The 55,827-nt window shown below is 61.9% G+C and carries 52 protein-coding genes and 1 pseudogene (1 of these 53 only partly in view); 19 read left to right on the top strand and 34 right to left on the bottom strand.

Features of this window, described 5'->3' with window-relative positions; translation table 11 throughout:
* The 11 genes from KI241_RS21150 to KI241_RS21100 form a co-directional block, all read right to left on the bottom strand.
* Window positions 1–59, bottom strand: partial view of a GlpM family protein gene (locus KI241_RS21150; RefSeq protein ID WP_170862026.1) — the 5' portion only. It extends 271 nt beyond the left edge of the window; only the first 59 of its 330 coding nucleotides appear in the window; the start codon lies at window positions 57–59; its stop codon lies beyond the left edge, outside the window.
* A 26-nt stretch (window positions 60–85) separates the two neighbouring features.
* Window positions 86–1,414: a sigma-54 dependent transcriptional regulator gene (locus KI241_RS21145; protein ID WP_212802960.1), complete on the bottom strand. Its 1,329-nt coding sequence runs from the start codon at window positions 1,412–1,414 to the stop codon at window positions 86–88.
* On the bottom strand, window positions 1,411–3,312 hold the full coding sequence (locus tag KI241_RS21140; protein ID WP_053145850.1) for an ATP-binding protein: 1,902 nt from the start codon (window positions 3,310–3,312) through the stop codon (window positions 1,411–1,413). The genes KI241_RS21145 and KI241_RS21140 overlap by 4 nt, the downstream gene beginning before the upstream one ends.
* Window positions 3,313–3,525: 213 nt before the next feature.
* Complete coding sequence (locus tag KI241_RS21135) at window positions 3,526–4,260, bottom strand: amino acid ABC transporter ATP-binding protein (RefSeq protein WP_003204983.1); 735 nt, start codon at window positions 4,258–4,260, stop codon at window positions 3,526–3,528.
* Window positions 4,257–4,928: an ABC transporter permease subunit gene (locus KI241_RS21130; protein ID WP_042730390.1), complete on the bottom strand. Its 672-nt coding sequence runs from the start codon at window positions 4,926–4,928 to the stop codon at window positions 4,257–4,259. The genes KI241_RS21135 and KI241_RS21130 overlap by 4 nt, the downstream gene beginning before the upstream one ends.
* Complete coding sequence (locus tag KI241_RS21125; protein WP_042730391.1) at window positions 4,928–5,674, bottom strand: amino acid ABC transporter permease; 747 nt, start codon at window positions 5,672–5,674, stop codon at window positions 4,928–4,930. The genes KI241_RS21130 and KI241_RS21125 overlap by 1 nt, the downstream gene beginning before the upstream one ends.
* Before the next feature lie 195 nt (window positions 5,675–5,869).
* Window positions 5,870–6,784 (bottom strand): glutamate/aspartate ABC transporter substrate-binding protein, encoded by a 915-nt coding sequence (locus tag KI241_RS21120; protein WP_042730392.1) that lies wholly within the window; start codon window positions 6,782–6,784, stop codon window positions 5,870–5,872.
* 447 nt (window positions 6,785–7,231) lie between these two features.
* Window positions 7,232–8,770, bottom strand: coding sequence for a glycerol-3-phosphate dehydrogenase (gene glpD / locus KI241_RS21115; RefSeq protein ID WP_123578451.1), 1,539 nt, complete (start codon window positions 8,768–8,770; stop codon window positions 7,232–7,234).
* A gap of 324 nt (window positions 8,771–9,094) precedes the next feature.
* Window positions 9,095–9,850, bottom strand: a complete 756-nt coding sequence (locus KI241_RS21110) for a DeoR/GlpR family transcriptional regulator (protein WP_042730394.1) — start codon at window positions 9,848–9,850, stop codon at window positions 9,095–9,097.
* Window positions 9,851–9,939: 89 nt separating this feature from the next.
* On the bottom strand, window positions 9,940–11,445 hold the full coding sequence (gene glpK / locus KI241_RS21105) for a glycerol kinase GlpK (protein ID WP_042730395.1): 1,506 nt from the start codon (window positions 11,443–11,445) through the stop codon (window positions 9,940–9,942).
* Window positions 11,446–11,523: 78 nt separating this feature from the next.
* Window positions 11,524–12,375 (bottom strand): MIP/aquaporin family protein, encoded by an 852-nt coding sequence (locus KI241_RS21100; RefSeq protein WP_042730396.1) that lies wholly within the window; start codon window positions 12,373–12,375, stop codon window positions 11,524–11,526.
* A gap of 321 nt (window positions 12,376–12,696) precedes the next feature.
* On the opposite strand from KI241_RS21100, the gene ybaK reads away from it, so the two are divergent.
* Entirely contained in the window at window positions 12,697–13,167 is a 471-nt protein-coding gene (ybaK, locus tag KI241_RS21095; RefSeq protein WP_047736617.1) for a Cys-tRNA(Pro) deacylase, read from the top strand.
* 145 nt (window positions 13,168–13,312) lie between these two features.
* Window positions 13,313–14,095, top strand: coding sequence for a PhzF family phenazine biosynthesis protein (locus KI241_RS21090; RefSeq protein ID WP_047736614.1), 783 nt, complete (start codon window positions 13,313–13,315; stop codon window positions 14,093–14,095).
* 135 nt (window positions 14,096–14,230) lie between these two features.
* Here KI241_RS21090 and KI241_RS21085 read toward each other — a convergent pair whose 3' ends face one another.
* Both KI241_RS21085 and argF read right to left on the bottom strand, forming a co-directional pair.
* Window positions 14,231–15,340: an ABC transporter ATP-binding protein gene (locus KI241_RS21085; RefSeq protein ID WP_042730399.1), complete on the bottom strand. Its 1,110-nt coding sequence runs from the start codon at window positions 15,338–15,340 to the stop codon at window positions 14,231–14,233.
* Complete coding sequence (gene argF / locus KI241_RS21080; protein WP_042730400.1) at window positions 15,337–16,257, bottom strand: ornithine carbamoyltransferase; 921 nt, start codon at window positions 16,255–16,257, stop codon at window positions 15,337–15,339. The genes KI241_RS21085 and argF overlap by 4 nt, the downstream gene beginning before the upstream one ends.
* Window positions 16,258–16,660: 403 nt before the next feature.
* Between argF and KI241_RS21075 the strand changes: the two genes are divergently transcribed.
* From KI241_RS21075 to grxD, 3 genes are all read left to right on the top strand, one after another.
* On the top strand, window positions 16,661–16,948 hold the full coding sequence (locus KI241_RS21075) for a hypothetical protein (RefSeq protein ID WP_042730401.1): 288 nt from the start codon (window positions 16,661–16,663) through the stop codon (window positions 16,946–16,948).
* Between the two features lie 131 nt (window positions 16,949–17,079).
* A complete protein-coding gene (locus KI241_RS21070) occupies window positions 17,080–19,188 on the top strand; it encodes a molybdopterin oxidoreductase family protein (protein ID WP_212802959.1) in 2,109 nt (702 codons plus the stop codon).
* Between the two features lie 91 nt (window positions 19,189–19,279).
* Window positions 19,280–19,621 carry a Grx4 family monothiol glutaredoxin gene (grxD, locus tag KI241_RS21065; protein WP_042730403.1) on the top strand — a complete coding sequence of 114 codons (342 nt, stop codon included), beginning with the start codon at window positions 19,280–19,282 and terminating at the stop codon, window positions 19,619–19,621.
* A 226-nt stretch (window positions 19,622–19,847) separates the two neighbouring features.
* On the opposite strand, the gene bfr is transcribed toward grxD, so the two are convergent.
* Complete coding sequence (bfr, locus tag KI241_RS21060) at window positions 19,848–20,321, bottom strand: bacterioferritin (protein WP_042729347.1); 474 nt, start codon at window positions 20,319–20,321, stop codon at window positions 19,848–19,850.
* Window positions 20,322–20,520: 199 nt separating this feature from the next.
* On the bottom strand, window positions 20,521–20,739 hold the full coding sequence (locus KI241_RS21055) for a bacterioferritin-associated ferredoxin (RefSeq protein ID WP_042729348.1): 219 nt from the start codon (window positions 20,737–20,739) through the stop codon (window positions 20,521–20,523).
* Window positions 20,740–21,055: 316 nt separating this feature from the next.
* Between KI241_RS21055 and KI241_RS21050 the strand changes: the two genes are divergently transcribed.
* Window positions 21,056–21,658, top strand: coding sequence for a peroxiredoxin (locus KI241_RS21050; protein WP_042729349.1), 603 nt, complete (start codon window positions 21,056–21,058; stop codon window positions 21,656–21,658).
* 220 nt (window positions 21,659–21,878) lie between these two features.
* Here the strand turns inward: KI241_RS21050 and rnt are convergent, their stop codons facing one another.
* Window positions 21,879–22,556 (bottom strand): ribonuclease T, encoded by a 678-nt coding sequence (gene rnt / locus KI241_RS21045; RefSeq protein ID WP_003204947.1) that lies wholly within the window; start codon window positions 22,554–22,556, stop codon window positions 21,879–21,881.
* Window positions 22,553–23,599: a dihydroorotase gene (pyrC, locus tag KI241_RS21040; RefSeq protein ID WP_212802958.1), complete on the bottom strand. Its 1,047-nt coding sequence runs from the start codon at window positions 23,597–23,599 to the stop codon at window positions 22,553–22,555. Before pyrC ends, rnt begins: the two co-directional genes overlap by 4 nt.
* Window positions 23,600–23,790: 191 nt before the next feature.
* On the opposite strand from pyrC, the gene KI241_RS21035 reads away from it, so the two are divergent.
* Window positions 23,791–24,786, top strand: coding sequence for an OmpA family protein (locus KI241_RS21035; protein ID WP_047736610.1), 996 nt, complete (start codon window positions 23,791–23,793; stop codon window positions 24,784–24,786).
* Window positions 24,787–24,913: 127 nt separating this feature from the next.
* Entirely contained in the window at window positions 24,914–26,131 is a 1,218-nt protein-coding gene (locus tag KI241_RS21030; protein ID WP_024779511.1) for an argininosuccinate synthase, read from the top strand.
* Between the two features lie 288 nt (window positions 26,132–26,419).
* Here the strand turns inward: KI241_RS21030 and KI241_RS21025 are convergent.
* Window positions 26,420–26,677 (bottom strand): annotated as a pseudogene (locus tag KI241_RS21025) (hypothetical protein); the annotation flags it as partial.
* Window positions 26,678–27,128: 451 nt separating this feature from the next.
* On the opposite strand from KI241_RS21025, the gene KI241_RS21020 reads away from it, so the two are divergent.
* Window positions 27,129–27,755: a response regulator transcription factor gene (locus KI241_RS21020; RefSeq protein WP_042729353.1), complete on the top strand. Its 627-nt coding sequence runs from the start codon at window positions 27,129–27,131 to the stop codon at window positions 27,753–27,755.
* A gap of 71 nt (window positions 27,756–27,826) precedes the next feature.
* Here KI241_RS21020 and KI241_RS21015 read toward each other — a convergent pair whose 3' ends face one another.
* From KI241_RS21015 to metG, 8 genes are all read right to left on the bottom strand, one after another.
* On the bottom strand, window positions 27,827–28,009 hold the full coding sequence (locus KI241_RS21015) for a hypothetical protein (protein ID WP_042729354.1): 183 nt from the start codon (window positions 28,007–28,009) through the stop codon (window positions 27,827–27,829).
* Between the two features lie 107 nt (window positions 28,010–28,116).
* The gene (nth, locus tag KI241_RS21010) at window positions 28,117–28,755 is read right to left on the bottom strand and encodes an endonuclease III (protein WP_047736606.1); all 639 of its coding nucleotides are present in this window, start codon (window positions 28,753–28,755) and stop codon (window positions 28,117–28,119) included.
* Window positions 28,752–29,285, bottom strand: a complete 534-nt coding sequence (locus tag KI241_RS21005) for an Rnf-Nqr domain containing protein (protein ID WP_042729356.1) — start codon at window positions 29,283–29,285, stop codon at window positions 28,752–28,754. The genes nth and KI241_RS21005 overlap by 4 nt, the downstream gene beginning before the upstream one ends.
* A complete protein-coding gene (locus tag KI241_RS21000; protein ID WP_042729357.1) occupies window positions 29,278–29,889 on the bottom strand; it encodes an RnfABCDGE type electron transport complex subunit G in 612 nt (203 codons plus the stop codon). Before KI241_RS21000 ends, KI241_RS21005 begins: the two co-directional genes overlap by 8 nt.
* Entirely contained in the window at window positions 29,886–30,872 is a 987-nt protein-coding gene (locus KI241_RS20995; protein ID WP_212802957.1) for an RnfABCDGE type electron transport complex subunit D, read from the bottom strand. The genes KI241_RS21000 and KI241_RS20995 overlap by 4 nt, the downstream gene beginning before the upstream one ends.
* The gene (gene rsxB / locus KI241_RS20990) at window positions 30,859–31,878 is read right to left on the bottom strand and encodes an electron transport complex subunit RsxB (protein WP_042729359.1); all 1,020 of its coding nucleotides are present in this window, start codon (window positions 31,876–31,878) and stop codon (window positions 30,859–30,861) included. Before rsxB ends, KI241_RS20995 begins: the two co-directional genes overlap by 14 nt.
* Window positions 31,875–32,447: an Rnf-Nqr domain containing protein gene (locus KI241_RS20985; RefSeq protein WP_212802956.1), complete on the bottom strand. Its 573-nt coding sequence runs from the start codon at window positions 32,445–32,447 to the stop codon at window positions 31,875–31,877. Before KI241_RS20985 ends, rsxB begins: the two co-directional genes overlap by 4 nt.
* Window positions 32,448–32,575: 128 nt before the next feature.
* Entirely contained in the window at window positions 32,576–34,621 is a 2,046-nt protein-coding gene (gene metG / locus KI241_RS20980) for a methionine--tRNA ligase (RefSeq protein WP_123578443.1), read from the bottom strand.
* A gap of 314 nt (window positions 34,622–34,935) precedes the next feature.
* On the opposite strand from metG, the gene apbC reads away from it, so the two are divergent.
* A complete protein-coding gene (gene apbC, locus KI241_RS20975) occupies window positions 34,936–36,030 on the top strand; it encodes an iron-sulfur cluster carrier protein ApbC (protein ID WP_212802955.1) in 1,095 nt (364 codons plus the stop codon).
* A 126-nt stretch (window positions 36,031–36,156) separates the two neighbouring features.
* Here apbC and KI241_RS20970 read toward each other — a convergent pair whose 3' ends face one another.
* Window positions 36,157–36,915 (bottom strand): SDR family oxidoreductase, encoded by a 759-nt coding sequence (locus KI241_RS20970; protein WP_042729363.1) that lies wholly within the window; start codon window positions 36,913–36,915, stop codon window positions 36,157–36,159.
* A gap of 158 nt (window positions 36,916–37,073) precedes the next feature.
* On the opposite strand from KI241_RS20970, the gene KI241_RS20965 reads away from it, so the two are divergent.
* From KI241_RS20965 to groL, 4 genes are all read left to right on the top strand, one after another.
* On the top strand, window positions 37,074–37,805 hold the full coding sequence (locus tag KI241_RS20965; RefSeq protein WP_042729364.1) for a HugZ family protein: 732 nt from the start codon (window positions 37,074–37,076) through the stop codon (window positions 37,803–37,805).
* 66 nt (window positions 37,806–37,871) lie between these two features.
* Window positions 37,872–38,348: an FxsA family protein gene (locus KI241_RS20960; protein ID WP_042729365.1), complete on the top strand. Its 477-nt coding sequence runs from the start codon at window positions 37,872–37,874 to the stop codon at window positions 38,346–38,348.
* Between the two features lie 241 nt (window positions 38,349–38,589).
* A complete protein-coding gene (locus tag KI241_RS20955; protein WP_042729366.1) occupies window positions 38,590–38,883 on the top strand; it encodes a co-chaperone GroES in 294 nt (97 codons plus the stop codon).
* A gap of 50 nt (window positions 38,884–38,933) precedes the next feature.
* Window positions 38,934–40,580 (top strand): chaperonin GroEL, encoded by a 1,647-nt coding sequence (gene groL, locus KI241_RS20950; RefSeq protein WP_042729367.1) that lies wholly within the window; start codon window positions 38,934–38,936, stop codon window positions 40,578–40,580.
* A 235-nt stretch (window positions 40,581–40,815) separates the two neighbouring features.
* Here the strand turns inward: groL and KI241_RS20945 are convergent, their stop codons facing one another.
* Together KI241_RS20945 and KI241_RS20940 are read right to left on the bottom strand one after the other, a co-directional pair.
* Window positions 40,816–41,559 (bottom strand): phosphatase PAP2 family protein, encoded by a 744-nt coding sequence (locus tag KI241_RS20945; RefSeq protein WP_123578441.1) that lies wholly within the window; start codon window positions 41,557–41,559, stop codon window positions 40,816–40,818.
* A gap of 54 nt (window positions 41,560–41,613) precedes the next feature.
* Window positions 41,614–43,563 carry an LTA synthase family protein gene (locus KI241_RS20940; RefSeq protein WP_123578440.1) on the bottom strand — a complete coding sequence of 650 codons (1,950 nt, stop codon included), beginning with the start codon at window positions 43,561–43,563 and terminating at the stop codon, window positions 41,614–41,616.
* A gap of 209 nt (window positions 43,564–43,772) precedes the next feature.
* On the opposite strand from KI241_RS20940, the gene colR reads away from it, so the two are divergent.
* The 5 genes from colR (at window position 43,773) to KI241_RS20915 (ending at window position 47,452) form a co-directional block, all read left to right on the top strand.
* Window positions 43,773–44,456: a two-component system response regulator ColR gene (gene colR, locus KI241_RS20935; protein WP_024779529.1), complete on the top strand. Its 684-nt coding sequence runs from the start codon at window positions 43,773–43,775 to the stop codon at window positions 44,454–44,456.
* The gene (locus KI241_RS20930; protein WP_042729369.1) at window positions 44,446–45,723 is read left to right on the top strand and encodes a HAMP domain-containing sensor histidine kinase; all 1,278 of its coding nucleotides are present in this window, start codon (window positions 44,446–44,448) and stop codon (window positions 45,721–45,723) included. The genes colR and KI241_RS20930 overlap by 11 nt, the downstream gene beginning before the upstream one ends.
* A 115-nt stretch (window positions 45,724–45,838) precedes the next feature.
* A complete protein-coding gene (locus KI241_RS20925; protein WP_123578439.1) occupies window positions 45,839–46,507 on the top strand; it encodes a class I SAM-dependent methyltransferase in 669 nt (222 codons plus the stop codon).
* Between the two features lie 4 nt (window positions 46,508–46,511).
* On the top strand, window positions 46,512–47,222 hold the full coding sequence (locus KI241_RS20920) for a lipopolysaccharide kinase InaA family protein (RefSeq protein ID WP_042729371.1): 711 nt from the start codon (window positions 46,512–46,514) through the stop codon (window positions 47,220–47,222).
* 2 nt (window positions 47,223–47,224) lie between these two features.
* Window positions 47,225–47,452: a hypothetical protein gene (locus tag KI241_RS20915; protein WP_042729372.1), complete on the top strand. Its 228-nt coding sequence runs from the start codon at window positions 47,225–47,227 to the stop codon at window positions 47,450–47,452.
* 261 nt (window positions 47,453–47,713) lie between these two features.
* On the opposite strand, the gene KI241_RS20910 is transcribed toward KI241_RS20915, so the two are convergent.
* The 5 genes from KI241_RS20910 to KI241_RS20890 all read right to left on the bottom strand — a co-directional run bounded on the left by KI241_RS20910 (window position 47,714) and on the right by KI241_RS20890 (window position 55,695).
* Entirely contained in the window at window positions 47,714–50,758 is a 3,045-nt protein-coding gene (locus tag KI241_RS20910; RefSeq protein ID WP_047736588.1) for a multidrug efflux RND transporter permease subunit, read from the bottom strand.
* Between the two features lie 13 nt (window positions 50,759–50,771).
* Window positions 50,772–51,920 carry an efflux RND transporter periplasmic adaptor subunit gene (locus KI241_RS20905; RefSeq protein WP_042731592.1) on the bottom strand — a complete coding sequence of 383 codons (1,149 nt, stop codon included), beginning with the start codon at window positions 51,918–51,920 and terminating at the stop codon, window positions 50,772–50,774.
* Window positions 51,921–52,074: 154 nt separating this feature from the next.
* Complete coding sequence (locus tag KI241_RS20900) at window positions 52,075–53,172, bottom strand: DUF1513 domain-containing protein (RefSeq protein WP_212802954.1); 1,098 nt, start codon at window positions 53,170–53,172, stop codon at window positions 52,075–52,077.
* A 2-nt stretch (window positions 53,173–53,174) separates the two neighbouring features.
* The gene (locus KI241_RS20895) at window positions 53,175–54,239 is read right to left on the bottom strand and encodes an imelysin family protein (RefSeq protein WP_042731590.1); all 1,065 of its coding nucleotides are present in this window, start codon (window positions 54,237–54,239) and stop codon (window positions 53,175–53,177) included.
* A 28-nt stretch (window positions 54,240–54,267) separates the two neighbouring features.
* Window positions 54,268–55,695, bottom strand: coding sequence for a di-heme oxidoredictase family protein (locus KI241_RS20890; protein ID WP_212802953.1), 1,428 nt, complete (start codon window positions 55,693–55,695; stop codon window positions 54,268–54,270).
* Window positions 55,696–55,827 lie beyond the last annotated feature (132 nt).

The following is a 55,827-nucleotide window of genomic DNA, read 5'->3' as shown; positions in this document are numbered from 1 at the left end:
GTCTTGGCGAGCATCGCCAGGATCACCACCACGGCAGCCCCCAGCGCCGCCTTGAAAATCAGGTCCACAGGTCATTGCCCCGTTGTTAATGGCTCAGGCCATATTTTTTGACTTTGTCGAACAGGGTGGTCTTGGCCATCCCCAGTTCCTGGCTGGCCTGGGTCAGGTTGCCGCCGCTGCGTTGCAGGGCGTCCACCAACAGGTTGCGTTCGAACGCTTCCACCGCTTCGGCGAAGGCCAGGCTCTGGCCGCCGCTACTGGCACCGGTTTTCTTGAAGGCAGGCAGGCCGAGGGCATAGCGCTCGGCGACGTTGCGCAATTCGCGCACGTTGCCCGGCCAATCATGGCTCATCAGGTTCGACAGGGTCTGGTTATCCAGCTGCGGCACCGTGCGGTCGAAACGCAGGGACGATTGCTGGAGGAAATGTTCGAACAGTTGCAGGATGTCTTCGCGCCGCTCGCGCAGGGGCGGCAGTTCCAGCGTCACCACGTTGAGGCGGTAATACAGGTCGCTGCGAAACTGGCCGGCACGGCCCATTTCGTCCAGGTCGGACTTGGTCGCGGCAATCACCCGGCAGTCCACCGCCACGCTCTGGTTCGAGCCCAGCCGTTCGAGGGTGCGTTCCTGCAACACCCGCAGCAACTTGATTTGCAGGGGCAGGGGCATGCTTTCCACTTCATCGAGAAACAGCGTACCGCCATCGGCATGCTCGATCTTGCCGATCCGGCGCTTGCCGGCGCCAGTGAAGGCATTGGCTTCATGGCCGAAAATCTCGCTTTCGAACAGGTTCTCCGGCAGGCCCCCGCAGTTGAGCGCGACGAACTGTTTGCCGTGGCGCCGGCTGAAATCATGCAGGCAGCGGGCGACCAGTTCCTTGCCGGTGCCGGTCTCGCCTTCGATCAGCACGTTGGCCGAGGTGTCGGCGACATTGGCGATCAGTTCGCGCAGGTGCTGCATGGCCGGCGAGCGGCCGATGATACGGCCTTCCAGGGAGTCGCGCTCGGCCAACTGGCGGCGCAGCGATGACACTTCGCGGGCCAGGCTGCGCTGTTCCAGGGCGCGCCGGGCGACGTCCACCAGGCGTTCGGGGGAGAAGGGTTTCTCCATGAAGTCATAGGCGCCTTTCTGCATGGCGCCGACGGCCATGGAAATGTCGCCGTGGCCGGTGATCAACACCACCGGCAAGCGACTGTCCCGAGCCTTGAGACGGGTCAGCAGTTCCAGGCCGTCGATGCCCGGCAGGCGAATGTCGCTGATGACGATGCCGGCAAAATCATCGCCCACCTGTTCCAAGGCTTCTTCGGCGCTGCCCACGCCGATGCACGGGATGTCTTCCAGGCTCAGGGCCTGCTGGCAACCCAGCAGGACGTGGGGGTCGTCTTCGACGATCAGTACGCTCAGGTCGTTGTTCATGGTTGCTCGGCTGGGGGAAGGCTTACCAACGGTAAACTGAGGACGAAGGTGGTGCCACGTTCGACCGGGAATTCGACGCCCAGGTGCCCGCCCGCGGCGGCGGCCAGGCTCGCCGAGAGCGTCAGTCCCAGGCCCAGGCCCTGTTCGCCGGGCTTGGTGGTGAAGAAGGGTTCGAACAAATGCTTGCGGGCTTCGGGGTCGATGCCATGGCCGTTGTCCCGCACCCGCAGGCGGTACTTGCCGTGGCTGCTTTCACCGTCGAGCCATAGTTGTGGCTCGGGCTGCGTCTGCATGGCATCCAGGGCGTTGCCGATCAGGTTCACCAGGATCTGCTCCAGGCGCGTCTGGTCGATTTGCAACTGGACGTCGGCGTAGCCGTTGTGGATCTGGATGTTGCGGTTTTCCAGGCGCCCGCCCAGCAATTGCAGCGCGGCCTCGACGGCCTTGCCCAGGCTCGCCCGGCCCTGATCGTCGCCCCGTCGGGCAAAGGCGCGCAGGCTGGCGGTGATGCGCCCCATGCGGTCGATCAATTCGTTGATGGTCTTGAGGTTGGTGCTGGCGATGTCCAGTTGCCCGCGTTCGAGAAAGCGCACGGTATTGCCAGACAACGTGCGCAAGGCCGCCAGCGGCTGGTTGAGTTCATGGGCGATGCTGGTGGACATCTGGCCGATGGCCGCCAGCTTACCGGCCTGGACCAGTTCGTCCTGGGCCCGGCGCAGGGTCTCTTCGGCCTGTCGACGCTCACGGATCTGGCTCTTGAGCCGTTCGTTGCTGGCGCGCAGGTCGGTGGTGCGTTCGGTAATCCGACGTTCGAGCTGGCTGTTGGCTTCCTGCAAGGCTTCCCGGGCCGCGAGGCGGGTGGCGATGACCTTGCGCCGTTCGTTCCAGGCGATCAGCAGGAACGCCACCAGGGCGAAGGCCACGGCCACCAGGATGCCCTGGTTGATCGCCTGGCGGCGCAGGTCTTCCAGCGGCGTCAACAGGGTGAAGTTCCACGGCGTGTCGCTCAGCGGCCGGGTCTGCGACAAATAGCTGATGGCGCGTTCGTCGGACACCAGTTCGGTGTTGGCCGGGAAGGTCAGTTTCTCCATGCCTTCGGCCAGGCGCTCCCGGGCCAGAGGCACCAGTTCGTTCAGTGGGAACCAGTAGTATTGCAGGCTGCGGGCCAGGCGTTCCTTGGTCTCGTCGCTCAAGGGACGCACGGACTTGAGCCGCCGCGCCGGGTCGCTGGACAAGATGATGATGCCGTTCTCATCGCTGACGAACGCTTCCAGGCGTGCCCGCTGCCAGCGTTCCTCCATGGCTTCGAGGCGCACCTTGACCACGGCGACGCCGATGATCTTGCCCTGTTCTTCCAGGCCGTGGGCCAGGTAGTAGCCAGGTTCGCCGTTGGTGCTGCCAATGCCATAGAAGCGACCCGGCTGGCCGCGCACGGCGTTCTGGAAATAGGCGCGAAAGGACAGGTCTTCACCCAGGTAACTGTCGACGTCGCGCCAGTTGCTGGTGGCCATGACGCGGCCGGTCGTGTCCATCACGTAGATGGCCCGGCTGCGGCTGCGCCGGTTCAGGCCTTCGAGGTATTCGTTGACGGTCTTGCGGTGCTCGGGTGTCGGGTCGTCGAGCAGCGTCGAGACACTCGATTCAAGCTCCAGCAGGCTCGGCAAGTAGGTGTACTTGCTGATTTCACTCTCCACCGCCCGGGCATGCAGCTCCAGCTGGCGCTCGCCGTTCTCGGCAAGGCCACGCACGCCATAGTGTTCGCTGATCCAGAAGCCGAGATAGCCTAGGCCGATCATCAACGCGATGATCAGCGGCGGTAGGAACAGGTGGCGGATCAGGCGAGGTTTCACGGCAAGTGATGGCGGCGCGGCGCGATAGAGGGTGGGGTCGCATTTCATCACAGAAGCCTTGGGTCAACCAGTGTGCTGCGGTCGTCCTTCGACGCGGCTCTGTGGCGAGGGAGCTTGCTCCCGCTCGGCTGCGAAGCAGTCGCAAAACGGTTCGTGCGGTGTGCCAGATGCAATGCATTTACCGGTTTGGGGTCGCTGCGCGACCCAGCGGGAGCAAGCTCCCTCGCCACAAGAGCAAGCGCGTCTAAAAGAAGGCGACGCTTAGTGCTGCAGGATTTTCTCAAGGAAGTGCTGCGCACGTTCGGAGCGGGCGCTGATGTCGCCGAAGAACTCTTCTTTCTTGCAGTCTTCGATGATCTGGCCCTGGTCCATGAAGATCACCCGGTTCGCCACTTTGCGGGCGAAGCCCATTTCGTGGGTCACGCACATCATGGTCATGCCTTCGTGGGCCAGTTGCACCATCACGTCGAGCACTTCGTTGACCATTTCCGGGTCGAGGGCCGAGGTGGGTTCGTCAAACAGCATCACCACCGGGTCCATCGCCAGGGCCCGGGCAATCGCCACGCGCTGCTGTTGGCCGCCGGAGAGCTGGCCCGGGTGCTTATGGGCATGGGCCGACAGGCCGACGCGCTCGAGCAGTTGCAGGCCTTTCTTGGTGGCTTCTTCCTTGCTGCGGCCCAACACTTTGATCTGCGCGATGGTCAGGTTTTCGGTGATGGTCAGGTGCGGGAACAGCTCGAAGTGCTGGAACACCATGCCCACCCGCGAACGCAATTTCGGCAGGTTGGTCTTCGGGTCGGCGATGGAGGTGCCGTCGACCACGATGTCGCCTTTCTGGAATGGCTCCAAGGCGTTCACGCACTTGATCAGCGTGGACTTGCCCGAACCCGAAGGGCCGCACACCACCACGACCTCACCCTTGCTGACCTCGGTGCTGCAATTGGTCAGTACCTGGAAGTCCCCATACCACTTGTTGATGTTCTTGATAGAGATCATACGGCGAACCTTTTTTGCAGACGCTTGACCAGCAGCGAGGCGGCAAAGCTGATTGTGAAGTACACGAGACCTGCGACGATCAGGAACTCATTGGAGCGGCCGATGATGTCGCCATTGGCCCGCGAAGCATTGAGGAAGTCCACCAGGCCGACCGTGTAGACCAGCGAGGTGTCCTGAAACAGGATGATGCTCTGCTGCAGCAGCAGCGGGGTCATCTTGCGGAACGCCTGGGGCAGGATGATCAGGCGCATGGTCTGGCCATAGTTCATGCCCAGGGCCTGGGCCGCACCCATCTGGCCCTTGGGGATCGACTGCACGCCGGCGCGCACGATTTCGCAGAAGTACGCCGCCTCGAACATCATGAAGGCCACGACGCAGGAGCCGAAGGCCCCGATCGGCGTGTCTTCGCCGGTGATCCAGCGCAGCACGAACGGCACCGCCAGGTAGAACCAGGTGATGACCAGCAGCAGCGGGATCGAGCGGAAGTAGTTGACGTACGCGCCGGCGATGTTGGAGATCAGTTTGTTGTGGGACAGGCGCATCAACGCCAGGATCGTCCCCAGGATGATCCCGCCGACGACACCCAGGGCCATCAGTTTCAAGGTCATCACCATGCCATTCCACAGGCCGGGAATGGCCGGGACGACACCGCTGAAATCGAATTCCATCATTTACCCCCCACGGAGATCAGGCCGGGCACCGCGACTTTCTTCTCGACCATGCGCATGAGCAGCATCAGGCTCATGTTCAAGGTGAAGTAGATCAGCGTCGCCAGGGTAAAGGCTTCGAACAGGTTGGCGGAGAACTCGGCGGTCTGCTTGGTCTGCGCGAGCAGTTCCATCAGGCCGATCAGCGAGGCCACGGAGGAGTTCTTGAAGACGTTGAGAAATTCCGAGGTCAGCGGCGGAATGATGATCCGATACGCCTGAGGCAGCAGCACGTTCCAGTAGATCTGCGGCAGCTTGAAGCCCATGGCGCGGGCAGCGGATTCCTGGCCGCGCGGCAGCGCCTGGATACCGGTGCGCACCTGTTCGCAGACCCGGGCGGCGGTAAACAGCCCCAGGCACACGACGACGCTCAGGTAGGCCGAGGTGGTCGGGTTCAGGTCCTGCTTGTACCACTCCTGCAGGTTTTCGGGCAGCAGGTCGGGCACCAGGAAGTACCAGATGAACAGCTGAACCAGCAGCGGCACGTTGCGGAAAAGCTCCACGTAGCAGGTGGCGATGCCCGACACCAGCCGGTTCGGCACGGTGCGCATCACGCCCAGGATAGAGCCCAGCATCAGGGCGATGATCCAGGCGACGACGGCGATGGCGATGGTCCAGCCCAGGCCGGCGATGTACCAGTCGAGATAAGTCTCGCTGCCCACGCCGGTGGACTTGAAGAACACGCCCCAGTCCCAGTTGTAATTCATTAGGGTCTCCCCTCAGATCGTTCGATGTGCAAATGCCCGCCTGGGGAAGCTCCGTTCCCGTCCTGGCCTGTAAAGGCCAGGCACACGCGATCGGCTCGACAACCACCGCCTCGAGTGTTTCCAGATATGCCAGCAGGGAGTGACCATCCCCTGAAAGGGCGGGGCCCCTTCAGGAGATAAGGTTAGTCAGAAAAATCAGGACTTCTTGTCGTCAGCCGCTTTGTCGGTCGGATTGGCGATCAATGCCTTGAGCTCGTCGCTCATCGGGAAGTTCAGGTTCAGGTTTTTCGGTGGGATGGGCTGGGTGAACCACTTGTCGTAGATCTTGTTGATCTCGCCCGAGGCATAGGTCGCCTTGATGGCGTCGTCGACCGCTTTCTTGAACGGCTCGTCGCCCTTGCGCATCATGCAGCCGTAGATCTCGTAGGACTGTGGTGTACCGGTGACGGCCCAGTCGTCGGCCTTCTTGGCCTTGGCCGCTTCGCCGGCCAGCAGGGCGTCATCCATCATGAACGCGACGGCCCGGCCCGATTCCAGCATCTGGAAGGACTCGCCGTGGTCCTTGGCAGAGATGACGTTCATGCCCATCTGCTTGTCGGCGTTCATTGCCTTGAGCAGGCGCTCGGAGGTGGTGCCGGCGGTGGTCACGACGTTCTTGCCCTTCAGATCGTCGAAATCCTTGTACTTGGAGTCTTTCTTGGAGAGCAGGCGGGTGCCGATCTCGAAGATGCCGACGGAGAAATCAACCTGTTGCTGACGCTCGACGTTGTTGGTGGTGGAGCCGCACTCCAGGTCCACGGTGCCGTTCTGCACCAGCGGGATGCGGGTTTGCGAGGTCACCAGGTTGTACTTGACCTGCAGGTTCGGCAGGTCCAGGTCTTTTTTCAGTGCTTCGACGACTTTCAGCTGGATATCGTGGGAGTAGCCCACCGGCTTGCCGGAAGCGTCTGCGATGTAGGAGAACGGAATGGAAGCGTCGCGATGCCCAAGCGTGATGACGCCGGACTCTTTGATCTTTTTCAGCGTGCCGGTCAGTTCGGCGGCGAAAACCGGGGTGCTGATCAGAGCGGCAGCAATGGCTGCGCCCAGAAGATGGGGAACGATGCGCATCGATGTTTCCTCGACATTGTTTTTTTTATTTCAGCCGGTACGTCGGCCCTGAGTGCTTCGAAACGCCTGGCAGCTCCTGTTGTGTTGGCATGCAGGCATTCGTCTCGAAGGAGTGTAGAGCATGACTCGTGCCAGGCCAGTCGATACAGGTTAACTATATGTTTTATAAAGTAATTAATGTTTTGTTTCAGGTTTATTTGCCGGTTGTTTATCCGGCTGGCCGAACTGACTGATGGGTCTTGTTCGGAAAACCGAATGCCCTGAGGTCGCATTAATCCATTGTGGGAGCGAGCTTGCTCGCGAATGCGGTGTGCCAGTCATATAGATGTTGAATGTGCAGGCGTCATCGCGAGCAAGCTCGCTCCCACAGGGGCATTGGTGGACGCCAGATAGCAAAAAGCCCCTGAATCGCATGATTCAGGGGCTTGGGTCATTGCAGTCTTGCCTTCAGGCCGCTTCGATCTTGCGGCGGTTGTGCTCGACCTTTTCCAGGTACTGCTGAAGCTTTTGCTGTTCGGCCGCAGTGGTGAACAGGCCCAGCTTGCTACGACGCCAGAGGATGTCCTGGGCGTCGACGGCCCACTCATCGCTGCACAGATAGTCGACTTCGCGGGTATAGAGGCCGCCGCCGAGGTGTTCGCCCAGGTCGGCGAGCGTCTGTACGCCTTCCAGCATGCGCCAGGTGCGGCTGCCATAGGTGGTGGCCCAGCGCCGGGCGATGTCGGTGGGCAGCCAGTCGAACTTGTCGCGGATGGCCGAGCACAGCGCTTGCGGGGTGGTCATGTTTTCGCCGCCAGGAAGCGTGGCGACGGCGGTCCAGCTCGGGCGCATCTGGGTGAAGTACGGAGCCAGTTGCGCCATGGCCGACTCGGCCAGCTTGCGGTAGGTGGTCAGCTTGCCACCGAACACCGAGAGCAAGGGGGCTTCTTCGCCACCGCCGGAGAGCGCCAGGGTGTAGTCCCGGGTCACGGCCGACGGGTTGTCGGATTCGTCGTTGCACAGCGGACGCACGCCGGAATAGCTGTGCAGGATGTCGTCGCGGCTGAGCTGTTTCTTGAAGTGGGCGTTGACCACTTTCAGCAGGTAATCGGTTTCGCCTTCAGTGATGGCCACGTTGGCCGGATCGCCGGTGTATTCGCGATCGGTGGTGCCGATCAGGGTGAACTGGTTCAGGTACGGAATGGTGAACACGATGCGTTGGTCTTCGTTTTGAAGAATGTGCGCATGTTCGCCTTCATAGAGTTTCGGCACGATCAGGTGGCTGCCCTGGATCAGGCGGATGCCGTAGGGCGATTCCATCTTCAGGTCATCGCGAATGAACTTGGCCACCCACGGGCCAGCGGCATTCACCAGTGCCTTGGCGCGAATCGAAAACAGGCTGCCGTCGGCACGTTCCAGGTGCAGGTGCCACAGGCCTTTGCTGCGACGGGCGTTCACGCAACGGGTGCGGGTGTGGATATGGGCGCCTTTTTCCCGGGCGGCCATGGCGTTGAGCACGACCAATCGAGCGTCGTCGACCCAGCAGTCGGAGTATTCGAAGCCTTTGGTGATCTCGCTTTTCAGTGCGCTGTCGGCACCGAATTTCAAGCTCTTGGAGCCGGCGAGCTGTTCACGCTTGCCGAGGTGATCGTAGAGGAACAGGCCGGCGCGAATCATCCACGCCGGACGCAAGTGCGGGCGGTGGGGCAGCACGAAGCGCATTTGCTTGACGATGTGCGGCGCCTTGGCCAGCAACACCTCGCGTTCGGCCAGTGCCTCGCGCACCAGGCGGAACTCGTAATGTTCGAGGTAGCGCAGGCCGCCATGAATCAATTTACTGCTGGCCGACGACGTGTGGCTGGCCAGATCGTCCTTTTCGCAAAGGAACACCGAAAGACCGCGACCGGCAGCGTCCGCGGCAATCCCCACGCCGTTGATACCGCCGCCAATCACGGCGACATCGTAAACCTCGGCGAGAGGGGGCGTAGGCAAGGTAGAAGTGGGCATCGGCTGGCCTCGGGCTTTTTTTCGTAATATTTGAATTCGAACATTAATGTTCATTTGCGAAAATACTAGCCCATAAGGACAGCAACGGCCAGTCGATTTCGATTGAAAAAACTGATCAAGGGAAGCTGAAAGGAAAATTTTCGAACATAAAAATAACGCTCAAGGCGCGGCGTGCACTTGTGGCGAGGGGATTTATCCCCGCTGGCTCGCGAATCAGGCCTAAACCCGGCGATTCGGTATCTCAGACAAGCTGAATGACTGAAGGGGGCTGCTGCGCAGCCCAACGGGGATAAATCCCCTCGCCACAGGGTATTGGGGGAGGGGTTAAACCACTTCCAGTCGAATCTTGTGCTGGCTCAGCAACTGCACCAGGGCTGGCACCGGTTGCTGGTCGGTCACCAGGCAGTCGATGAGGCTGATCGGGCCCAGGCGAACCATGGCATTGCGCCCGAACTTGCTGGAGTCGGCCGCCAGCAGCACTTGCCGGGCGTTGGCGATGATCGCCTGGGACACCCGCACTTCCTGGTAATCGAAATCCAGCAGGCTGCCATCCTCATCGATGCCGCTGATGCCCACCAAGGCGAAATCGACCTTGAACTGGTTGATGAAATCGACGCTGGCCTGGCCCACTACGCCACCGTCTCGTCGCACGTTGCCGCCGGCGACCAGGACTTCGAAATCGTCCTTGGCACTGAGGATCGATGCCACGTGCAGGTTGTTGGTGATGACCTTCAAGTGGTTGTGATTGAGCAGGGCCCGGGCGATGGATTCGGTGGTGGTGCCGATGTTGATGAACAGCGAGGCGTGATCGGGGATCTGGGCGGCAATGGCTTCGGCGATGCGCTGCTTCTCGTCGCGCATCTGGTCGGCGCGCATGGCGTAGGCGGTGTTTTCCACGCTGGAATCGTAGGCGGCGCCGCCGTGGTAGCGGCGCAACAGGTTGGCTTCCGCCAGTTGATTGATGTCTCGGCGGATGGTTTGCGGGGTTACAACGAACAACTGCGCCATTTCCTCGATGCTGACGTAGCCGCGTTCGCGGACCAGTTCGAGGATTTGCTGCTGACGGGGAGGCAGATTCATGGGCGTCCTTTGGGCTGCCGAAATATGCCCATGATGCCGCAGGAATCTGCTCCCGACCAGTTCAGACCCAGGTGTTGCTCAGGGTCGGCTTATTCGGCGTCTTCGTGGGGTTCCCAGTCGCGGGTGCGGCTGACCGCTTTCTGCCAGCCGGCGTAGAGCTTTTCCTTCGCCGGTTCGTCCAGTTGCGGTTCGAATTCGCGCTCGATCACTGCCTTGCCGCGCAGCTCTTCCAGGCTGCCCCAGAAACCGCACGCCAGGCCGGCCAGGTAGGCCGCGCCCAAGGCGGTGGTTTCGCGCATTTTCGGACGCTCGACCCGTGTGCCCAGGATGTCGGCCTGGAACTGCATCAGGAAGTTGTTCGCCACCGCGCCGCCGTCCACACGCAGGGCCTTGAGGCGCTCACCGGAGTCCTGTTGCATGGCATCGAGCACGTCGCGCGTCTGGTAGGCGATGGACTCCAGCGCCGCACGGATGATGTGATCGACCCGCACGCCCCGGGTCAGGCCAAACAACGCGCCCCGGGCATAGGGGTCCCAGTACGGCGCGCCCAGGCCGGTGAAGGCCGGCACCAGGTACACACCGTTGCTGTCCTTGACCTTGTTGGCAAAGTATTCGGTGTCCAGGGCGTCGTTGATGATTTTCAGCTCATCGCGCAACCACTGCACCGTGGAGCCGCCATTGAACACCGCGCCTTCGAGGGCGTAGGCGACCTCGCCGCGTGGGCCGCAACCGATGGTGGTGAGCATGCCGTGATTGGACTTGACCGCCTTGTTCCCGGTGTTCATCAGCAAGAAGCAGCCGGTGCCGTAGGTGTTTTTCGCCTGGCCCGGCTCCACGCACATCTGGCCGAAGAGGGCGGCCTGCTGGTCGCCGGCGATACCGCCGATGGCGATGCCACTCTTGGTGCGGCCGTAGATCTCTGAGGACGACTTCACTTCCGGGAGCATTTCCCGGGGGATGTCGAGGATCTCGAGCATCTTCGCATCCCACTCCAGCGTATGGATGTTGAAGAGCATGGTGCGCGAGGCGTTGGTGTAGTCGGTGACGTGGACCTTGCCGCCGGTGAATTTCCAGATGAGCCAGCTGTCGACGGTGCCGAACAGCAACTCGCCGTTGCGGGCACGCTCGCGGCTGCCTTCGACGTTGTCCAGGATCCACTTGAGTTTGGTGCCGGAGAAGTACGGGTCGGTCACCAGGCCGGTGGTGTCGCTGATGTATTGCTCGTGGCCGTCGCGCTTGAGCTGCTGGCAGATTTCAGTGCTGCGACGGCATTGCCAGACGACGGCGTTGTAGATCGGCCGGCCGGTGGTCTTGTCCCAGACCACTGTCGTCTCGCGCTGGTTGGTGATGCCGATGGCAGCTACCTGGTCATGGTGCAGGCCGGCCTGGGCCAGGGCTTCGACCATCACGCCGCTCTGGGTGGCGAAGATTTCCATCGGGTCGTGTTCGACCCAGCCGGCCTGGGGGTAGTGCTGGGCGAATTCGCGCTGGGCGATGCAGACCACGTTGGCGTCACGGTCGAAAATGATCGCGCGCGAGCTGGTCGTACCCTGGTCGAGGGCAATGATGTAGTTCTTGTTCTGGAGGTCGGTCATGTCGATTGCCTTGGGACGAAAATAAGGGCTGAGGCCATGGCGCACGCTCGAACGGGCAGGAGCGTGCGCCGACTGTTTTCAGGATGTTCTGGGCTTGCCGTCAATGGCCGGTTCTGCATCCTTTATAGCTGTCGTGGTGCTGGGCAGATGGCGGGCAATCAGCCCGCGATAGGCCGCAGCACCCAGGCATGCACCCAACAGCGGTGCAAAAATCGGAACCAGGAAGTATGGGATGTCGCGCCCACCGGTGAGGGAAATTTCACCCCAGCCTGTGACGAAAGTCATCAGTTTAGGGCCGAAGTCCCGAGCCGGGTTCATCGCGAAGCCGGTCAACGGCCCCATCGAACTACCGATCACCGCAATCAACAGGCCGATCAACAACGGCGCCAGCGGGCCGCGGGGCAAGCCATTGTTATCATCGGTGAGGGACATAATCACCCCCATCAGGATGGCGGTGATGATCATTTCCACCACGAAGGCCTGGCCAGTGGAGAGGGCCGGATGTGGATAAGTGGAGAATACCGACGCCAGCTCGAGGCTCGCCTCGGTGCCACGGATCATGTGTCGCGACTGTTCGAAATCGAAGAACAGGTTGCTGTACAGCGTGTACACCAGCAACGCGCCGCAGAAGGCGCCGGCGACCTGGCAGATGATATAGAAGGGCAGCTTGCGCTTTTCGAAGTCAGTGAAGAGGCACAGGGCGACGCTGACGGCAGGGTTCAGGTGCGCGCCGGAGATGCCTGCGCTGAGGTAGATCGCCATGCTGACGCCGACGCCCCAGATGATGCTGATTTCCCACAAGCCGAAACTCGCACCCGCGACCTTGAGCGCTGCAACGCAACCGGTCCCGAAGAAGATCAATAGCGCTGTCCCCAGGAATTCGGCCAGGCATTGGCTGGAAAGGGACGGCTGTTGTGAAGCAATGGTCATTCGAACCTCGGTTTTTGTTTTTTTCCGGGCGCGTTCGAGCAAGCTCTACAGCGCGATTTCCGCCGAGGCAGGATGCAGTCCTTGGCCTCGGGTTGTTGCTTGAGACATGCGTTATGGCTTTCAGTTTCGAAAAAATATAGACAAGAAACGCTGGTGTCAAAGGTCGAAAGTGAACCGTCGGTCACATTTCAACTATTCGTGGCGTGAATGTCTGCTTCTTTGCCAAGCCCTCATCGACAGCGACACTGCGGCCCACAGCCTTTTGGCCAGTGATGGCTTAGAATCCATCCACTCTTTTTGATTTCCCTGTCAGGAGCGGTCATGACCCCCGCGTTGGATCTGTTGAAGAAAGTGCGCGCCGAACATCGTATCCACAGTTATGAACACGACCCCAAGGCAGCGTCCTACGGCCTGGAAGCGGCGGAAAAACTTGGACTGGAGCCGGCCCAGGTGTTCAAGACATTGCTGGCCGCCAGTGAAAAAGGTGAGCTGCTGGTGGCGGTTGTGCCGGTGGCAGGCAGCCTGGACCTGAAAGGCCTGGCCCACGCGGCAGGCGTGAAGAAAGTGGAGATGGCCGACCCGGCGGCGGCACAGCGTTCGACCGGGTATTTGCTCGGCGGCATCAGCCCGCTGGGGCAGAAGAAGCGCCTGCGCACGTTCATCGATACGTCTGCTGAACAGTTCGACAGCATCTTCGTCAGTGCCGGCAGGCGCGGGCTGGAAGTGGAGCTGGCGCCTTCGGTACTGGCAGAACACACCGGGGCGAAGTTCGCCGAGATCGGCCGCGCCTGATTCCAGGATGAGCACAGCGTCCAAGCGGAGGCTAGCCTGCTTGTCAGGGGCGCATGCGGTGTAGGGTGAAAATTCTGCTGATCTGTCACTGGATACCACCGTTGCCGCCCTTCATGCTGGCGCATCAATAAAAAGGAGAAGGGCCATGCAGCTTGCGTTTCATCAGGTCGATGCGTTCAGTGATCGCCCGTTTGGCGGCAACCCGGCGATGGTCTATCGGCTCGACGCCTGGCTCGCCGATGATTTGATGCAGAAGATCGCCGCCGAGCACAACCTGGCGGAAACCGCGTTTGTGGTGCGTGAAGGCCAGCAGTGGCATATCCGCTGGTTCACGCCCACCACGGAAGTCCCACTGTGCGGGCACGCGACGCTGGCCAGTGCCCATGTGCTGTTCGAGGTCTACCACGAAACCGCAGAGCGCCTGGAGTTCACTTGCCGGTCCGGTCCATTGAGTGTCACCCGCGACCAGGGCCGCTTATGGCTGGACTTCCCGGCCATCGTGCCTACCGAGCTGGGTGTGTCCCTGGCGGTCCAGAGCGCGCTGAACGTCGAAGCGGTGGACGTGCTGAGCTCCAATGAGCTGTTCGTGGTGCTGGAGTCGGAGCAGGCGGTGCTCGATTGCAAGCCGGACATGGCCGCTCTGGCAAAACTGCCTTGGCCGGGCGCGATCGTGACCGCGCCGGGCAGCAAGCATGATTTCGTCTCGCGCTATTTCGCCCCGGCGATTGGCATCAACGAAGACCCGGTGACCGGTTCGACCCATTGCAGCCTGATTCCCTACTGGTCCAAGCGCCTGGGCAAGCGAGGGCTGACGGCCTACCAGTGTTCGGCCCGGGGCGGGGCCCTGTTCTGCCGGCTGGAAGGGGAGCGGGTGCGGATTGGCGGCGACGCGAGGTTGGTGGCCAGCGGGACCCTTTCACTGGGCTGATCAGTGCGAAAGCGCTTGCGTGGCGAGGGAGCAAGCTCGCGCTCGAGTGCGCAGTGCTCGCATGTTTTTTGGGGCCACTACGCGCCCCAGCGGGAGCAAGCTCCCTCGCCACAAAGCCATCCAAACAATCGATGATCAGTGGGTTGCGCTGTACCGCCGCACGCCGCTTTCCACCGCAGGCAGATGCGCCGCCGTGCTGCCCGAGGCCTGGAACAGCACCAGGTGCTCTGCCGCCACGCGGATACCGACACGGGCGCCGACCTGGTGGTCGGCATGGCTCGGGAAGATCGACTCCAGTTGGGCGCCCGTCGGTAATTGCAGGCGATACAAGGTCGATGCGCCCAGGAATGTCTTGTCGACGATCTGGGCGGTGAGCGGGCTGTCCGGGGCGTAGACGATGTCGTCCGGTCGCAGCAATGCGTCCACCGCGGCGCCAATCGGCCAGGTGTAGGCCCGGTTACCGCGCAGGATGCCCAGCTCGGTCTGCACCGACTCGGGGCTTTCGAGGCGGCCACGGATGAAATAACCCTGTCCGATGAAGCTGGCCACGAAGGGCGTCAGGGGTTCGTGATAGAGGTTGTAGGGCGTGTCCCACTGTTCCAGTCGACCTTCCTTGAACACCCCGACATGGTCGCTCACGGCAAACGCTTCTTCCTGATCGTGGGTGACCAGGATCGCGCTGGTGCCGCGGGCCTTGAGGATGGCCCGGACCTCATGGCTGAGTTTGCGTCGCAACTCGCCGTCGAGGTTGGAGAACGGTTCGTCGAGCAACAGCAGCTGTGGCTCGGGTGCCAGCGCGCGGGCCAGGGCGACGCGCTGTTGCTGGCCGCCGGAGAGCTCATGGGGAAAACGCCCGCCAAGGTTCTTCAGGTTCACCAACTCCAGCAGTTCCTCCACTACCCGCGCCTTGCTCGGATGCTTGCGAATGCCAAAGGCAATGTTCTCGCTCACACTCAGGTGGGGGAACAACGCATAGTCCTGGAACACCATGCCGATGCGGCGTTTTTCCGGGGCGAGGGTGAAACCGGCGCGGGAGAGGGTTTGCCCGGCCAGTTGGATCTCGCCTTCGTGCACCGGCTCGAAACCGGCAATGGCCCGCAACGTGGTGGTCTTGCCGCAGCCAGACGAACCGAGCAGGCAACCGATGTCACCGGCATTGAGGTGCAGGTTGAGGTTCTGCACAACCCGTTGGTCCTGGTAACCACACGCCAGGTTGTGCAGATTCAGTAGCAGGGGCTGGCTCATGCGTGGCGGTACGCCGGCTCGACCAGGAACTCCAGCAGGGCCTTCTGTGCATGAAGGCGGTTCTCTGCCTGGTCCCAGGCCACCGAGCGCGGGTCGTCCAGCAGGTCGACGCTGATTTCTTCGCCACGGTGGGCCGGCAGGCAATGCATAAACAGCACGTCGGCATCCGCCAGGTCGAGCAGGGCGCGGTTGACCTGCAGCGGCGCGAACAGCTCCAGGCGCTTGGCGGTTTCTTCTTCCTGGCCCATGGAGGTCCAGACGTCGGTGCTCACCAGGTGCGCGCCGGCCACGGCCAGTTTCGGATCGCGGACAATTGTCACCCGGTCCCCGGCCTTGGCGACCAGCCTGGCGTCGGGATCGTAGCCTTCGGGGCAGGCAATGCGCAGTTGGAAGTCGAATTGCAGCGCCGCTTCTATATAGCTGTTGCACATGTTGTTGCCATCGCCGATCCAGGCCACGGTCTTGCCCTGGATCGAGCCACGGTGCTCGAGGAAGGTCTGCATGTCGGCCAGCAGTTGGCAGGGGTGCAGGTCATCGGACAGACCGTTGATCACCGGCACGCGGGAATGGGCCGCGAACTCGGTCAGGGTGCTGTGGGCAAAGGTGCGGATCATCACCGCATCCAGCATGCTCGACATGACGATGGCGCAATCGCTGATGGGTTCGCCACGGCCCAGTTGAGTGTCACGCGGCGACAGGAAGATCGCCTGGCCGCCGAGTTGGATCATGCCAGCTTCGAAAGAGATGCGGGTGCGGGTCGATGATTTCTCGAAGATCATCCCCAGCACGCGGTTTTTCAAGGGCTCGAACAGTACGCCGCGGTTACGCAGGTCCTTGAGCTCCACGCCTCGACGGATCACGCCGAGCAACTCGTCGGGCGTGAAATCCATCAGGGAGAGAAAGTGCCTTGCGCTCATGATTGACTACCTTTTTGTTACTGACCGCAGATGCTCAAAGCCTTGTTTAGGGAAAAACGGGCGAGACCTGCGGCAAAAGCCGCACGGGGCGACGAAAATAGGGGAAGGCGCGATATTGACATTAAATGTCGCGTCTTACCAATAGGGCTACGGTTTTTGGGGATTCAGCGAGGCCATCGCCGGGGTTGCGATGGCGGGTTGGGGGCCGTTTTCCTGACAGCAGCGCCTCTTTGTACACTGCCGTCGCGTCGCTTGGCAATCAAGCGGGACGGGGCTTGGGCGACCCGGAAGAGCGTTTCGCCGCCCCGGGCAGGCGCCCACCCGCCCACCGGTGGCTGTGAAACATTTCCTAATGCAAGGGCCTGGGTTATAAATGAACCCCGCGTGACACAGGAGCCCCGAAATGGATTCGAAAGAGCAGCAACTGATGGAATTGCTAGGGCTGACGGCACGCACGCTGACGCACCTGACCGCTTCGGTGACGTCCATGTCATTCGAGTTGCTGCGCAGCGAGGATGAGGTAACCAAGGCGGCGGCCCGTCGAATGATCGATCGCATGGCCACCATCAGCGGCGGCATCGATGAACACTGGCGGCTGATTGGCGAGTTGACCGGCGACCCGATCACTCAGGAACTGGTGGAAACCGTCGAGGAGATCCAGTTGCTGGCACCGCCGCCCGACCGGTCTTGACGGCACTTCATCGGCGGGCCTGATGCCCGCCAATTCACAGGACGAACGTCGCTGGCGCCGCCGGGGATCACGCGCCATAGTTTTGTTCCCGCGGCCGACAGTGCCCGCTACGAATAAAACAGAGGCTGGCCATGACCAAGACTCTTCACCACCGTGCGTGCCATCTGTGCGAAGCCATTTGTGGCTTGACCCTCGAAACCACCGAAACCGAAGGCCAGGGCCTGGCGATCACCTCGATCAAGGGGGATGCGCTGGACAGCTTCAGCCGGGGCCATATCTGCCCCAAGGCGGTGGCCCTGCAGGATATCCAGAATGATCCGGACCGCTTGCGCCAGCCCATGCAGCGGGTCGGCAACCAATGGCAGCCCATTGCCTGGGACGCGGCCTTCGCCCTGGTCGCCGAGCGCCTGGCGGACATCCAGGCACGTCATGGCCAGAACGCGGTGGCGGTCTACCAGGGCAACCCCAGCGTGCACAATTACGGGCTGATGACCCACAGCAACTATTTCCTCGGCCTGTTGAAGACCCGCAGCCGTTTCTCGGCGACGTCGGTAGACCAGTTGCCCCATCACTTGACCAGCCATCTGATGTACGGCCATGGCTTGCTGATCCCGATCCCGGACATCGACCACACCGATTTCATGTTGATCCTGGGCGGCAACCCGCTGGCGTCCAACGGCAGCATCATGACCGTGCCGGACGTGGAAAAACGCCTCAAGGCCATCCAGGCCCGTGGCGGCAAGGTGGTGGTGGTCGATCCACGCCGCAGCGAGACGGCCGCCATTGCCGACCAGCATGTCTTCGTACGCCCCGGTGGCGACGCTGCGTTACTGCTGGGCTTGCTCAATACCTTGTTCGATGAAGGCCTGACCCGCGACAGCCATCTGCCGGTAGACGACCTTCATCGGGTGCGTGAAGCCGTCGAGCGGTTCACGGCGCAAGCGATGAGCCCGCTCTGCGCGGTGCCGGCGGCGCAGATCCGGCAGTTGGCCCGGGACTTCGCCGCCGCGCCATCAGCGGTCTGCTACGGGCGGATGGGCGTTTCGACCCAGGCCTTCGGTACGCTGTGCCAGTGGCTGATCCAGGTGATCAACCTGGTCACCGGCAACCTTGACCGCGTGGGCGGGGCCTTGTGCACCGAGCCTGCGGTGGATCTGGTGGCGACCACGTCGGGCGGGCATTTCAACCGCTGGCAGAGCCGGGTGTCCGGGCGCCCCGAGTACGCCGGGGAGTTGCCGGTGTCGGCCCTGGCCGAAGAGATGCTCACCGAAGGAGAGGGCCAGGTGCGTGCGCTGGTCACCGTGGCCGGCAACCCGGTGCTGTCCACGCCGAACGGGCGTCAATTGGAGCAGGCGCTCGACGGCCTGGAGTTCATGGTCAGCGTCGACTTGTACATCAACGAAACCACGCGGTACGCCGACCTGATCCTGCCCTCGACGTCGGCGCTGGAAAACGACCATTACGACACCACGTTCAATGTGTTCGCGGTGCGCAACGTGACCCGTTTCAACCGGGCGATCCTGCCCAAGCCCGAAGGCGCGTTGCACGATTGGGAAATTTTCGTCGGCCTGGCCAAGGCCTTCGCCGCCAGGACTGGCAAGGAACTCAAGCCCACCCTGCCGCCGGCGCAAATGATCGATTTCGGCTTGCGGGCGGGGGCGTATGGCGATGCGTCGCCACACAAGCTGTCCCTGGCAACGCTGTTTGATCATCCCCATGGCATCGACCTGGGTGCGCTCAAGCCCAACCTGGCGGGGCGGCTGAAGACCGAAAACCAGCGCGTGCAGGCCGCGCCGGCCGTGATCCTGGCCGATATCGAGCGCTTTGCCGCCGTGCAGGCGCCCGCACCGGACGAGTTGCTGATGATTGGCCGTCGTCATGTGCGCAGCAATAATTCGTGGATGCACAACTTCCATCGGCTGGTGAAAGGCAAACCACGTCATCAACTGCTGATGCACCCGGATGACCTGGCCAGCCGCAGCCTGGTCGATGGCCAGCGGGTGAAAGTCAGCTCCCGGGTGGGCACCATCGAAGTGGAAGTCCAGGGCAGCGCGGACATGATGAAAGGCGTGGTCAGCCTGCCACACGGTTGGGGTCATGCCCGGCCAGGCGTGCAGATGAGCATCGCCAGCGGCCAGCCGGGCTCCAGTGCCAACGACCTGACGGATGAGTGCCAGTTGGATGAGTTGTCCGGCAACGCGGCACTCAATGGCGTACCGGTGAAGGTCGCGGCTGCGTGAATTTGTCCCTGGGACAGCGTGCTCGGCTTTCCGTTACAATGCGTCACCGTGTCGACGACTTAAGTCGCAGAAGTTCAAGCCGAGGTGCTCCATGGATATCATCGAAACGATCAAAGACCAGATTGCCAACAACACCGTCCTGCTCTACATGAAAGGCGCGCCGAATGCTCCGCAATGCGGCTTCTCGGCCAAGGCTGCCCAGGCGGTGATGGCATGTGGCGAGAAGTTCGCCTACGTAGACATCCTGCAGAACCCGGAAATTCGTGCCAACCTGCCGAAGTACGCCAACTGGCCTACCTTCCCGCAACTGTGGGTGGGTGGCGAGTTGATTGGCGGCAGCGACATCATGACCGAGATGGCGGCTGACGGTTCGCTGCAGGATGTGATCAAGGCAGCTGTCCAAGCCGCTGCGGAGAAGAAGACCGAAGCCTGATTTACGATGGTCCATGTTTGCCGCACCTATTGTGGTTGGACAAGGACCATGTGGGAGCGGGCTCGCCCGCGAAGGGGCCGGTACATCCAACATCTGTGCAAGCTGACCCAGCGCTTTCGCGAGCAAGCCCGCTCCCACATTGGATTTGGCATGCCTGGAAGTCCAGGCAATAAAAAGCCCCGCCTCTCACAAGAGGGCGGGGCTTTTTAGTGGCAGGCGGGGGAAGTTACTCTTCGCCCATCTGCGATTGCAGGTAGTTCTCAAGACCCACTTTATCGATCAGGCCCAATTGGGTTTCCAGCCAGTCGATGTGCTCTTCCTCGGATTCGAGGATGTCTTCCAAAAGTTCGCGGCTACCGAAGTCGCCAACGCTTTCACAATGGGCGATGGCGGCTTTCAGATCGGCGTGGCCGGTGCGCTCGATGCGCAGGTCGCACTCCAGCATTTCCTGGGTGTGTTCACCGATGTGCAGCTTGCCCAGGTCCTGGACGTTCGGCAGGCCTTCGAGAAACAGGATGCGCTTGATCAGCTTGTCCGCGTGCTTCATCTCGTCGATGGATTCGTGGTACTCGTGCTTGCCCAGCTTGTTCAGGCCCCAATCTTCGTACATGCGCGCATGCAGGAAGTATTGGTTGATCGCGACCAGTTCATTGGCAAGGATCTTGTTGAGATGCTGGATGACTGTGATGTCGCCTTTCATGATGAGGCCTGCCCTGTAATAGCTGTGTATGGGGCAGAGTTTGAGCCGCGTATTGACCAGTGTCAAACCTAAGTTATTGAATAATAAATGAAAATTAATCGGAATAAGAATGTTTGTGTTCCGCGTCTTGACGCTAACCAATTGATTTACAGGCATAAAAAAACCGGACATGGTGTCCGGTTCCTTGAAGTGCTGTTTATTACGCGGCGGTAAATTCTACCGGGTAGGGAATGGCGGCTTGTGCCGTCTGCACCTTGGCGAGGGTTTCACGTACCACTTCCTTGGCCAGGCAGGCACATTTGCCGCATTGGCTGGCTACGCCGGTGGCCTGGCGGACTTCGCGATAGCTGCAGCAACCTTCGTAGATTGCTTCGCGGATTTGTCCGTCGGTGACGCCAGTGCAGAGGCATACATACATAAGTGAGAACCGTCGCTGGTTGTGACTCAATTGAGACGGATCTTAATGTTAACGAGAATGATTGTCAAAGTGGTTTCTGAAACCCTCGGGCCAGAGCGGTGCCTGCCTGACGAACGGTTCTGCGCGAGGATCATTGCACGATCATGAGGCGAAACATTGATTTTTCAATGTCGCGGAAAAACCGTTGAAGACAGTCCAAATGCCCGGTGTATGATGGTCGGTCCTTGCAAAGCGGGTTCGTGTCACAGGGCTGTCGCCTGAGGGTGACAGGCTGGCCCGGACCTTGTTTTCACGTTACTACACCAGGAGATATCCAATGAGCGTACTCGTAGGCAAACAAGCCCCTGACTTCACCGTTCCAGCCGTCCTCGGCAACGGCGAAATCGTCGACAGCTTCACCCTGTCCTCGGCCATCAAAGGCAAATACGGCCTGGTGTTCTTTTACCCACTGGACTTCACCTTCGTCTGCCCGTCCGAGCTGATCGCACTGGATCACCGCATGGACGACTTCAAGGCGCGCAACGTCGAAGTGATCGCTGTCTCGATCGACTCGCACTTCACCCACAACGCCTGGCGCAACACCCCGATCAACAATGGCGGTATCGGCCAGGTGAAATACACCATGGCTGCCGACATGAAGCACGAGATCGCCAAGGCCTACGACGTTGAGTCCGAAGGTGGCGTGGCTTTCCGTGGTGCGTTCCTGATCGACGACAAAGGCGTGGTTCGTTCGCAGATCATCAACGACCTGCCACTGGGCCGTAACATGGAAGAGCTGATCCGTCTGGTCGACGCTCTGCAATTCCACGAAGAGCACGGCGAAGTCTGCCCAGCCAACTGGAAAAAAGGCGACAAGGGCATGACCGCATCGCCTGAAGGCGTTGCCGCTTACCTGGGCGAGCACAGCGACAAGCTGTAAGCGAACCTGGCATAAAAAACCGGCCCTTGATGGGCCGGTTTTTTTTGGGGGGTGTTCTAAAGCAGAGCACAATCCTGTGGCGAGGGGATTTATCCCCGATGGGCCGCGAAGCGGCCCCCAAACCTGCCAATTGAGTTTGCCTGGCTCATCCTTCTGGGACTGCTGCGCAGTCCAACGGGGATAAATCCCCTCGCCACAAGAGAGCCAAGCCAGGCGGATGTCAGTCGTCGAAATCCTGCCAGCCACCCATCTCTTTCCACCGATTGACGATGCCGCAGAACAGCTCGGCGGTCTTCTCGGTGTCGTAGCGGGCCGAGTGGGCCTCGCGGCCATCGAAGTCGATGTCGGCGGCCTGGCAGGCTTTCGCCAGGACGGTCTGGCCGTACGCCAGGCCGGCGAGGGTGGCCGTGTCGAAACTGGAGAACGGGTGGAACGGGTTGCGCTTCATGTCCAGGCGCGCGACGGCGGCATTGAGGAAGCCCAGGTCGAAGCTGCTGTTATGCCCGACCAGGATCGCGCGCTTGCAGCCGTTGGCCTTCAACGCCTTGCGCACGCCGCGGAAGATGTCGGTCAGGGCCGTCTCTTCGCTGACGGCCATGCGCAACGGGTGGTCAAGCTTGATCCCGGTGAACTCCAGGGCCGCGGCTTCGACGTTGGCACCTTCGAACGGTTCGACGCGGAAGAAATAGGTGTGATCCGGGAACACGAAGCCTTTTTCATCCATGCCGATGGTCGTCGCGGCGATTTCCAGCAGGGCATCGGTGGCGGAGTTGAAGCCGCCGGTTTCTACGTCGACGACAACCGGCAGGTAGCCGCGGAACCGGGCTGCCATCGGGTGACGGGCACCGCCCGAACCGCCATTGCCGTCCAGTTCGTCGTCGAAATGATCTTCACTCACGCGTTTTCCTCCAGCAGGCGCCAGCGCAGTTTTTCACCGGCGCGCAGCGGGATGACGGTCTGCTCGCCGAACGGCAGGCTGACGGGGGCGGTCCATTCGTCGCGGACCAGGGTAATGCGATCGGTGTTCACCGGCAGGCCGTAGAAGCGCGGACCGTGCAGGCTGGCGAAGCCTTCGAGCTTGTCCAGCGCATTGCGCTGCTCGAATGCCTCGGCATACATCTCGATGGCGGCGTACGCGGTGTAGCAGCCGGCGCAACCGCAGGCGGCTTCCTTGGCGTGGCGGGCGTGGGGCGCCGAGTCCGTGCCGAGGAAGAACTTGGCGCTGCCGCTGGTGGCGGCGTCGAGCAAGGCTTGCTGATGAGTGTTGCGCTTGAGGATCGGCAGGCAATAGAAGTGCGGCCGGATCCCGCCCACCAGCATGTGGTTGCGGTTGTACAGCAGGTGATGCGCGGTAATGGTCGCGCCCACGTTGGCCGGGGCTTCGTTGACGAACTGCACGGCGTCGCCGGTGGTGATGTGTTCGAACACCACCTTGAGGGTCGGGAAGCGTTCCACGACGCGGCGCATGTGCTCGTCGATGAAGATTTTCTCGCGGTCGAAGACGTCGATGTCGCCGCGGGTCACTTCGCCGTGGATCAGCAGCGGCATGCCGACTTCGGCCATGGCCTCCAGCGCCGGGAAGATCGTGTCGATGCGGGTGACGCCGGAGTCCGAGTTGGTGGTCGCGCCGGCCGGGTACAGCTTGGCGGCGTGGACAAAGCCACTGGCCTTGGCGTCACGGATCTCTTCGGGCTGGGTGCGGTCGGTGAGGTACAGCACCATCAGCGGTTCGAAGCGGCTGCCAGCCGGGCGCGCTGCGAGGATGCGCTGGCGATAGCCATCGGCCTCGGCGGCGTTGCGCACCGGCGGAACCAGGTTAGGCATGATGATTGCGCGCCCGAAGGTGCGCGCGACATCGGCGACGGTATGGGTCAACACAGCACCATCGCGAAGATGAATATGCCAGTCGTCGGGACGCAGCAGGGTCAGGCGGTCGGACATTGGGGGGCTTCCAGGCGGGTCAAACTCTGGGGAATGCTACCGGAAAAGACCGATTCAGGCACCCGCTATCAAGTTCTGGCGCCGGCGACCGATAGCCCCTACAGGTGTGCCACGAATCCGTGGGGTGCCTGGGACCTGCGTCAGACTCTCAGTAGGTGTCGAACTTTGTAATAAAGCCAGTGGAGCCTCCCGTGCGCCAGCGTTATCTAGCCTTGCTCAGTGTGTTTGCCAGCCTTCCCGCGATGGCGCTCACTTTCCAGACCCGTCTGGAGAGCATTGAGTGGACGGTCGAAGGCGACAAGTTCGAGTGCCGGCTGAGCCAGCCGATCACCGATTTCGGCAGCGGCGAATTCGTGCGCCGGGCGGGCGAGCAGGCCACGTTCCGTCTCAAGGCCTACAACCCAATGCTGGGCGGCGGTTCCGCCACCTTGCTGGCGGCGGCCTCACCCTGGCAGCCGGGGCGCGGCGACATCAACCTGGGTTCGGTGAGGATCGGCAGCGGCGACGTGCTGTTCAACAGTTCCCAGGTCCAGGCCGGGCGACTGATCAGCGGGCTGATGGAAGGTCGCAGCCCGGTGGTGCGCCGCAACAGCGAGGACGGGCGCGTCTCGGAAGTCCGCTTGCTGCCGGTGCGCTTCAACAAGGCCTTCAATGATTACCAGGGCTGCGTGGCCAAACTGTTGCCAAAGAACTTCGAACAGATCAAGCAGACCCAGATCGCATTTCCCGGCGAGTCCATCGAGCTCGATGCCCGTGCCAAGGCGCAACTGCAGGTGATGCTCGACTTCATCAAGGCCGACCCGAGCGTCAATCATGTCGAGCTTGACGGTCACTCCGACAACAGCGGCAACCGCCTGACCAACCGTGAGCTGTCGCGCCGCCGGGCCCTGGCCGTGCAGGAATTCTTCAAGGCCAACGGTTTCCAGGAATCGCAGATCACCGTGCGTTTCCACGGTGAGCGTTACCCTCTGGCGCCCAACACCACCGCCGCCAACCGGGCCAAGAACCGTCGCGTGGTCGTGCAACTGGCGCGTGTGGAGCCTGCCCAGGCACCGACACCAGCACCGGTGCCGGCTGCGCAACCGGCCCCTGCGCCACCCGCACCGGCCGCCGCGCCTGCCAAGGTTCCGGCCCCCGCCGCTGCGCCGGCCAAGGCGCCTGCCGGGGCCACTGCGCGCACGTCCTGATCCCGCGTGGTCGTCGCGCGTTCGACATAATCTGTCGCTTCGTCGTCATAAGCTGTCGCGCCCCTGTAAATTATCCGCGTTGGACGTTAGACTTCACGGCTTTCCGTAGAACCCGTGGAGTGATGGCATGGCGGACGTAAACAAGGTCGTTCTGGCGTATTCCGGCGGCCTGGACACTTCGGTGATCCTCAAGTGGCTGCAGGACACTTATAACTGCGAAGTGGTGACCTTCACCGCTGACCTGGGGCAGGGCGAAGAAGTCGAGCCTGCGCGCGCCAAGGCTCAGGCCATGGGCGTCAAAGAGATCTACATCGATGACCTGCGCGAAGAGTTCGTCCGCGACTTCGTGTTCCCGATGTTCCGCGCCAACACCGTCTACGAAGGCGAGTACCTGCTGGGGACTTCCATCGCCCGTCCGCTGATCGCCAAGCGCCTGATCGAAATCGCCAACGAAACCGGCGCCGATGCCATTTCCCACGGCGCCACCGGCAAAGGCAACGACCAGGTTCGTTTCGAACTGGGTGCCTACGCCCTCAAGCCAGGCGTTAAAGTCATCGCCCCGTGGCGCGAATGGGACCTGCTGTCCCGCGAAAAACTGATGGACTACGCCGAGAAGCACGCGATCCCGATCGAGCGTCACGGCAAGAAGAAGTCGCCGTACTCGATGGACGCCAACCTGCTGCACATCTCCTATGAAGGTGGCGTGCTGGAAGACACCTGGACCGAGCACGAAGAAGACATGTGGCGCTGGACCGTCTCCCCGGAGAAGGCCCCGGATACCCCGCAGTACCTGGAACTGACCTACCGCAATGGCGATATCGTCGCCCTGGACGGCGTGGAAATGAGCCCGGCCACCGTGCTGGCGACCCTCAACCGCATCGGTGGCGAGCACGGCATCGGCCGTCTGGACATCGTCGAGAACCGCTACGTCGGCATGAAGTCCCGTGGTTGCTACGAAACCCCGGGCGGCACCATCATGCTGCGCGCCCACCGCGCCATCGAATCGATCACCCTGGACCGTGAAGTCGCTCACCTCAAGGATGAGCTGATGCCCAAGTACGCCAGCCTGATCTACACCGGCTACTGGTGGAGCCCTGAGCGTCTGATGCTGCAACAGATGATCGATGCTTCCCAGGTCAACGTGAACGGTGTCGTGCGCCTGAAGCTGTACAAGGGCAACGTGATCGTGACCGGGCGCAAGTCCGACGACTCGCTGTTCGATGCCAACATCGCGACCTTCGAAGAAGACGGCGGTGCCTACAACCAGGCCGACGCGGCCGGTTTCATCAAGCTCAACGCCCTGCGCATGCGCATTGCGGCGAACAAGGGTCGCAAGCTGTTCTGACCCTGCCTGTGTAAAAAACGGCCTGCCCTGCGCAGGCCGTTTTTTTTGGGGGCTCCCTTTTCTGTGCAGGGATTATCCATCCTGCCTGGCCGTGGCCTCGCCTGCGCCCCGGTAAATGACGTAGACGATGATGCGGGTGGCTTGTCTGTCGCGTTTGGACCGTGGGCGTTGCGATTGCCCGCACACCACGCACCCGGGGCGCCGCCGCTTGCGTCCGGGGCGATGACATTGCGTCGGCAACACCTGGTGTTTGTTTGTCCGGCGCAACGTCCGTTTACGCCGGCCGAGCGAATCATCCAGGGTCTTGAGGAAATGTTTGCCCTTGGGAAAGTCGGAAGGTGAATACAGCGAGCGGTAGTTGAAGTTCAGGGTGGTAAAAAACAGCAATAACAGATAAAACGGAAAACTGATCAAAAACCAAAGATAGTATTCGCGATCGTCATCGTCCAGAAACGGCAGGGAGATGGCCGCGGAAGTTTCCGATAGCGTGGCAAATACAGCGATGAGGGTCATGGGGTTGGTAATGGTCTTCAAGGGTTTGTTCATATGGGTTGCTCATACAATATGCTCGGTGAGTCAGTTGATGGATAGGGTTATTAATAACTAGTCCAATACCGCGGCGCTGGCAAGGCGTGAATGGACGCTGCCTTGATTTCTGTTTTTTTATATTGAACGCGCCTGGCACTTCGATGCGAGGCTATTTAACCAAGGCTTTAACGATCCTATTAGCCACATGCCTTGAACCACCGGCCTCGGGGTGGAAGCGTGGCGTAATACGATTTGTCCAGAGGTTACCGGGAGGTTAAGAAAGGTCGCTTGCGGGCCGTCGAAAAATTCATGACACATTTTTTTCGGGTGAATTTGTAGGATTTTTCTGTATAGCTTGTAGGTTTCGTCTTTCGCTGCGAGCGGCCAGGGGGGGGCGGCATGCCAAGGTAGAAATGACTAGGCTATTGTGCGTGCTCTAAAAATTCGAACAGCGAAGTTGGATTTGCCCATGAATAAAGTGCTGATCGTGGATGATCACCCCGTCATTCGTCTTGCTGTACGTCTGCTGATGGAGCGTCATGGTTATGAAGTTGTGGCCGAAACGGATAACGGCGTCGATGCGTTGCAACTTGCGCGGGAACTTATGCCCGATATCGTCATTCTCGATATCGGTATTCCGAAGTTGGATGGCCTGGAGGTTATTGCCCGCCTGAGCGCCATTCCCTCGGCAATGAAAGTCTTGGTGCTGACGTCCCAGTCGCCCGGGCATTTCTCCATGCGTTGCATGCAGACGGGAGCGGCCGGGTACGTGTGCAAGCAACAGGACTTGACCGAGTTGTTGAGCGCGATCAAGGCCGTATTGTCCGGCTACAGTTATTTCCCCAACCAGGCGCTGCATACCGTGCGCTCCAGCCTGGGTAACGCCAGCGAGTCGGACATGGTCGATCGTTTGTCCGGACGGGAAATGATGGTGCTGCAACAACTGGCGCGCGGAAAAACCAATAAGGAAATTGCCGATGGGATGTTTCTGAGCAACAAGACGGTCAGTACCTACAAGACGCGTTTATTGTTGAAGCTCAACGCGCGTTCGCTGGTCGATCTGATCGAGCTGGCACAACGCAATGGGTTGGTGTGAGTCAGGCGGTCACCCATAGCCAATAAAAAAGCCTCCATCGGGGAGGCTTTTAGGTGTTTGGGGGCAAGCGGTCAAAGGTCAAAGTCGTAATCGGCCAACTGCTTCTGCAAGCGGCGTTCTTCCAGCAGATTATCAATGGTGCGGCGTTTGCTCAGGTTGGTTTTCGCCACTTCCACGACCACGGGTTCCGCGTCGTCGGACTCAACGGCGATGAATTCGTCTTCTACATCCAGTTGTTCTTTGCCAGTACTCATGGGTTCGACTCCAGGCTAAGACTGCCATTGGCGCTCCTTATATCGATAAACCACGGGCGGGTAAAAAAGATTTTTTCAATCGACAGATCAATAAAACCAATAGCGCCTCAATCGTCGGAGGTCTTGTGCTTGTATTCACATAAATCTTCGATCCGACAGCTGCCGCACCGGGGCTTGCGTGCCAGACACACGTAGCGCCCGTGAAGAATGAGCCAGTGGTGGGAATCCAGGAGGAACGCCTTGGGCACGAACTTCATCAGCTTGTTCTCCACTTCCACCACGTTCTTGCCGGGCGCCAACCCGGTGCGGTTGCTGACGCGGAAGATGTGCGTGTCGACCGCCATGGTCAGTTGCCGGAACGCGGTATTGAGCACCACGTTGGCGGTCTTGCGGCCGACGCCCGGAAGCGCTTCCAGGGCTTCGCGGGTCTGCGGGACCTCGCTGTCATGGCGCTCGATCAGCAGGCGACAGGTTTCGATGACGTTCTTGGCCTTGCTGTTGTACAGCCCGATGGTCTTGATGTACTCGGACAGCCCTTCGACGCCCAGGGCGTAGATCGCCTCCGGCGTATTGGCCACCGGAAACAGCTTGGCCGTGGCCTTGTTGACGCCGACGTCGGTGGACTGGGCCGACAGAATCACCGCGATCAACAGCTCGAACGGCGAGGAGTAGGCCAGTTCGGTTTTCGGTTCCGGGTTGTCTTCGTGAAGGCGACGAAATATTTCCAGGCGTTTGGCGGCGTTCATGGGCGCGGCGTGTCCTTGGTAGGTGAATGAGGGCTGGCGGCCGTCCAGGCCTGGCGGGCCGCCAGCAGCAAGCCGAGCAGGATGAACCCGCCCGGGGCCAGCGCGGCCAGGGGCAGGGCGCTGGCGATCAGCTCGCGCAGGGCGCCCAGGCCAAGCATCCAGAGGCCGAACAGGCCAGCAAGCCTGAGGCGAGCGGACAGACGCCGCTCAACGAGGGCGTCTTGTTGTTCCAGCACCACGCCGCTCAAGGCGATCCAGCCCAGGTAAAGGCTCGACACCCGGAACGGCTCCGGCGCCCAGGCCTGGAGCACGAAGCCTGTGCAAGCGGCCAGGGTCGCCGCCAGCACGGCACAGGCGAGCACGCGTTGATACGCGCTCAGGCGATGTCGGACACTTCCCATCGCCGCGTCTTGCGCAACGACGATCAACGCCCAGGCCAACCATACCCCCAGCGCACCGGCCATCGAGTCGCTCGCGCCGACCAATGGGACGAGCAACAGCCCGCGCGTCAGGGCCCATGGCTTATTCATCCGCGACCACTCCGGTCAGTTGAGCCTGGTGCTCGTCGAAGTAACGCAGCGTATCGTGAACCGCCTCCAGGACGGCTCGGGAGGTCACGGTCGCGCCGGCCAATTGGTCGAATTGCCCGCCGTCCTTTTTCAGGGCCCAGGCGCTGTCGTCAGTCTGCTGGCGTGATTGGCCGGTGAAGGTTTGCAGCCAGGCATTTGGCCAACCGGCAATCGCCGCGCCCAGTCCGGGGGTTTCGGACTGATGCAGGGTTTTCACGCCCAGCAGGCGGCCTTGCACGTCGATCGCGATCAGCAGTTCGATGCTGCCTTCATACCCCGTTGTCTGGCTGCGTAGCAGCACCGCGCTGGGTTGGCCGGCGCGGGTGGCCCGGTAGGCCTGTAGCAACGAGCTATGGGCCAGGGACACGGCGGTCGTCATCACCGGCTGCGCCAATGGCTGATTGTCGTAGCGCTCGACGGGCAATACGTCGAGCAGGGCGCGGGTTTGCTGCGCTTGTCGTTGCGCCTCGATGCGCCCGGCCGTGCTCAGGTGCGTGAGGTAAGTGGCACCGCTGCCGAGGGCAACCAGTGCGATCAGGAGGGCCACGCCGCCGGGATTGTTCATGCCGGTTGCCGCCGTTGCCGTGCAGCGGCCAGGCGCTCCAGTGCGGGGACGCCAAGGTTCATCAGCAACACCGCAAATGCCACGCCGTCGGGGTAACCGCCCCAGGTGCGTATGGTGTAAGTCAGCAGTCCCACGCCGACCCCGAACAGCAGTCGAGCGAGTGGCGCCTTGGCGCCCGAAACCGGTTCGGTCACGATGAAGAACGCCCCGAGCATGGTTGCGCCGGTGAGCAGATGAAACAGCGGAGAGCCATGGGAATCGGAGCCTGAGCCGTTCCAGCCGATCAGGCTGATGAGGAACAGGCTGGCCAGCATGCCCACCGGTGCGTGCCAACTGAACACCCGTTGTTGCAGCAGAAACAGGCCGCCGGCCAGGAACGCCAGGTTGACCCATTCAGCGCCCCGACCACCGAAATGGCCAAACGCCGGGTTGTGGGCGAACAATTCGTCGATGGTCAGGCTTCGGTTGAGCCGCAGGCTGTCCAGCGCGGTCGCCCCGGCCCAGGCGTCGGGTGCTGGCGGTGTGCCGAACACGTGTTGCAGGCCTTCCAGCAAGCCCACGGCGTGGGGCGCAGGCCATTGACTCATGTGGGCAGGAAACGCCACCAGGGCCAGGGCATAGCCGAGCATGGCCGGGTTGAATGGGTTGCTGCCGACGCCCCCCCACAGGTGTTTGCCAAAGAGCAGGGCGCAGGCCACCGCCGTGACGGTCAGCCACCAGGGACCGTACGCTGGCAAGGCCAGGGCCAGCAGGGTGGCGCTGACCAGCGCACTGCCATCGAACAGCTCGGGGGCGAGTGATCGGCGGCGCAGGCGCAGCACCGCGGCTTCGATCGCCAGTGCGGTGAGCCCCGCCAGCGCCAGGTTCAGCAAAATGCCCCAGCCCTGGAACCACAGCAGCGCCACCGCGCCCGGCAGCGTCGCCAGCAGCACGCGCTGCATGGCCTGGCGCAGTCGTTCGTCCATGGGCTCAGGGCGTGACATGGGCGTCCACCTGGCGCTCGGCGTCCTTCACCGCTTGCTCCAATGCCAACACCTGGTCGTCCGGGGCCGCCGCCGCGCGGGCCTTGCTGAGCTCGGCGCGGCGCATGGCCAATTGGATCTTGGCCCGTTTCAGCTCGGCGTTCGGCGCGGGTGCCGGGGCTGGCGCTGGCGCGGTTTGCGGTGCGGCGCTTTCCAGTTGTATCAGGGCTTGCTCGGCCGCTTCGAACTGGCGTTGCAGCACGATCAGTTGCGATTGTTGCTCGAAGGTCGGCGGATGACCGAAGGCCTTCAAGGATTTGTTCAATTGCGCCCGGCTCATGGCCAGGTCGACCTTGGCCTTTTTCAGGGCGGCATCGGCGTTGGCGGCTTTCTGCGCGCGCACCCGTTCCAGCGCGGCTTGAACCGGGTCGAGCGCCTGGGGTTGAGCCGGGGCCTGGGCGGCGCGTTGGGTGCGGGCCAGGCGTTCGGCCTGGCGCTGCTCTTCTTCACGCCGCAAACGGGCGTTGCGTTGCTCGAAGCGCCGTCGGGCATGGTTGCGTTTGGCCGCGCGCGCTTGTTGCTCCTCAAGGCTTGAGGTCAGGCCGCCGATAATCGGCAGCACGCTGGCTGTCGGCAGGGGTCGCATCTCGATGCAATCGACGGGGCAAGGCGCTACACACAGGTCGCAACCGGTGCATTCGTCGATGAGGACGGTGTGCATCAGCTTTGCCGCGCCGACTATCGCGTCCACCGGGCAGGCCTGGATGCACTTGGTGCAGCCGATGCATTCGGCTTCACGGATAAAGGCGATTTGCGCCGGGGCCGCGCCGCGGCTGGTGTCCAATTCCAGCACCGGTACTTTCATCAGCTCGGCCAGGGCCGCGATGGTTTCCTGGCCGCCGGGTGGGCACTTGTTGATCGGCTCGCCCTGGGCAATGCCCTCGGCGTAAGGCTTGCACCCCGGGTGCCCGCATTTGCCGCATTGGGTTTGCGGCAGCAGCGCGTCGATACGTTGAATCAGGCTCATGTCTTGACCAGCCCGCGCAATCCAAGAAAGGCCACCGCCATCAGTCCGGCGCTGATCAACTGAATCGGCAGCCCGCGGAAGGGCAGGGCAATAGCGTGAGTGAAGGTGCGCTGGCGCAGGTCCTCGAACAGGCCCAGCACCAGCCAGAAGCCCAGCCCGGCGCCCAGGCTCAGGGCGACGGCGTGGCCCAGGCCCTGGTCGTCCTCGCCATTGAGCAGCGTCACGCCGAGGACGCCGGCATTGCCCAGCAGCAGTGGCCACAAGCCGTCGAACGGCCATGTCGGCCGCCAACGTGCCAGCCCGCGCAGCAGGGGGGCGATGAGCAATACGCTTAAGGGCAGCCAGACCAGCAGGCGCAACGCCGTCAGTTGGGCCGGCGCCAGCAACCAGTGATCGAGCAGATAGCCCAGGGTGCCGACCACCAGCATCAGGCACGTCGTCGCCAGCCCCAGGGCGTGCACCCGCCGCCTGCCATCGGTCGTCAGCAGCGGATCGACGCCCAGCGGCCAATGCAACACCAGGTTGTTGATCAGGGCCGCGCTGAACAATGTAAGAAGGAGGTCGGTCATGGGCGTATGGGTGAAAGGGCCTGTTACACGATGAGGCATTATCCGCCACGCGGGCAGGGCGGGCCAGATATGAAAATCCCACAGCCGCCTGCAAAGCGACTGTGGGATCGGTGCAGCGTGCGGTCGCGTTACTTGATCCGCTGGCCTGGCTTGGCGCCGCTGTCGGGGCTCAGCAGGTAGATTTCCTCGCCACCAGGGCCCGCCGCCATCACCATGCCTTCGGACACGCCGAAGCGCATTTTGCGCGGCTTGAGGTTGGCGATCATCATCGTCAGCCGGCCTTCGAGCTTGGCAGGGTCCGGATAGGCACTCTTGATGCCGGAGAACACGTTGCGCTGTTCATCGCCGATGTCCAAGGTCAGGCGCAGCAGTTTGTCGGCACCCTCGACGGCTTCGGCCTTGACGATCAGCGCGACGCGCAGGTCCACGGCGGCAAAGGCGTCGAACTCGATTTCCGGCGACAGCGGATCCTTGGCCAATTCGCCATTGCCGGTCGGGGCGCCGGTGTCGGTCTGGCTGGCGGCCAGGTCTTCCTTGGAGGCGTCGGTCATGGCTTGCACTTTGGCGGCGTCGATGCGGGTCATCAACGGCTTGAACTCGTTCAGTTGATGGTTGCTCAGCAGGGTCTGGTGATCGTTCCAGGTCAGCGGCGCGACATTGAGGAACGCCTCGGCGTCGGCGGCCAGCAACGGCAGCACCGGCTTGAGGAAAATCACCAGTTGGCGGAACAGATTCACACCCAGGGCGCAGATCGCCTGGACTTCTTCCTGCTTGCCTTCCTGTTTGTTCAGCGACCACGGCGCCTTGTCGGCGATCCAGGCGTTGGCGCGGTCGGCCAGGGCCATGATCTCGCGCATGGCCCGGGCGAAATCGCGGGCCTCATAGGCTTCGGCGATGCTCGGCGCGGCGGCCAGGAACGCTTCGGTCAGCTCCGGTGCCGCATTGCCTGCCACCAGCACGCCGGCATTGCCCTTGTGGATGAAACCGGCGCAGCGGCTGGCGATGTTGACGACTTTGCCCACCAGGTCGGAATTGACCTTCTGCACGAAGTCGTCGAGGTTCAGGTCCAGGTCATCGACGCCACGGCCCAGCTTGGCCGCGTAGTAGTAGCGCAGGTATTCCGGGGACAGGTGGTCCAGGTATGTCCGGGCCTTGATGAAGGTGCCGCGGGACTTGGACATTTTCTGGCCGTTGACGGTCAGGTAGCCATGGACGTTGATGCCGGTCGGCTTGCGAAAACCCGCGCCTTCGAGCATTGCGGGCCAGAACAGGGCGTGGAAGTTGACGATGTCCTTGCCGATGAAGTGGTACAGCTCGGCGGTGGAGTCCTTGCCCCAGAACGCGTCGAAGTCCAGCTCCGGCGTGCGGTTGCACAGGTTCTTGAAGCTGGCCATGTAGCCGATTGGCGCATCCAGCCAGACGTAGAAGTACTTGCCGGGCTCATCCGGGATCTCGAAGCCGAAATACGGCGCATCGCGGGAGATGTCCCACTGTTGCAGGCCGGCGTCGAGCCATTCGGCGATCTTGTTGGCGACGGCGTCCTGCAGGGTGCCGCTGCGGGTCCAGGCTTGCAGCATCTGCTGGAAATCCGGCAGCTTGAAGAAGAAGTGCTGGGAATCCTTGAGCACCGGCGTGGCCCCGGAAATCGCCGACTTCGGGTCTTTCAGGTCAGTGGGTGCATAGGTGGCGCCGCACTTTTCGCAGTTGTCGCCGTACTGGTCCTCGGTGCCGCATTTCGGGCAGGTGCCCTTGATGAAGCGGTCGGCCAGGAACATTTTCTTTTCCGGGTCGAAATACTGGGTGATCGAGCGGGTCGCGATGTGCCCGGCATCACGCAGCTTGAGGTAGACCTGACTCGACAGCTCGCGGTTTTCCTCGGCGTGCGTGGAGTGGAAGTTGTCGAAGTCCACCAGGAACTCGGCAAAGTCGGCGCTGTGTTCGGCCTGGACGTTGGCGATCAGTTGTTCCGGGGTGATGCCTTCCTTTTCCGCGCGCAGCATGATGGCCGAGCCGTGGGCGTCGTCGGCGCAGACATAGATGCATTGGTTGCCGCGATGCTTCTGGAAGCGCACCCACATATCGGTCTGGATGTATTCCAGCATATGGCCGAGGTGAATCGAACCATTGGCATAGGGCAGGGCGCTGGTGACGAGGATCTTGCGTGGCTCGGACATGGGGCTCGGCTACTTGATGAAACGGAGGTCGGCCACTATAAAGCGCCGGCGGCTTTTTTTCACCCTATGAGCCTGTTTCCGGATGCTGGCAGGGCCTGTGTGGCGAGGGAGCTTGCTCCCGCTGGGTGGCGAAGCCGCCCTTAAAAAGGTTGTGTACCCTGACAACGTCAGCCTTGGTGCGACTGCTGCGCAGTCGAGCGGGAGCGAGCTCCCTCGCCAGAGGGACATTCACACAGCAGTGTTTGGGTCGCCACAAAAGAATGGGCGGCGTAGGATAGCCGCCTGTTTTTCCAGTCTTGCTATCGGAGTTGCCCATGAGCGCCGTCAATCGCGCAGCGGTGGAAGCCGTCCTTCGCCAGTACACCGACCCCTACCTGAACCAGGACCCGGTCAGCGCCGGATGCGTGCGTGCCATCGATGTCCAGGGCGATCGCGTCCACGTCCAGTTGGAAATCGGCTACGCCGCCGACCTGTTCAAGAAGGGCTGGGCGCAAATGCTGCAGATGGCGATCGAAGGCCTGGATGGCGTGGCGGCCGCCCAAGTCGACATCACCAGCGTGATCGCCGCCCACAAGGCCCAGGCCCAGGTGCCGGGGCTGGCGAACGTCAAGAACGTGATCGCCGTGGCCTCCGGCAAGGGCGGCGTGGGCAAATCCACCACCGCCGCCAACCTGGCCTTGGCGCTGGCCCGTGAAGGGGCCAGGGTGGGGATCCTCGACGCCGATATCTATGGCCCGAGCCAGGGCATCATGTTCGGTATCGCCGAAGGCACCCGGCCGCAGGTCAAGGACCAGAAATGGTTCGTGCCGCTCAAGTCCCATTGCGTGGAAGTCATGTCCATGGCGTTCCTGACCGATGACAACACGCCGATGGTCTGGCGCGGGCCGATGGTGTCCGGCGCCTTGCTGCAACTGGTGACGCAGACCGCCTGGGGCGACCTGGATTACCTGGTGATCGACATGCCGCCAGGCACCGGCGATATCCAGCTGACCCTGGCGCAGAAAGTCCCGGTGGCCGGCGCGGTGATCGTCACCACGCCCCAGGACCTGGCCCTGCTGGATGCGCGCAAGGGCGTGGAGATGTTCCGCAAGGTCAACATCCCGGTGCTGGGGGTGGTGGAGAACATGGCCGTGCACATCTGCTCGAACTGCGGGCACGCCGAGCATCTGTTCGGCGAAGGCGGCGGGGAAAAACTGGCGACCCAGTACGGCGTCGAACTGCTAGCCTCGCTGCCGCTGTCGATGCTGATCCGTGAGCAGGCCGACGGCGGCAAGCCCACCGTGAGCGCCGAGCCGGACAGCCAGATCGCCATGGTCTACCAGGAACTGGCTCGCCACGTAGGCGCGCGGATCGTGTTGCAGGAAGCCGCCATGCCGGCGATGCCGAACATCACCATCAGCGACGACTGATAGAGTGAAACCCTACCCACTGTGGGAGCGAGCTTGCTCGCGATAGCGGCGTATCAGTCGCATCAAGGCTGACTGAACTGACGCTATCGCGAGCAAGCTCGCTCCCACATTTGGGTTGCGGTGACCTTAGATCCGCAACCCGCCATCCATTTCCAGGATCCGGCCGGTGTAGTAGTCGTTCTCGAAGATGTACGCCGCCGAATGAGCGATCTCCTCGGGCCTGCCCATGCGTTTAAGCGGGATGCCCGAGGTCATTTTTTCCAGGGCCTCGGGTTTCATGCCCAGGGTCATTTCAGTCTCGATGAAGCCCGGGGCGATGCCGGCGACACGAATGCCGTAGCGCGCCAGTTCCTTGGCCCAGGTCACGGTGGCGGCGGCCACGCCGGCCTTGGCGGCGGAGTAGTTGGTCTGGCCGACGTTGCCGGCGCGGGAAATCGAGGAAATGTTAATGATCGCGCCGCTGTTCTTCAGCTCGACCATTTTCGCCGCCACTTCGCGGGTGCACAGGAACACGCCGGTGAGGTTGACGTCGATCACGGCTTGCCATTGGGCCAGGCTCATCTTGCTCATTTCGCCGTCCTTGACCTTGAGCAGCAGGCCGTCGCGCAGGATCCCGGCATTGTTGATCAGGCCGTGGATCGCGCCGAAATCCTCGGCCACTCGGGCGACCATGTCGCTCACCTGTTCTTCATTGGCCACGTTGCACAGGTACGCCCGGGCCTCGACGCCCTTGGCCACGCACGCGGCCACGGCCTGGTCGAGCTTCTCCTGATTGAGGTCGACCAGGGCAAGCTTCGCGCCCCTGCCCGCCAGGTACTCGGCCATGGAGCGCCCCAGGCCCTGGCAACCGCCAGTGATAATGATTACTTTGTCAGTGAGTTGCATGTGCGTGTCCCGGGATGGCAGAGCGGTTGAGGGAGTTCGGTTGCGGGCCTCTCTTCTGTAGCGGCTGGAGCGCGGCGTAGAGTTGCCCGATGGCACCTGGAAACATAGTCCAGCTGCCTGATCGTATTCAAGACGAATTTAGTCGAAGGAGTCATAAATTGAGCGTTGAAGCTGCCAAGCTTGCCCGAGAGCTGCTGCTCAAGGAATACCGTGGAGTGTTATCCACCCATTCCAAATCCATGCCCGGCTTCCCGTTCGGCTCCGTCGTGCCGTATTGCCTGGATGCGCAGGGCCAGCCGCTGATCCTGATCAGCCGCATCGCCCAGCACACCCACAATCTGCAGAAAGACCCCAAGTGTTCGATGCTGGTGGGCGAGCGGGGGGCGCAAGACGTGCAAGCCGTGGGGCGCCTGACATGCGTGGCACAGGCACGCAAACTCCAGGACAGCGCCGCCATCGAGGCCGCTGCCGAGCGCTATTACCGTTATTTCCCCGAATCGCAGAACTACCACAAGGCCCACGATTTCGACTTCTGGGTGCTCGACCCGGTGCGTCATCGCTACATAGGCGGCTTCGGTGCGATTCATTGGATCGACCAGGTCACCCTGGCCAATCCCTTTGCCGGCCAGGCCGAGGCGAGCATGATCGAACACATGAACGCCGATCACGCCAAGGCCATCGCCCATTACGTGACACTGGCCGGACTGCCGGACTGCGAGCCGGCACAGATGGTCGGCATCGACAGCGAAGGCATGCACCTGCGCATTGGCCAGGGGCTGTACTGGCTGGCGTTTCCCAGTCCTTGCAACACGCCGACACAAGTGCGCGAAGCCTTGGTTTACCTGGCTCACGCCGAGCAATGGCCGAAAAATGCAGAGGCGAACGCTTGAATTCACGAAAGGACGACGTCATTTAGGGTTTGATAGCAAGGCATTCTTGCGTTGAGGAACCTTTTGATGCGCCCTTTTTTGTTGCTCTTTCTGCTGTTCCCGGTGTTGGAGCTGTTCGTATTCGTCAAGGTCAGCGGTGCGGTCGGGTTTTTCCCGGCGCTGCTGCTGGTCATTCTCGGCTCGATGCTCGGCGTGTTCGTGCTGCGCATCGCCGGCCTCGCCACGGCATTGCGTGCCCGTGAAAGCCTGAACCGCGGCGAACTGCCGGCCCAGACCATGCTCGAAGGCCTGATGCTGGCCCTGGGTGGCGGCCTGTTGATCCTGCCAGGCTTCATCAGCGACGTGCTGGGCCTGGTCCTGCTGCTGCCGTTTACCCGGCGCATGCTCGCCAACAAGATGCGCCAGCGCGCCGAGGAGCAGGCGATGCGTCAGCGCGCGTTCGCCGATGACCTCCAGCCCCGTGGCGGCCCGACCCCACGAGAGCCGGTGGGCCGCGAGCCGACGGTGATCGAAGGTGAATTCGAACACCGCGACTCCAAGTAAACCCTTCAGCACGGCGCCTTCGGGCGCCGTGTTCGTTCAGGCGTGGACGTAAAAATTTTTCCACCCGGCCCTTGTAATCGCCTTGCGCGCCCCTATGTATGGGTCACCGCAAGGTTTCCGGTGGCAACACCGGACAGACTTCCGCGGTTCGACTGACGAACCGCAACCGGCTTCGCCGGCTTTGTTAAACCCGCCGGGACTACACCGGCCGATGAAAACCCAAAATTAGGAGAGATCGACAATGAAGCTTCGTCCTCTGCATGACCGCGTCGTCATCCGTCGCAGCGAAGAAGAGAAGAAAACCGCTGGCGGTATCGTCCTGCCAGGTTCGGCTGCTGAAAAAGCCAACCACGGTGAAGTTCTCGCTGTAGGTACCGGCCGCGTGCTGGACAGCGGTGAAGTGCGTGCGCTGGCCGTGAAAGTGGGTGACAAGGTTGTGTTCGGCCCTTACTCCGGCAGCAACACCGTGAAAGTCGACGGCGAAGACCTGTTGGTAATGAGCGAGAACGAGATCCTCGCTGTTATCGAAGGCTGATTTCCCCGCTCATTTTCCCGCTACTACACAGTATTTAAGGAATATCGATCATGGCTGCTAAAGAAGTTAAATTCGGCGATTCCGCCCGCAAGAAAATGCTCACCGGTGTCAACGTCCTGGCTGACGCAGTAAAAGCGACCCTGGGCCCGAAAGGCCGCAACGTGATCATCGAGAAGAGCTTCGGCGCTCCGACCATCACCAAGGACGGCGTTTCCGTAGCCAAGGAAATCGAACTGGAAGACCGTTTCGAGAACATGGGCGCGCAGCTGGTCAAAGACGTTGCCTCCCGTGCCAACGATGACGCCGGCGACGGCACCACCACCGCCACCGTCCTGGCCCAGTCGATCGTCAACGAAGGCCTGAAAGCCGTCGCTGCCGGCATGAACCCGATGGACCTCAAGCGCGGCATCGACAAGGCGACCATCGCCATCGTCAAGGAGCTCAAGGGCCTGTCCAAGCCTTGCGCTGACTTCAAGGCCATCGCTCAGGTAGGCACCATCTCCGCCAACTCCGACAACTCCATCGGCGACATCATTGCCGAAGCCATGGAAAAAGTCGGTAAAGAAGGCGTGATCACCGTTGAAGAAGGCTCGGGCCTGGAAAACGAACTGTCGGTCGTCGAAGGCATGCAGTTCGACCGCGGCTACCTGTCGCCGTACTTCGTCAACAAGCCGGACACCATGGTGGCCGAGCTGGACGGCCCGCTGATCCTGCTGGTCGACAAGAAGATCTCCAACATCCGCGAAATGCTGCCGGTGCTGGAAGCGGTTGCCAAGGCTGGCCGTCCTCTGCTGATCGTGGCCGAAGACGTTGAAGGCGAAGCCCTGGCGACCCTGGTCGTGAACAACATGCGTGGCATCGTCAAGGTTGCCGCGGTCAAGGCCCCTGGCTTCGGCGACCGCCGCAAGGCCATGCTGCAGGACATCGCCGTCCTGACCGGCGGTACCGTGATCTCCGAAGAGATCGGCCTGAGCCTGGAAAGCACCACCCTGGAGCACCTGGGTAACGCCAAGCGCGTCACCCTGTCCAAGGAAAACACCATCATCGTCGACGGTGCTGGCGTTCAAGGCGACATCGAAGCGCGCATCAGCCAGATCCGTGCCCAGGTTGCCGAAACTTCCTCGGACTACGACCGTGAAAAACTGCAAGAGCGCCTGGCCAAGCTGTCCGGCGGCGTTGCGGTGATCAAGGTTGGCGCCGGTTCCGAAGTTGAAATGAAAGAGAAGAAAGCCCGCGTTGAAGACGCCCTGCACGCTACCCGTGCAGCCGTTGAAGAAGGCGTGGTACCTGGCGGTGGCGTTGCGCTGATCCGCGCACTGGAAGCCCTGACCGAACTCAAGGGCGACAACGCTGACCAGAACGTGGGCATCGCTGTTCTGCGTCGCGCTGTTGAAGCGCCGCTGCGTCAGATCGTTGCCAACTCCGGCGACGAGCCAAGCGTCGTGGTCGACAAGGTCAAGAACGGCCAAGGCAGCTTCGGCTACAACGCTGCGTCGGGCGAGTACGGCGACATGATCGAAATGGGTATCCTGGACCCAACCAAGGTCACCCGTTCGGCCCTGCAGGCAGCGGCTTCCATCGGCGGTCTGATCCTGACCACCGAAGCAGCCGTGGCTGACGCACCGAAGAAAGAAGGTGCAGCTGGCGGCGGTATGCCAGACATGGGCGGCATGGGTGGCATGGGCGGCATGATGTAAGCCAGCCTTACCCTGTAGCGAAAAACCCCGCCTGCGAAAGCAGGCGGGGTTTTTTATTGCCGCTTATTGGGGAGCGAGCGTTACGCCGCTTTCGCGAGCAAGCTCGCTCCCACAGGTGATCTTGGGCGATCACCGGATTTGCGCCCACCCTGGTCCCCTGTGGAAGCGGGCTTGCTCGCGAAAGGCCAGCAGCCCCAGCATCGTTATCGCAGGCTCGCCCCCCTCTGAAAGATCCTCAGCCCCGGGCGGGGGCGGGCAGGGCTACGCGATCCGTCGTGGTGGCGGGTCGGTAAAGAATGAAGTAGTAGCAACCCAGGCAAATCAGCCAGCAGAACACTGCGGTCCAGACGTTGTGGGAAAAGAAGTGCGCCCCCTGCATCATCCTGCCGATGGAAAACACCGTGCCCAGGCCGAGGGCCAGGACGAACGCGCGTCGGGCCAGGCGTGGCCGGCGGTCACGCAGGACGAAGAACAGGGCAAACAGGGTGAAGCCGGTCGCGGCATGGCCGCCGGGCCAGCATCGGCCAGGCTTGTCGGTGGCCGGTCGCGGGCTCAGCAATTCGCTGTAGGTTTCCTTGCCGCCGAACTCCTTGAGGCTCCAGGGGCATTGCACGGCCGTCACGGCCTTCATCGGTGTGACGAACGACGTGGCCAGCGCCAGGGACAGGACCAGGCAGCCGAGTTCGCGTTTGAGTGGCTTGAGCCGGTCGACGAAAAAAGCGCTCAGGAAGCCGAGGATGGCCAACACCGAAAAGGCGATGACCGCCTGCTTGGCGCGGTCGTGAAGGATGTTCTCCAGGAAATAACTGTGGCGACCGATGAAGTTACCTACGCTCGGATCGTAGAACATACGGGCCAGATCCATGTCCAGATCGGTCCATTCCAGCAAAATCAGAATAACCGCTGTAACAGCGGGAATCCCCAGGTATAGCCAAAGGTTCAGTGGACGAGGAGCAGAGCGTGGAACGCTTGATGACATGACAGATCCTGCACAAAGAAAAGCGCCCCGGAACTTCAGTCCGGGGCAGTTCGGTTAACGTTCGCTGACTTGCTCGTCACCCTCCCTGGGTGCTTTCCAGCCAAGCAGCTGTTGCTTGAAGCCATAACTGGCGGTTTGGTAATAGGTCATCGCACGGCTGATCAACGGGTCGTCACCGGTCACCCGGGATTCACGACTCTCGGTCAGCGCATCGTCATGTCGGCGCAGGCCCTGGCGCGGACTGAGGATCGCCAGGTCCTTGCCGTCGAACAGGCCCAGATGCTGGTAATTGCCCAGGACGACGCGCGGTGGCAGCGGGTTGTCCTGGAGCAGGTTACGCCCGAAGAACGTCGACTGGTAATCCAGGTTCAGCAACCCGAGCAGGGTCGGCGCAAGATCGATCTGACTGGCGAGCTGGTTGCTTTCCCGTGGTTCGATGAGCTTGGGTGCATAGATGAACAGCGGGATCTGGTAGTTACTGATCGGCAGGTCTTCCTTGCCGGCGCTGCCGGCCGTGTGGTCGGCGACGAAGACGAAGATCGTGTTATCGAACCACGGTTTTTGCCGGGCCTGTTCCAGGAACTGGCCGATGGCGTAATCGGTGTACTTGACCGCCCCGTCACGACCGTTGCCGGACTTGATGTCGATGCGGTTGTCCGGATAGGTATAGGGACGGTGGTTAGAGGTGGTCATCAACTGCAACAGAAAGGGCTGGCGCCGGGCGTAATTGGCATCTGCCAGTTTCAAGGTTTGTGTGTACAGATCCTCATCGGCCATGCCCCAAGCATTCTTGAAGTGGATCTCGGACTCATCGACGCTGGTTTGATCGACGACACGATAGCCGTTGCCGCTGAAAAAGGCATTCATGTTATCGAAGTAGCCACGCCCACCGTAGACGAAGACGCTGTCGTAGCCGACCGCGCTCAGTTGCTGGCCCAGGCTGGCAAAGCCGCTTTCGCGGCCGATGCGCTTGACGATCGAACGCCCTGGGGTGGGTGGAATCGCCAGGGTGATGGCCTCTAGGCCGCGGTCGGTGCGGGTGCCGGTGGCGTAGAAGTTGTTGAAGTACAGGCTGTGCTTGCGCAGGGCATCCAGATTCGGTGTGAGGTTGCGGTTATCGCCATTGCTGCCCAGGTATTTGGCGCTAAGGCTTTCGATGGTCACCAGCACGATGTTCGGTGTGCGGGGCTGACCGGGGTTGTCGATGATTCGCCGGATATCCAGAGGGTCTTGTGCGATGAACTGTGAACCGGGTTCGTTCAGTTCCGCGCGAATCTGCTGGGCCGCAGTCGCCGCAGGCAGGTGGCTGTAGAACTGTTCGTAGTCCAGTTCGTTGTTGCGAAACGCCGCGAAAAACTGGTAGGGGCCATTGCTTGCCAACTCGTTTCGATAGGCATTGCCACCCTGGGCACGCGGTGTGTCCTGGCTGAGCCCTTGCAAGCTCAAGCCGGCGATCACCAGCAGGGCCAATGCGTTGAACAATCGCCCGCGCAAGGGCGGCAAGGGGGCGTCCAACGCGGCCTTGAGCGATTTGCGCAAGACCAGGCTCAAGCCCAGGGCGAGCACGGCGAGTACCGACAGCAACGTGCCGATCGGGTACGACTCCAGCACGTTGTTGAGCACCTCATCGGAATAGACCAGGTAATCCACGGCGATAAAGTTGAAGCGCACGCCGAACTCATCCCAGAACAGCCATTCGGCCACCGAGGTGAACAACATGACGAATATGCTGACCGTCAGCAGTCCCTGGAGAAACCAGTGATGAGCGCGACGGCGCCACAGGGAGGGCGGGCAGAGCAAAAGGTACAAGCCCATCGGTAGGATCGCATAGGCGAGAAAACCCAGGTCATACAGCAGGCCAACGCCGAATATGGAAAACGCACCACCTCCGGCCTCATCCAGGTGGGTCAGCAACAAAACGATTCGGGTCAGGAGAAACACCACCAGCCATGTACTGGCGATCAGCAGCAGATAGCGCATGGGCGCCATTTTAATAAAGTCCATTTACTACATTCCTTATATATCAATCCGATAGCGCGAGAGTCTTGCTCCTTCACTGTAGTCAGGTTGTGAATCGATAGTGAAAAACTCATTATTAATTTCATTGCGCCAAGAGCGTTGACTTACACCGCGTCCAGCCCTAGCCCTGAGTGGCTATTGGCCGTAAGCTGCGCGGGCCAAGACGGCCGTTCCCCGTATACGCAGAGGTGCCCATGCGAATTCTATTGGTCGAAGACAACCGCGACATCCTGGCCAACCTGGCCGACTACCTGGGGCTCAAGGGCTACACCGTCGATTGTGCCCAGGACGGTCTGTCGGGGTTGCACCTGGCGGCGACCGAGCACTACGACCTGATCGTGCTCGACATCATGCTGCCGGGCATCGACGGCTACACCTTGTGCAAGCGCCTGCGTGAAGACGCCCGCCGTGACACGCCGGTGATCATGCTCACCGCCCGGGACCAGTTGGACGATCGCCTGCAAGGCTTCAAGTCCGGGGCCGACGATTACCTGATCAAGCCTTTTGCCCTGTCGGAACTGGCGGCGCGGATCGAGGCGGTCATGCGCCGGGCCCAGGGTGGCGGAAGGCGGGCGTTGCAGGTCGGTGACCTGAGCTACGACCTCGACACCCTGGAAGTGACCCGCGAAGGCAAGCTGCTCAAGCTCAACCCGGTCGGCCTGAAGCTGCTGGCGGTGCTGATGCAGAAAAGCCCCCATGTGTTGCGCCGGGAAATCCTCGAAGAAGCGCTCTGGGGCGATGATTGTCCGGACAGCGACAGCCTGCGCAGTCATGTCCATCAACTGCGCCAGGTGATCGACAAACCGTTCGAAAAACCCTTGCTGCACACTGTGCACGGCGTCGGTTATCGCTTGGCCGAGGGCCGCGATGGAGTTTAAGCAAAGCCTTGCCCAGCGGATCATCATCGCCTTTGCGTTGATGAGCGCATTGGTGGCAGGGGCGTTCGCCATGGGGATCGTGGCGACGGTCCACCTGGTTGAAGAAAAACTGATTTCCGCCGGGCTCGGTGGCGACCTGCAGCGCCTGTTGTTGATGGACAGCGTCTCGGACTGGAACCATCGCCCGGAACCCGACCAGTTGTTCTATTTCAGCGGCGGCCCCGGGGATTTCGAGCTGCCCAAGGACCTGCGCCATCTGGAGCGCGGGTTCCACGAAGTGTTTCGCGAACAGCTGTCCTATCACGCCATGGTCGAGATCGTGGACGGCCGCCACTACGTCCTGCTCCAGGACCAGAGCGACTTCGAAGAGCGCGAACGGGTGCTGTTCGCCGTGGTGCTGGTGGGCTTTGTGCTCAGCCTGGCGCTGGCGGTGTTCCTGGGGTGGGTCCTGGCCCGTCGGGTGATGGCGCCCGTGGTGCGCCTGGCCCGGCAAGTGCGGCACCGCGACCAGTTGCTTGGTCTGGCCCCACCGCTGGCGCCGGATTACGCGGCCGATGAAGTGGGCGAACTGGCCGTGGCGTTCGACGCCACGCTGGGCCAGCTGCGCCAGGCCCTGACCCGCGAGCGTTTGTTCACCAGTGATGTGAGCCACGAGTTGCGTACGCCGTTGATGGTCCTGGCGACCTCGTGCGAACTGTTGCTGGAAAACCCGGCGCTGGATCAGCGCGGTCGCACCCAGGTCGAGCGGATCAACCGCGCCAGTGAGGAAATGCGAGAGTTGGTCCAGACCTTCCTGATGCTCGCCAGGGCTCGGCGCGAAGACAACGGCATGTCACCTCGGGCGACCCTCGCGCAGGTGGCCGAGAACCTTCTCGGGGTGTGGCGCGCGCCCATCGAATCCAAGGGCCTGACGCTGATCTTCGAACCGGGGCAGACCCTTGAGACGCTCTACAACGCCACCTTCCTGACCGCCGTGATGGGAAATCTGCTGCGCAATGCCCTGCACTACACCGACCAGGGGTTTATCCGTCTTTCGCTGACCGCCACCGGTTTCGTGGTGGAAGACAGCGGCGTGGGCATCCCCGAAGAGAAGCGCGAAGCGATGTTCGAGCCGTTCGTGCGCGGTAACGAGCAGCGCGGCGAGGGCCTGGGGCTGGGGCTGTCGCTGGTGCAGCGGATCTGCGAAAACCAGGGCTGGACCGTGAGCCTCAGCACGATGGAGCCTAACGGCTGCCGTTTTGAAGTGCAGTTGAACCCGACGGGATAAGTGGGCTTGTGGACAAATCTTGTAACTATTGGTGGCATCAACATGACTTTGTTTTCACAAAGAGATGACATGCCGATTCATAAGGTGGGGCCCATCTGTAATGGAGGCCCCCTCAATGTCCAAACCCATCAAGCTGGATTTTTCCGAGAAATACGACGAGCAGCATGCTCGCAAATATTTCCATAAGCATCGCAGCGGCATAAGTCGTCGCCTGTCCAACCAGCGGGATCAACAGCTGGCTCGCCGAGCGTTGGCGCTTGTCGGCGATCCGGGGCTGGTGTTGGACCTGCCTTGCGGTGCCGGGCGTTTCTGGCCTTTGCTGGCCGAAAAACCGAACCGGGTGATCATTGGCGCCGACAATTCCGAGGCCATGCTCAAGACGGCCATGACATCTCAACCGGCCGATGTGGTGAAACGGGTACAACCCTTGCACACATCTGCGTTCGACATTGCCTTGCCTGATAACGCCGTCGACAGCATTTTTTGCATGCGGCTGCTGCACCACATCGGTGAATCCGCGCACCGCCTGGCGATCCTCAAGGAATTCGAGCGGGTCAGCCGCGACAGCGTGATTGTTTCATTGTGGGTCGACGGTAATTTCAAGGCCTGGAAACGCAAGCGCCAGGAACGCACCCGTGGGCAGAAAGACTACCAAAATCGATTTGTGTTACCGGTTGCTACAGTAGAAGAGGAATTTCGCCAGGCCGGGTTCCGTATTCAGGAACGACTGGATTTCCTACCGCTCTATGCCATGTGGCGAGTTTACGTATTACGCAAGAGGTAAAAGCATGGTTGTGCAGGTAGCAGAGGCATCAGGTATCCCCCGCGACAGCTTCGATTATTTTTGGAGCTTGCAGGGTGAGTGGGTGGAGGAGCCCAACGTACGACGCGGCGGCGAAAGCGGCGTACAACGGATCACCAGCAAGGACGGCGAGTTGCTGTATGCCAAGCGCCAGACCGGGCACATCTATCGCAGTTGGCTGCACCCGTTCGGGCGTCCGACGGTATTGCGCGAGCAGGACGCGCTCCTGGCGTTGCCTCGACTCAATGTCCGGGTGCCCGAGCTGGTGTTCTGTGGAGCCCAGCCGGACCCCGAGCATAAATGGCGGGCGTTATTGGTGACCCGTGCGCTCGAAGGTTTCGAGGAGATCGAACACTGGTATGCCGGTGGCGGTCGCGAGCGTCATGGCGAAGCGGTGCATGACCAGATCCTCCAGGAACTGGCCGGGAACCTGGCCCGCATGCACAGGGGGCGTTGGCAACACAGCTGCATCTACATCAAGCATGTCTTCGTGCGCGTGACTGGGGAGGGCGAGGCGGCCAAACCTGAAGTGGCGCTGCTGGATCTGGAGAAGTGCCGCCGGCGCATGACGGCCCGGCAGGCGGCCTCCCATGACATGAAGCAGTTGCGGCGCCATTCGTCGTTCAGCGACGCCGACTGGAAAAAACTCGTCTACTTTTACGAGACGGCGTTTGGCAGCGCTATCAAAGGTTTATAGCGATGAAACTAGAAATTGCTAGAGGTGTGTTTTTAGTTGGAGCCTTGGCAGTTGCGTCGATGGCGGTGGCTGTGTGGGAGCAGCCACGCTCGCAGATCCTCAACGTTTCCAAGGTGGATGCGCAGTGCCCTTTGCCACGGGTGGCAAAGGTCAGCGAAGTGACCCGGCCGGACAATGATCTGCTGCTGTTCATGTTCAGTCTTTCCCAAGGGATGAGGCCGCAGAGTTGAGGATGATGACGTCTAGATAAAGGCCTCGCATATGCGAGGCCTTTATCTTTGGGCGTTTGATTTTCAACCGTGACGGCTGGATCTGTGGCGAGGGAGCTTGCTCCCGTTCGGCTGCGAAGCCGTTGCCGTGGGGAGACCGTTGGTCGGAGGGGACCGCTTCGCGCTCCAGCGGGAGCAAGCTCCCTCGCCACAAGAGCCAAAGCCAAAGCCAAAGCCAAAGCCAAAGCCAAAGCCAAGAGCTAGAGGCCCCAGCGCAAAAGATCAGAGACTGGCGTGTTCTCGGTTCTTGTCCGGTTTGGCCAGCAGCGTGTAGACGCAGGGCAGCACGAACAGGGTGAACAAGGTGCCAATCGACATCCCGGTGGCGATGACCGTGCCGATGTCGAAGCGGCTCACCGCCCCGGCGCCTGTCGCGAGGATGAGCGGTACCATGCCGAATACCATTGCCGCGGTGGTCATCAACACCGGCCGTAGACGGATCGAGGCGGCCTGTTCCACGGCTTCCCTTGGGCTCAGGCCCTGTTCCTTGCGCAACTGGTTGGCGAACTCGACGATCAGGATGCCGTGCTTGCTGATCAGGCCGATCAGCGTCACCAGGCCCACCTGGGTGTAGATGTTCATGCTTGACCAGCCCAGGAAGAGCGGAATCAAGGCGCCGCAAATCGACAGAGGCACCGTCACCAGGATCACCAGCGGGTCGCGGAAGCTTTCGAACTGGGCGGCCAGCACCAGGAAGATGATCGCCAGGGCCAGGCCAAAGGTGACCCACAGGGCGCTGCCTTCCTGTACGAACTGTCGCGAAGCCCCGGCGTAATCGAAGGCGAACCCTGCCGGCGCTTCTTCCCGGGCGATCTGGCGGACCGTCTCGATGGCTTCACCCATGCTCACGACGGGAAAGCCCGAGATCGTGACCGCATTGAGCTGCTGGAACTGGTTCAACTGCCGTGGCCGTGCCCGGTCGCTGACCTTGATCAGGGTCGACAGCGGCAGCAGTTCGCCCTGGGTGTTCTTCACGTAGTAGTTGTTCAGCCAGTCGGGGTTGTCGCGAAACGGCCGTTCAACCTGGGCGATGACCTTGTAGCTGCGTCCTTCGAGGGTGAAGCGGTTGATCTCGGCTTCCCCCAGCAGGGTCGCGAGGGTGCCGCCCAGGTCCTGCATCGAGACGCCCATCTGGGCCGCCTTGGCGCGATCGATATCGACCACGACTTCAGGTTTGTCGAACGCCAGGTCGATGTCCATGAAGGCGAACTTGCCGGACGCCATCGCGCGGTTCTTCACCCGTTCGGCGATTTGCAGCAGGGTGGCGTAATCCTTCGGAGAGTTGATGACGAAGGCGAATGGCAGGCCTTCGCCGGTGCCCGGCAGCGATGGCAGGTTGAAGCCGAAGATCTGCAAGCCGGGGATGCTTTCGAGCTTGGCCTGGACCTCGGGCAGGATTTCCATCTGGGTGCGGCTGCGCTCGTTCCAGGGCTTGAGCAGGAAGCCGCCGATGCCGGATTGCACGCCGTTGTAGCCGTTGATCTGGAACGAGGAGTAGTACTCGGGGAATTCCTTGAAGATCGTGATGAAGTGATCGGTGTAGGCGTTCAGGTAGTCGAGGTTGGTCGTCTTCGGGGAGTTGGCCATCATGAAGATGATGCCCTGGTCCTCGTCGGGGGCCAGTTCGGACTTGGTGAACATGATCAGCACCGGGATCAGGAGCAGGATGATCACGGCGAACACCAGCACCACCGGGCGCGCATCGAGGGTGCCATGGAGCATGCGCTGGTAGCGGCCCTTCAGGCGTTCGAAGACCATGTCGAGGCGGTGGGCCAACCCCGTGGGGTTTTCGTCGTGGCGCAGCAGCATGGCGCACATCATGGGCGACAGCGTCAGGGCGACGATCCCGGAAATCACCACCGCCCCGGCCAGGGTGAGGGCGAACTCCTTGAACAAGGCCCCCGTCAGCCCTTCGAGCAGGCCGATCGGCGCATACACCGCCGCCAGGGTGATGGTCATCGAGACCACCGGCATGGCGATTTCCCGTGCACCTTCCAATGCGGCGTCGAAGGGGCTCTTGCCTTCCTCGATGTGCCGGTGGATGTTTTCCACCACCACAATGGCATCGTCCACCACCAGGCCGATGGCAAGCACCATGGCCAGCAGCGTCAGCAGGTTCATCGAGTAGCCCATCAACTGCATGAAGAACATCACGCCGATCATCGACAGCGGGATGGTCACCACCGGGATCAGCACCGAGCGCAGGGCGCCCAGGAACAGGAACACCACGACGATGACGATCAGCACCGCCTCGAACAGGGTCTTCACCACTTCGTCGATGGAGGCCTGGATGAACAGGGTGGCGTCGTAGGCGATCTCGGCCTTGAGGTTGGTCGGTAGCTGGGCCTCCAGCTCCGGCATGAGCTTGCGCACCTCCTTGATCACGTCCAGCGGGTTCGCGCCAGGCGTGGCCTTGATCCCGATGTACACCGACGGCGTACCGCCGAAGGAGCTGATGGTGTCGTAGTTCTCGGCGCCCATTTCCACCCGCGCCACATCCCGCAGCAACACGCGGCTGTCGCCCTCGGTCTTGAGTGGGATCGCGGCGAAGGCCTCGGCGGACTTGAGTTCGGTGTTGGCGTTGATGCTGGTGACCACGTACTCGCCTTTTACCTCGCCGGCGGCGGAGAGGAAGTTCTGCTGGCGCACGGCATTGGTCACGTCGGTGGCGGTCAGGCCGAAACCGGCGAGCTTGACGGGATCGAGCCACAGGCGCATGGCGAAGACCTGGTTGCCGAGGATCTCGGCTTCGGCCATGCCCGGCAACGTCGCCAGCTTGGGCTGGATCACCCGTGACAGGTAGTCGGTGATCTGCGGGTTGTTCAGTTCCTTGCTGAAGAAGCTGATGTACATCAGCGCGGAGGCGTCGGCGGCCTCACGGCTGAGTACCGGGTCCTCAGCGTCCTGGGGTAACTGGTTCTTGACCTCGTTGGCCTTGGCCAGCAGTTCGGTGAAGAGCCGGTCGCTGTTGGAACCGATGCGGGCGTAGACCGAGATCACCGAGAAGTTCTGGCGACTGACCGAGGTCATGTAGTCGATGCCTTCGGCACTGGCCAGGCTTTGCTGCATCGGCTGGGTGATGTAGCCCTGGATGGTCTCGGCGTTGGCCCCGGGGTAGGCGGTGGTCACCGTGATCAGGGCGTTTTCCATCTGCGGGTACTGGCGCAAGGGCAACTTGCTCCAGGCCTGGAAGCCCAGCAGCACGATCAACAGGCTGACCACGGTGGCGAGCACCGGGCGGCGGATGAACGGATCGGTAAAAGCCATGGGAATTCCTTGATCAGTCCGCGCGCGGCGGGCTGTTCTGTTCGGTCAGGGTCTTGTCGTCGCCGATGGCGATGGTCGTACCGTTGTCGAGCTTGATCTGGCCGGCGATCACGACCTGTTCACCGCTCTGCACGCCCTTGGAAACCAGGACCTTTCCATCACGGCGCTCACCGGTCTCGACGAAGCGCCGCTCGGCGATCAGCACCGGCTGGTCCTTGTCATCCTTCTCGACGCTGCCGTCGGCGGCCTTCTTTTGCGTGACCACGTACATGGAGTTGCCATAGAGGGTGTAGGTCACGGCGCTTTCCGGCACGACGACAGCATTGGCCACCTCCGGCAGGATCACCTGCAGGTCGGCGAACATGCCCGGCAGCAGCTTGCCATCGGGGTTGGCCAGGGTCGCGCGCACCAGCACATTGCGGGTGCTGTCCTCGACCTTGGGGTTGATCGCGCTGATGGCGCCGACGAAGGTTTGCCCGGGATAGGCCGCTACGGTGACATTGACCGGCTGGGCAACGGCAAGCCTGGGCACCGTTTGCTCGGGCACGTAGAAATCCACATACAGGCTGCTGAGGTCTTGCAGGGTGGCGATGACCGTGCCGCTGGCCAGATAGTCGCCGACGTCCACCCGGCGAATGCCGATGGTGCCGTTGAAGGGCGCGAGGATCTGTTTCTTGGCCAGCGAGGCCTTGAGTTGATTGACCGTGGCCTGGTTCTTTTTCATTTGCGCCGAGAGTCGGTCGAACTCGCCCTTGGAAATCGCCTGGCTGCCGACCAGTTGTCGGCCGCGTCCGAAGTCCAGTTGCGACAGGCCTAGATCGGCCTCGGCGGTTTGCAGCAAGGCACTTTCGACGTCGCTGTCGAGTTGCAGGAGCGGTTGGCCGACCTTGACCTTCTGCCCGGACTGGAACAGCACCTTCTGCACGGTCCCGGAATTTTCCAGGCTCAGGTCGACGCCTTGCAAGGCCTTTAGGCTGCCGACGGCGGGCAGGCGGGCCTGCCAGGGCTGCTCGGTAGCCGTGGCCACGGCCACGCTGACCGGTGGTTTCGGCGCAGAAAACATCTGGATCTGCTGGTAGACGGAGAAGGCCTTGTAGCCGGCCAGCAACAGCACCACCAGCAGGACAACACCCAACATGATCAGCATGCGGCGTCGCAGCATGTTCCACTTCCTTGGAAAGAACCGAGAGAAAAGATAATCAGGCGGGCACATTACTCCGAGTGCGGCGGGGTTTCCAGACGGACATGGGCGCTGTGTCGTGTGGGATTATTCCTGGATTTACGGGCGCTTGGCGCCCGTAAGCTGCACATTGGCTTCAGACCAGATGCAAATGGTTGTCCCAGAGCCCTGCGGGCAGATCCAATGGCTTTGCAACCAGTTGTGTCTGCCGACAATCGTAGTAGCGGCAACGCCCCTGACCCGACGTGACGACGAAACCGTCGGCCACGGCGCCCACGCCCGCGCAGTCTGGCAGGGGGGCATCCAGGCGCGCTTCACCGGTGTCCAGGTCCCAGATGAAGAAGCGGTTGCCACGGGGTGCGGTCAGGGCTACCAGGCGCAGCTCGCTGTGCACGGCGACACTGGCGGTGTAGTGCCCCATCGCCTGCAATTGCTGCTCGGGCACCGGGAAGGCCTGGAACGGCTCGCCCGGTCGCTTGATCGCCACCAGTTGCGAAGACTCGTGGGCATCGCCCATGAACTGCTGGCCGGAAACGATGGTGCCGTCGCTGGCGATGCCCAGGTGCCTCACGCTGTTCATCGACTGGGGCAGGGTTTCCTTGCTTAGCAGCGTGCCGTCACGCTGCATCAGCACCAGGCTCGGTTCCATGGCATCGAGGTTCATCTCGACCCGGCTCTCGGCTTCGGTCCGGATGCCACCGTTCGCCACCACCAGGGTCTCGCCGTCGGGCATCCAGGACACCTGGTGCGGGCCGATGCCGTGGGTGGAGATTTCGCCGCTGTGGACCAGCCGTTCGCCTTCGAATCGGTACACGCCCAACAGGCCGCGCCCCGGATCGCGGGTATCGTTCTCGGTGGCGTACAACCACTCGCCGCCGCGGTGGATCACTGCGTGACCATAGAAATGCCGGTCGGGCAGCGAGGTGACGGTTTGCAGCAGCGTACCGTCGCGCAGGTCGATCAGGTAGCTTTCGGTGCCTGGGCGACGGGCGACGAACAAGGCGATCGGCCGGGTGGGGTGGTTGATGATGTCGTGGCAGCGCTGGCCGACCTGGGTGGCGAACGCCCGACTGCCGTCCAGTCGATAGCCCACGGCGTAATGCCGGCCATCACCATCGTCCCGCGCCGAAAGCAGCAGCGGTTGCTTGTCCTTTTGCTTGAACAGCGTCCAGCCACCCAGGGTAACGGCGCCGAGCAGCAAGCTGCCCAGGGCCAGGGCCTGACGTCGAAGCATGATCAGTCACCGTCGTTGGCGTTGAAGCCCAGTTGAACGCCCAACGCCTTGGCCAGTTCGCCTTCGTGCAGGCGGTGGACGACGTTGAGGCTGTCGTACAAATCGTTGAGTTGCTGGCGCCCGGCGTCGTCGTTGAGCATTTCGGTCAGCGAACGCTGGCTGCTGGCGAACAGTTTCAGTGAGGCATCGTAGGCGGCATCGATCTTGTCGGCCAGTGGCTTCTGTTCGCTGGGCAGCAGCCCGCGCAGGCCCTTGTTATCTACACCCGCCCAGACAGTCCGGGCCGCGCTCAAGCTCGCTTCCAGGCCTTGCAACGACGACTGGCTGCGCCAGGCGTCAGCCTGGAACGGTTGCGGCACGCCTTTGCTCTGGCGGCCCATCGGCGTGCCGAGTTTTTTCTTCAGGGTGTCGAGGGCGGTGACCTGGACCCGCAGCAGATCGGCGATGGCTTCATGGGAGTCGGCGTAGCGCTGGTTCGGGAACTTGCTCATCTGGGCGAGCATGCCGTCGTTGGTGTTCCAGCGTGACAGGATCTCTTCGGCCAGCTGTTTCTGGCGTTCGCCGATGGCGATCAGCAAGGGGCAGTACTTGGCCTTTTGCGCGGCGTCGGCCATGTCGATCTTGGCGTCGAACAGCAGGTACTCGTAGGCCGACAGGCCCTGGACCACGACGCTGGACTTGGCCAGGCCGGCGGCGTCGATCTGCGGTTCGCTGTTGATCAGTTGCTCGACCTGACGGCCCACCAGGTTTTTCTTGTCCGGCCAGAACTGGACCTGCCAGGCACGGTTGCCTTCGGCCAGCGGGCCGATCAGCAGCGGTTGCAACTCGGCCCAGGCTTTCTGGGCCTTGAGGAAGTCGGCGCGGGCGGTTTCCAGAGTTTCCTTGCCTTGGCAAAACGCCAGGGCACTGCTCGCCAACTGCCGGTCGGCGTCGACCCAGCGGCTGTAGGTCGGCAGGATCACTTGCTTGGCGATGGCCGCCGAGGTGACCGCTTGCGGGTCCTGGGGCGAGCAGGCGCCGAGGGCCAGGGCGGCGAGGCTGGTGAACAACAGCTTGGGACGGAACATGTCGGGCTCCCGTGGTCGGAGAATACGTTTAAAGGGAATTCAGGAAGGCCAGCAACGCGGCGCGTTGCCCGGCATCGAACGATAGAACCTGGCGCTGCGCCGCTTGTGCTTCGCCGCCATGCCACAGCACGGCTTCGAGCAGGTTGCGGGCGCGCCCGTCATGCAGGAACTGGGTATGGCCGTTGACGGTTTCGGTCAGGCCGATTCCCCACAACGGCGGGGTGCGCCAGTCGCGGCCACCGGCCTTGAATTCGCTTCGGTTGTCAGCCAGGCCCTCACCCATGTCGTGCAACAGCAAGTCGGTGTAGGGGCGGATGACCTGGTTGGCCAGCTCCGGCTCGGCCGCATTGGCGGACGTGGTGTATTTGGGCGTGTGGCAGGACTGGCAGCCGGCCTGGAAAAACAGATTCTTGCCCGCCAGCACGTCGGGCGAATTCACCTCGCGGCGGGCCGGAACGGCAAGATTGCGGCTGTAGAACAGCACCAGCCGAAGGATGTTGTCGCTGACCTCCGGCTCGCCGTCCGGGCCGTTGCCATTGGGCGCGCGCCGGCAGTCGACCTGGGTTTCGGTGCAGTCGTCGAAGGGACGCAGGCGGGTGGTCAGGCCCATGTCGCCCGAGAAGGCGTGGACATTCTGCTGGTTGAGGTTGGGTTGCCCGGCCTTCCAGCCGAATCGCCCCAGAACGGTTTTCTGCTGGGCATCGTCCCAGACCTGGTTGGGGCGGCCCGCGATGCCGTTCTTCGCCTGCGCTTGGGCCTGGGCGTTCGCCAGGATGGCTTGCTCGGGGATGGCCTCCAGCAACCCAAGGCCGATCATCGGCGGTGCGACGCGGGCGGAGAAACGCGTGTCCGGGTGCATCGGCCCGTAGCCGAGCTGGGTGATCTGCAGGGTGGGCTTGCGCAGTTCGACCAGGGTGCCGTCCTTGAAGCGTACCGGGACGGGGCTGTAGTCGACCCGCACCTTGCCTTCGGGCACCACGCCGGGCACGGACATGTCCTGCAACTGGCCGCCATAGACCGGTTCGGGCACCACCCCCAACTGTTCGATGACCTTGGCGTAGGGCGGCGCGTCGGGAATCGACAGGCGCACCAGCATGGACACCGCCGTGGTGGCGTCCGGCGCGGGTGGATGACCGCGACCGTCCTTGATGTGGCAGTTCTGGCAGGCGTTGGTGTTGAACAACGGCCCGAGGCCATCGCGGGCGGTGGTGGTCGACGGGGCGATCACCCAGGGGCTACGGAAGAAGCTGTTGCCGACGCTGAAATCCACGCGCCTCGACGGCGGCAGGTTGGCCGAGGGCAGGGAGAAGGCGTTCTGGTCGGTCTTGCGGACCGTCGCTGCGCCACCGGACCGCGCTTCACCGGGCTCGGCCTGGGTAAAACGCGGGGCATCGTCGCAGGCACTCAGGCCCAGGGCCATGAACAGTGCGCATAGACGAAGAGGCAACGACGGCATCGGGCAACCTGGGAGATGAATGAAACGAGGGCGCAGAGTCTAACAGGGCGGGGCAGTTTGAATAAGAGGGATTATCGTTTGGTTCAGTGCGACGGACACGGTTTCATGTGGGAGCGGGCTTGCTCGCGAAAT

Source organism: Pseudomonas sp. Cab53 (genome assembly GCF_018325965.1).
Lineage (GTDB): Bacteria > Pseudomonadota > Gammaproteobacteria > Pseudomonadales > Pseudomonadaceae > Aquipseudomonas > Aquipseudomonas chlororaphis_E.
Note: the sequence above shows the minus strand (reverse complement) of the source record. Positions and strands in the feature narration are given on the sequence as shown.

Excerpts from the sequence above, each read along its gene's own strand:
- KI241_RS20955 (WP_042729366.1), top strand. The coding sequence starts at position 38,590 with ATGAAGCTTCGTCCTCTGCATGACCGCGTCGTCATCCGTCGCAGCGAA.
- metG (WP_123578443.1), bottom strand. The coding sequence starts at position 34,621 with ATGTCCGAGCCACGCAAGATCCTCGTCACCAGCGCCCTGCCCTATGCC.
- KI241_RS21030 (WP_024779511.1), top strand. The coding sequence starts at position 24,914 with ATGGCGGACGTAAACAAGGTCGTTCTGGCGTATTCCGGCGGCCTGGAC.
- KI241_RS21075 (WP_042730401.1), top strand. The coding sequence starts at position 16,661 with ATGGATTCGAAAGAGCAGCAACTGATGGAATTGCTAGGGCTGACGGCA.
- KI241_RS20930 (WP_042729369.1), top strand. The coding sequence starts at position 44,446 with ATGGAGTTTAAGCAAAGCCTTGCCCAGCGGATCATCATCGCCTTTGCG.
- groL (WP_042729367.1), top strand. The coding sequence starts at position 38,934 with ATGGCTGCTAAAGAAGTTAAATTCGGCGATTCCGCCCGCAAGAAAATG.
- KI241_RS21135 (WP_003204983.1), bottom strand. The coding sequence starts at position 4,260 with ATGATCTCTATCAAGAACATCAACAAGTGGTATGGGGACTTCCAGGTA.
- KI241_RS21130 (WP_042730390.1), bottom strand. The coding sequence starts at position 4,928 with ATGGAATTCGATTTCAGCGGTGTCGTCCCGGCCATTCCCGGCCTGTGG.
- rsxB (WP_042729359.1), bottom strand. The coding sequence starts at position 31,878 with ATGAGCCTGATTCAACGTATCGACGCGCTGCTGCCGCAAACCCAATGC.
- KI241_RS21125 (WP_042730391.1), bottom strand. The coding sequence starts at position 5,674 with ATGAATTACAACTGGGACTGGGGCGTGTTCTTCAAGTCCACCGGCGTG.
- glpD (WP_123578451.1), bottom strand. The coding sequence starts at position 8,770 with ATGCCCACTTCTACCTTGCCTACGCCCCCTCTCGCCGAGGTTTACGAT.
- KI241_RS21000 (WP_042729357.1), bottom strand. The coding sequence starts at position 29,889 with ATGAACAATCCCGGCGGCGTGGCCCTCCTGATCGCACTGGTTGCCCTC.
- KI241_RS21020 (WP_042729353.1), top strand. The coding sequence starts at position 27,129 with ATGAATAAAGTGCTGATCGTGGATGATCACCCCGTCATTCGTCTTGCT.
- KI241_RS20940 (WP_123578440.1), bottom strand. The coding sequence starts at position 43,563 with ATGGACTTTATTAAAATGGCGCCCATGCGCTATCTGCTGCTGATCGCC.
- KI241_RS21090 (WP_047736614.1), top strand. The coding sequence starts at position 13,313 with ATGCAGCTTGCGTTTCATCAGGTCGATGCGTTCAGTGATCGCCCGTTT.
- KI241_RS21140 (WP_053145850.1), bottom strand. The coding sequence starts at position 3,312 with ATGAAATGCGACCCCACCCTCTATCGCGCCGCGCCGCCATCACTTGCC.
- KI241_RS20910 (WP_047736588.1), bottom strand. The coding sequence starts at position 50,758 with ATGGCTTTTACCGATCCGTTCATCCGCCGCCCGGTGCTCGCCACCGTG.
- bfr (WP_042729347.1), bottom strand. The coding sequence starts at position 20,321 with ATGAAAGGCGACATCACAGTCATCCAGCATCTCAACAAGATCCTTGCC.
- KI241_RS21005 (WP_042729356.1), bottom strand. The coding sequence starts at position 29,285 with ATGAATAAGCCATGGGCCCTGACGCGCGGGCTGTTGCTCGTCCCATTG.
- KI241_RS20895 (WP_042731590.1), bottom strand. The coding sequence starts at position 54,239 with ATGTTCCGTCCCAAGCTGTTGTTCACCAGCCTCGCCGCCCTGGCCCTC.
- glpK (WP_042730395.1), bottom strand. The coding sequence starts at position 11,445 with ATGACCGACCTCCAGAACAAGAACTACATCATTGCCCTCGACCAGGGT.
- KI241_RS21120 (WP_042730392.1), bottom strand. The coding sequence starts at position 6,784 with ATGCGCATCGTTCCCCATCTTCTGGGCGCAGCCATTGCTGCCGCTCTG.
- KI241_RS20915 (WP_042729372.1), top strand. The coding sequence starts at position 47,225 with ATGAAACTAGAAATTGCTAGAGGTGTGTTTTTAGTTGGAGCCTTGGCA.
- KI241_RS20920 (WP_042729371.1), top strand. The coding sequence starts at position 46,512 with ATGGTTGTGCAGGTAGCAGAGGCATCAGGTATCCCCCGCGACAGCTTC.
- KI241_RS20995 (WP_212802957.1), bottom strand. The coding sequence starts at position 30,872 with ATGTCACGCCCTGAGCCCATGGACGAACGACTGCGCCAGGCCATGCAG.
- nth (WP_047736606.1), bottom strand. The coding sequence starts at position 28,755 with ATGAACGCCGCCAAACGCCTGGAAATATTTCGTCGCCTTCACGAAGAC.
- KI241_RS20945 (WP_123578441.1), bottom strand. The coding sequence starts at position 41,559 with ATGTCATCAAGCGTTCCACGCTCTGCTCCTCGTCCACTGAACCTTTGG.
- KI241_RS20900 (WP_212802954.1), bottom strand. The coding sequence starts at position 53,172 with ATGCTTCGACGTCAGGCCCTGGCCCTGGGCAGCTTGCTGCTCGGCGCC.
- KI241_RS20970 (WP_042729363.1), bottom strand. The coding sequence starts at position 36,915 with ATGCAACTCACTGACAAAGTAATCATTATCACTGGCGGTTGCCAGGGC.
- KI241_RS21070 (WP_212802959.1), top strand. The coding sequence starts at position 17,080 with ATGACCAAGACTCTTCACCACCGTGCGTGCCATCTGTGCGAAGCCATT.
- KI241_RS20890 (WP_212802953.1), bottom strand. The coding sequence starts at position 55,695 with ATGCCGTCGTTGCCTCTTCGTCTATGCGCACTGTTCATGGCCCTGGGC.
- KI241_RS20905 (WP_042731592.1), bottom strand. The coding sequence starts at position 51,920 with ATGCTGCGACGCCGCATGCTGATCATGTTGGGTGTTGTCCTGCTGGTG.
- ybaK (WP_047736617.1), top strand. The coding sequence starts at position 12,697 with ATGACCCCCGCGTTGGATCTGTTGAAGAAAGTGCGCGCCGAACATCGT.
- KI241_RS20925 (WP_123578439.1), top strand. The coding sequence starts at position 45,839 with ATGTCCAAACCCATCAAGCTGGATTTTTCCGAGAAATACGACGAGCAG.
- KI241_RS21145 (WP_212802960.1), bottom strand. The coding sequence starts at position 1,414 with ATGAACAACGACCTGAGCGTACTGATCGTCGAAGACGACCCCCACGTC.
- KI241_RS21110 (WP_042730394.1), bottom strand. The coding sequence starts at position 9,850 with ATGAATCTGCCTCCCCGTCAGCAGCAAATCCTCGAACTGGTCCGCGAA.
- KI241_RS21100 (WP_042730396.1), bottom strand. The coding sequence starts at position 12,375 with ATGACCATTGCTTCACAACAGCCGTCCCTTTCCAGCCAATGCCTGGCC.
- KI241_RS21050 (WP_042729349.1), top strand. The coding sequence starts at position 21,056 with ATGAGCGTACTCGTAGGCAAACAAGCCCCTGACTTCACCGTTCCAGCC.
- argF (WP_042730400.1), bottom strand. The coding sequence starts at position 16,257 with ATGAGCGCAAGGCACTTTCTCTCCCTGATGGATTTCACGCCCGACGAG.
- apbC (WP_212802955.1), top strand. The coding sequence starts at position 34,936 with ATGAGCGCCGTCAATCGCGCAGCGGTGGAAGCCGTCCTTCGCCAGTAC.
- KI241_RS21055 (WP_042729348.1), bottom strand. The coding sequence starts at position 20,739 with ATGTATGTATGCCTCTGCACTGGCGTCACCGACGGACAAATCCGCGAA.
- KI241_RS20960 (WP_042729365.1), top strand. The coding sequence starts at position 37,872 with ATGCGCCCTTTTTTGTTGCTCTTTCTGCTGTTCCCGGTGTTGGAGCTG.
- KI241_RS21015 (WP_042729354.1), bottom strand. The coding sequence starts at position 28,009 with ATGAGTACTGGCAAAGAACAACTGGATGTAGAAGACGAATTCATCGCC.
- pyrC (WP_212802958.1), bottom strand. The coding sequence starts at position 23,599 with ATGTCCGACCGCCTGACCCTGCTGCGTCCCGACGACTGGCATATTCAT.
- KI241_RS20985 (WP_212802956.1), bottom strand. The coding sequence starts at position 32,447 with ATGACCGACCTCCTTCTTACATTGTTCAGCGCGGCCCTGATCAACAAC.
- grxD (WP_042730403.1), top strand. The coding sequence starts at position 19,280 with ATGGATATCATCGAAACGATCAAAGACCAGATTGCCAACAACACCGTC.
- colR (WP_024779529.1), top strand. The coding sequence starts at position 43,773 with ATGCGAATTCTATTGGTCGAAGACAACCGCGACATCCTGGCCAACCTG.
- KI241_RS21085 (WP_042730399.1), bottom strand. The coding sequence starts at position 15,340 with ATGAGCCAGCCCCTGCTACTGAATCTGCACAACCTGGCGTGTGGTTAC.